The sequence below is a fragment of the Massilia cavernae genome (assembly GCF_003590855.1).
Lineage (GTDB): Bacteria > Pseudomonadota > Gammaproteobacteria > Burkholderiales > Burkholderiaceae_D > Telluria_A > Telluria_A cavernae.
On sequence record NZ_QYUP01000176.1, the window covers coordinates 1 to 43,840 of the forward strand.

The following is a 43,840-nucleotide window of genomic DNA, read 5'->3' on the forward strand; positions in this document are numbered from 1 at the left end:
GGCAATGTATGCCCTGATCCAGGCTGGCGCCGTGATCCGCGTTGCGGCCGGCATGGCGCCGCCGCAGTGGTATGCAGTCGGCCTGGCCGTGTCGGGCGCTTGCTGGAGCCTGTCATTCGCCCTGTTCCTGTTGGTGTACGCGCCTTACCTCTGGCGGCCGCGGATTGACGGGAAGGAAGGCTAGTCGAACGAGCGTCGTGCCAGGCCGGACGCCGACTCGGGACACTGATGCCGCCCATTTCGCCAGAACCTGCCGTATGCGGGTCTTGTTCGTGTGCCCGGCATGGGTGCTCACATTAAGGCGCAAGTCCCTGGCCAACCCGGCAAGGGCAGACGTGGCTAATTTCTAATTTCGCCTATTTCAGCTTTGAAGCGCTATCGGAGCGCACACTGATCGGGCAGCGGGTAAAGTACACTGTACGGCAAGCTTGAGCGAATGCCCGGCGCCCTGCACATGAATGGCCTTCCCAAAATCGATCATCAGTGCGATAACTACTGTCGCCACGTGCACAGCTGCGCCAGCTTCAGGCGACTACATGAGCCGCCGTTCGCGGAACCGTAGGTGCGGCGGTGCGGGAGGACGCCGGGGTAACTCCGCGTCCTGCCCGATTTACTGCAGTTCCGGCTTTCACTGCCATTTTTCGAAAGACGCATCATGCTCACGTCAAAAATCGACCCGCGCGAATTCCTCAGGCGCCTGCCGCTGTTCGCCGACTTCACGCCCGACGAACTGCAGGACATTGCCGCGGGAACGCAGGAGCTGCACGTACCCCGCGGTAAGACCATCTTCCACCGTGGCGACGCTTGCCGTGGTTTTCACATCGTCGTTTACGGACAGGTCAAGCTGGGCTTCCTGTCGGCACGGGGCGATGAAAAGATCATCGAGATCGTCGGGCCGGGTTCCAGTTTTGGAGAAGCCCTGATGTTCATGGAAAAGCCCTACATCGTTGGCGCCACGGCGCTGGCCGATACGATGCTGCTGCACATCGCCAAAGAGGCGGTATTCGAAACCCTGGAGCGCAACCCCGCCTTTGCGCGCCGCATGCTGGCCGGGATGAGCCGGCGCCTGCATGGGCTGATCAAGGATGTGGAGTCTTATTCGCTGCGCTCCGGCAGCCAGCGCATCGTCGGCTACCTGCTCAAGAACGAACCGGACGGCGACGGCGCGCAGGTCACGCTGGAAGTGAGCAAGAAATTGCTGGCCTCGCGCCTGAACCTGACGCCCGAGTATTTTTCGCGCGTGCTGCACGATCTGACCGAACAGGGAATGATCGCAGTCCAGGGCAGGCAGGTCACCATCCTCGACGTCGGACGCTTGCGCACCTACGAGGGCTGAAACCGCGCCTGTATGCGGCGGCACCGAAGCGCCGCGCTGCCGAGGTCCAGCGCCAGGCGCAAGCTGGCGATTGCCAGCAATGCCGCGGCTGGCCTGGCCAGCCACAGCGGCCAGTGGACGGCGGCCAGCAGCGCTGCCAGGGCGGCGGCATGCCACCAGAACTGCCGCCGCCCGCAAGCGTCGGGCAGGATGGCACGGATCGGCGGCACGTCGCCCTTCTTTGCATGCGGATCATGCTGCATGTGGTACCACAACAAGAAGGGAACGATTTTATACAGCATGCCGTTGACCGCACCCATCGCGAAGCCGCCGACAAACGTAATGCCAATAAATAGCGCCATGTTCTCGCCGGCGGGCATCAGGTACAGCACCGCACTGCCTGCCAGGCATCCCAGCGACAGGCGCCAGTACAGCGTAGTCGCATCAGCCTCCTTGCGCTTGCGCCTGGCGAGCAGCCACGCGCTCAGCGCGGCAAAGGCGGCCATGGCGGCAGCGGCCGGCATCCCTGCCATGGCTGCGAAATCCGGGGCGCCGATCCAGGCAGCGCTCCAGACAAGCAGCGCCCCGGCGAGGATCCAGGGCCCATAGCGAGTCACCGGAGGCGGATAGATTTGCGACGACTGGAACATGGGAATGACCTGGAATGCCACGCACACCACCAGCATGGCGACCCAGCCGACCAGTCCCCAGGCGGCATGCAGGTCTGCCAGCATTACTACGGGAAGGACCGTGTGCCCGCCAAAGTGAAAGGTCAGCGCAACGCCAAGCGCCACCGTCGCCACCAGGCCGCCAAGCGCAATGCGCATTCCCCGCACCATGGGAATGGCCGGCCGCGGCGCCGGTGCGGCCAGCGCCTTCGCGATCGGCATGGCAAAAAGGATAAAGGCGGCCGACAGCAGCAGCGCGGCAGGCAGGAACAGGCTGCTGGCGTTCAGGCCCAAGGCCGCCGATAGCAGCATTGCCCCCACCGCCAACCCGCCCCAGGCCCCTGCGGCGCTGGTGCGTGATGGCGCGAGCGGCGTGCCGGTGACAACCGGGATCAGCTGCAGCATCGAACCGGCCATGGCCATCGACAGGTAGCCCAGCGTGAGGAGGTGGGTGGCGCCAAGCGTGGCGCTGGACCAGCGCGAGGCGAACGCCGCTTCGCCGGCCCATAGCAGCACCAGGGCCGCCATCAGCGCAAACCAGGGTGCGGTCAGCAGGAAGCGCAATGGCACTCCCGGCGCCGGTGAAAGCGCATATGCAAGCGCCCGTTGCATCAGCTCTCCTGGATGACGACCTGGTACAAGCCGGGCTCCGGCTCGGTGCAGTGCCAGCTGTAGCCATTGCGCTCCAGCATGCGGAACAGCGGATGTGGCTCACGTTCGATCATCATGCGTATCTGCTGCCCGGTTTTCAGGCTTGCCAGCGCGTCGAGTACGCGCTCCATAGGCTCGGGCGGGAACAGGCCGCGCAGGTCAAGGAATACTTCAGGGAGGTCGGTTGACTGTGACATGGCGTTTTCAAAGGAAGAACAGGGGATTTTTCGTCATGGCCGTGGCGCCGATGTAGGCGAAGCAGCCGAGCGCGGCGATGAAGGCGCCTGCCCGCACCAGACGCGTCTTGCCATGCTTGAGGGCGACAGATCCAAGCAGGATATAGGCGACCAGGGCTACCACCTTTGCCCCAAGCCAGGGGCTGGACACTGGCGACTGGCCGCTCCACCACGCCAGCGCAATGGCCGTGGTCAGCAACAGCGAATCGACCAGGTGCGGCATGCTGCGCACCCACGCGCGCTGGAGCATCGACGAGGCGGCCAGCATCCACATTCCTCGTATCAGGAAGAAGGTGCCGCTGATGGCAGCCAGCGTCATGTGTGCATGTTTAAGCATGAGGTAGGACATATGTACGATCCATCGTCGTTGTGAAAGGCTGGCAACCGAGCTTGCCTTGGCCCGGTGGAAACGCGAGCAGGGTCGACAAGGGGACGCGGTCGAGCCGGTCGAGGAAGGCACTGGTCGCTTCAGTGAGCAGGCGTTTGAGCACGCAGCGGCCCGCCAGCACGCAGCTGCTATCCCGCTCGGAAAAGCATTCGACCATCTGGAAATCGGGTTCGGTCATACGGATGACTGTACCGAGCATGATCTGCTCGGGGGCGCGTGCCAACTGGATGCCGCCTGCACGGCCGCGCAGCGTACTTAATACGCCGAGCGTACCGAGGTGGTAGACAATCTTGCTCAAGTGGTTATGCGAGATACCGTGAACGGTGGCGATTTCGCGAATGGTGATCGTCTTGCCGGGGTAAGTCCCCAAATGCATGAGCACCCGCAGTGCGTAGTCGGTGTAGTCGGTCAGGCGCATGTCGATCTCCGGACCAGTCTTAGCTTACAACCTTGAAATCAAGGATGATTTCACCGGGGTCACGGGCCACGTAGACAAGCTCCAGACGCGGGCCGAAGTGCTGGGCCAGTTGCTGCAGCAGCGGCAGCGGATCGTGATCATTGTAGAAGCGCATGGTTTCGCCCGCGGTCAGCGCGCTGAGTGCGCCGAAGATGGCAGCATGCCGGAAGCGCCGGGCGACGCCGCGGGCGTCGAAGTAGTATACCCCGCCATCGGCGTTGGGGGAGGAGCAATCGTGGGACATGGTTGGTCTCCAAAGTGCGGTGAATAAATGCCGGCTGCGCCATCGGCACAGCCGGCAACAGTGCAGGACTTACTTGGCGCCTGCCAGCGAGCTAGCGGCGGCTTTGCGTTCAGCCCGGTTCTGGAACACGAGGCGCCACATGAACAGGATCAGGAACGCGACGCCGATCGAGAACACGATGTCACCCGGCACGCGCAGCCAGACCATGGTTTCCATGAAGGGCGAGTGAACCACTTCCGGCGAGCGGGCGAACCAGACACCGCGGGTGATGCTGGCCCATGCCTGGTAGATGCCTGCAGGCAGGAGCGACATGAACACCATCATGGACAGGCCGAGATTGAGCATCCAGAACATCGGACGCAGGGCGGCATCGGACCATGCCAGCCGGCTGGTCAGGCCGCGCAGGCAGAACAGCATCAGGCCGATACCCAGCATGCCATACACGCCGAACAGCGCCGCGTGGCCGTGGGCAGCAGTCATGTTCATGCCCTGCATGTAGTACAGCGCGATCGGAGTGTTGATCGCAAAGCCCAGCAGGCCGGCGCCGACGGTGTTCCAGAAACCAACCGCGATGAAGCAGAGGATCGCCCACTTGTAGTTCTGTACCCAAGGCGCCGCTTGCGAACGCTTGTAGTTGCGGTAGGCTTCGATGCCAATGATCGACAGCGGTACCACTTCCAGCGCCGAGAACATGGAACCGATCGCAATGACCGAAGTCGGCGTACCCGTGAAGTACAGATGGTGCAGCGTGCCCAGGATGCCGCCGAACAGGAACACGATCGTTTCCAGCACGATGGCGCTGTTGGCCGAAGCGGCGCGGATCAGACCGAGGCGGGTGAACAGCAGTGCGATGACGGCGGTAGCGAATACTTCGAAGAAGCCTTCCACCCACAGGTGGACTAGCCACCAGCGCCAGTATTCAACCATCGAATAGTGGGTGTGCTTGCCCCAGGTCAGTGAGGTGGCATAGAAGCCGCCGATGCACACCGCAGCCAGGAACACCATGGCGATCAGGCCGCGGCTTTCCGAAGGCTTCCTAAGCGCCGGCCACAGTCCGCGGCCGAGCAAGGTGGCCCAGAACAGCAGGCCGACGAACAGCAGGATCTGCCACACGCGGCCCATGCTGGTAAATTCCAGGCCCTGGTTGCCGATCCAGAATGCGAAGTCGGTGCCCTGCTTCTGCAGGGTGCCCAGCCAGCCGAATACGGTCGAACCGGCCACGATGAACAGCAGCGCGTAGAACAGCACATTCACGCCGAGCGCCTGGTATTTCGGCTCGTGGCCGGAAATGGCAGGGGCGATGTACAGGCCGGTGGCCAGCCAGGCGGTCGCAATCCACAGCACCGCGAACTGGGTATGGATGGTGCGACTGACGGTAAATGGCAAGATGTCGGCCAGCGGATATCCGAAGAAGCTCGTGCCTTCCACCGCATAGTGGGCGGTAATCACGCCCATGCCCACTTGCGCCAGGATCAGGGCCGCCACCACGAAGAAGTACTTGCGCGTGGCTTTCATCGACGCGGTCGGCTTGAGATCGAACAGGGGATCGTTCTTTGGCGGGACCGGATCTTCCTCTTCCTTGTGCGTCGAGTGGAAGAAGACCATGCCGGCGATCGCGCCAATCATCAGGATGACGCTGGCAATCGACCAGATGCCCGCGCCTGCGGTCGGCGTGTTGCCGACGAGCGGTTCGTGCGGCCAGTTGCTGGTATAGGACAGGCCGGTCTCATTCGGACGGTCGGCCGCGGCGGCCCACGAGGTCCAGAAGAAGAAACCTGTCAGCGACTTGCGGTCATTCGCGTCCGGCAGGGCGTTGGGCGTCATGGCGTACTGTTCGCGCAGCGCGTCGAGGGCGCTGGCGTTGCCGAACAGGTCGTCGAAATGGCGCGCGGTGCGGCGAACCGCTTCGGCGCGAATCGGCGAGAGCACCAGCGCGTCGGCCTTGGCGTCATAGGTATTGTTGCGCAGCTCGGTCTTCACCAAGGCGTCGATGCGCGCCTTGGAACCGGCGTCGAGCTCCGCGTAGGCGCTCTTGTGATCGCGCTCGGCGAACAGGTCTTGCAAGGCGAGTGCCTCGCGATGCAGCCAGTCGGCCGACCAGTCGGGGGCAAGGTAGCTGCCGTGGCCCCAGACGGTGCCGAGCTGCTGGCCGCCGGCTGAGAGCCAGGCCTGCTGGCCATGCTGAACATGGTCTTTGGAGAATAGTACCTCTCCGTTGGTGCTGCGTACCTGCATCGGGATCGGCGGCGCCTCCAGGTAGATTTCGCGGCCGACCCAGAGCAGGACGGCGAACGAAAGTACGCAGATGACAGCCAGCCATGTCCATAGTTTGCGCGTGGCGTGCATGACGGTTTCCTTATTGATGTTGTGAAGATAAAACAGGTGGAGCTGGAAGATCCATCTTGTTGGTTTGGTTATAAGCTGCAGAAAAAATGCATGTTTAAAATGATGCTGATCAGTTTTGGCCGGGTCCTTAGAGAATCGAACATACAAGGGATGCTGCCGGCAGCAGGAAGAGACCAGAACTGACCAGCACGGGGCGATGTTATCCGGCGGCGCAGCAAGCTGCACATGATGCAGATCAAGTTTTGCCGAATAGCCCAGTTATGCGCAAAAATATTTCGTGAGAGCGTGTTTGTTATTGCAGCGTGCCGGGCAGGCCGATAACATGAATCTGAGATACCTGTTAAAACTGCCGGCGAAGCCGGCCGACCGACCCTATGGAGAACACAATTGAGTGACACCACCCTGGCAACCGGCCAAGCCGGCGCGACCCCGCCTGCCGTCCACTTCGATGCCCAACTGATCGCCAAAATGAGCCAGCAGGGGCCCCGCTACACCTCCTACCCTACAGCCGACCGCTTTCGCGCTGGGTATGGCCACGCCGAGTATGCCGCGGTGGTGGCCGGCCTGGGCCAGCAAAAGGCGCGCCTGCCGCTCTCGCTCTATCTGCACATCCCATTTTGCGAATCGCTGTGCTACTACTGCGCATGCAACAAGATCATCACCAAAGAGCACGAGAAGGCCGCCATCTACCTCGGCTACCTGATGCGCGAGATCGACATGCAGGCCGCTCTTCTGGGAAGCGGGCAGCGCGTGGAACAGCTGCACCTTGGCGGCGGTACCCCCACCTACCTGTCCGATGCCCAGATGGCGCAGCTGATGGCGCACCTGCGCAGCCGCTTCACGTTTGCCGGCGACGACAGCGGCGAGTATTCGATCGAGATCGATCCGCGCACAGTGGACCCGGAGCGAATCCGCTCGCTGCGCCGCCAGGGATTCAACCGGGTCAGCCTCGGCGTACAGGATTTCGACCCCGAAGTGCAGAAAGCGGTCAACCGCATCCAGCCCGACGCGCTCACGCTCGACGCCATCACCGCCGCCAGGGACGCGGGCTTCCGCTCCATCAGCATCGACCTGATTTACGGCCTGCCCAAGCAAAGCCTCAAGACGATCGGCGAGACGCTGGCCAAGGTGGTGGCGGCCAGCCCGGACCGCATTTCGATCTACAACTACGCTCACATGCCGCAGCTGTTCAAGTCGCAGCGCCTGATCGTGGATGCGGACCTGCCGTCGGACCAGGACAAGCTGGCGATGCTGGGCCTGTGCATCGAGCGCCTGACCGCCGCCGGCTACGTGTACATCGGGATGGATCATTTCGCCAAGCCGGACGACGAACTGGCGGTCGCCCAGCGCAGCGGGCAGCTGCACCGCAACTTCCAGGGTTATTCGACGCATGCGGACACCGACATGGTGTCGTGCGGCGTATCGGCCATCAGCGCCGTGGGTGACTCGTACTGCCAGAACGAAAAATCGCTGGAGCGTTACTACGCTGGCCTGGACGCCGGCCACCTGCCGGTAGCGCGCGGCATCGAACTGACGCCCGACGACGTGATCCGGCGCGATGTGATCGGGCGCCTGATGTGCGACTTCAGCCTGAGTGTATGCTCGGTGGAGCGGTCGCACGGCATCGAGTTCGATGCCTATTTCGCCAGCGAACTGGCGCGCCTGCGCGAGTTCGAGCGCGATGGCCTGCTGGAGCTGTCGCCGTCGTCGCTGACAGTCACGCCGAAAGGCCGACTGCTGGTGCGCAACCTGTGCATGGTGTTCGATAAATACTTCGGCACACCGAGCGACATTCCCTTGCAGCGCATGCGCTACTCGAAAACCATCTGAGGCGCAGCACGCGCCATTGGGCTCCCGCAAGGGGCGGATGATGGCGCGGCGTCCAGGCGGCGCAGCCCTTCCTTAAAGCAGTTCAAGGATTTGCGCAGCCGGTGCCGCGCCTGCTTCCTGCGCGGGCAGGTCCGCTCTACAATTGTTTGGCCGAGTTTGCGGCCATTTTTTTGGAGATGTATATGAAAACCCTGGTATTTGTTTTACTCGTCGGCGCAAGCGCCGTCATGAGCGGGCAGGCCCGCGCCAGCGCCGAGCTGGCGACATCCAAGAACTGCATGGGCTGCCATGCGCTCGACAAGAAGGTGCTTGGCCCGGCGTTTCGCGACGTAGCGGCCAAGTACAAGGGGCAAAAGGATGCGGAGGCCAAAATGATCGCCAGCATCACCAAAGGCAGCACTGGCGTGTGGGGGCCGATGGCCATGCCGCCTAACGGCGTCAGCGCGACGGAAGCCCAGGTGCTCGCCAAGTGGGTGCTGGCGCGATAATCGGAAGTAAGCTGGCCCGGCTAGTGCCGGGCCACAGGCATGCTAGCCGCAGCTGCCGATGTAGTGGCACTCGCCGCAATGGCTACAGCCATCGATCTTGCGCAGCGCGTATGCACCGCATTCCGGACACTTGCGTCCCGCCCGCGGCTCCAGCGCCGGCGCCGCTGCCATCGTTGCCAGCGGCAGTTGCGGCAGCCAGTTGGCGCCCCAGTTCGGCCACCGGGACCTGGTTGCCATAGCGGTCGAGGAAACCGCGCCGTATCAGCACGCGCTGCAGCATGAAGGCGATCGCCGCCACTTCGGAGTCATGAAATACGGGGACTTCGGTGCCATCGTCGCGGGTCAGGCTGCCGCAGCGCACCGGTCCCTTCTCCCACACCACTTCGCGCATGTCCGCCAGCGCTTTCGCCACCGAACTGCCAGCGCGCGCGGCCAACGACAGCAGGCGCATCGTGGAGGTGATCCACTGCTGGCCGTCGCTGCGCTGGTTGGCGGGCATGAAAAACTCGAACGGCCGCTCGATGACAACGGGCTGACCGGCCAGGCGCCCCTCGGCGCGAATGAAGCTCACTGTCAGGTACGCAGCCTTGGTGCCTTCCTGCGTGGTGTAGCGGATCTTGCAGGTGACCGATTCGAGTTCCCCTGACGGGCGGCTGTCGAAACGCTTGCGCAGCGGGTCTTCGTCGGGCAATGCCGGTGGCTGCGCCGGGGCGGCGACGCTCAGGACGCTGTCCAGGCCCGGGCTGGGACGGTAGGTCGCCAGGCCCTTCAGGCCTGCGCGCCAGGCGTTGCGGTACAGGTCCTTGAAGTCTTGGTAGGGATAATCGGCCGGCACGTTGACCGTCTTGGAAATGGCCGTGTCGATGAATGGCTGCACCGCCTGCATCATGCCCAGGTGGTCGCGCGCGGCCATCTGCAGGGCCGTGACGAACTGGGGAGGAAGCCTTGCGTCCTCGCTCACATCGTGCCCGAGGTGGCGGTACAGGCGCCACGCATGGTCGGCCACTTCGTAGCTGCGTGTGCTGCCATCGGCCATGCGCTTCTTGCGCTGGTACACCCACGAGAACGCGGGTTCGATGCCATTCGAGGCATTGTCGGCGAAGGCGAGCGTGATGCTCCCGGTTGGCGCGATCGACAGCAGGTGGGAATTGCGGATGCCATGTTTGGCGATCTGCGCGCGCAGGCTCACCGGCAAGCGCGACACGAACTGGCCGCCAAGGTAGGCTTGCGCGTCGAACAGGGGGAAAGGCCCCTTCTCGCGCGCCAGGGCGATCGAGGCGGCATAGGCCGCGTCGCGCAGCTCCTCGGCGATGCGCGCCGCCATTGCCCGTCCGGCGTCGCTGTTGTAGGCGATGCCAAGCATCACAAGCGCGCTGCCCAGCCCCAGGAAGCCGAGTCCCACGCGGCGCTTGCTGCGTCCTTCTTCGGCCTGCTGCGGCAGCGGCCATTCGGTCGCGTCGAGCGCCAGGTCGAGCATGCGCACGCCGATGGCAGCGACCTCGCGCATGCGGGCGAAGTCCATCGCCGCCTCGGGGGTGAATGGCCGCTCGACGAAGCGGGTCAGGTCGAGCGAACCGAGATCGCAGCATCCATACGGCGGCAAGGGTTGCTCGCCGCACGGGTTGGTAGCGCACAGGCGCTCGGCGTAATACAGGTTGTTCTCGGCATTGATGCGGTCGATGAACAGCACTCCCGGTTCGGCGTGGTCGTAGGTGGAGGTCATCACGGCATGCCACAACGCCGCAGCGTCGAGCCTGCGGTACACCCAAAGGCCGTCCGGCCTTTGGAAGGCGCCGGCAGCGATCTGGTCGTCGGCCGGTTCGGCCGCGTGTACCAGCTCAAACGCCTGGCCTGCCTCGAGCGTCTGCATGAATGCGTCGGTGACGGCGATCGACAGGTTGAAGTTGGTGAAGGCGCCGTTATGCTTGGCGGCGATGAAGCGTTCGATATCGGGGTGGTCGATACGCAGCACGCCCATCTGCGCGCCGCGGCGGGCCCCAGCCGATTCGACCGTCTTGCATGAGGCGTCGAACACTTCCATGTACGACACCGGTCCCGAGGCCCGCGAGTGGGTGCCTTTCACCTTGCTGCCGCATGGCCGGATGGCGCTGAAATCGTAGCCGACCCCGCCGCCGCGGCGCATGGTTTCGGCGGCTTCAGCCACCGCCGTGTAGATGCCGGGCAGGCCGTCATGCGAGCCCGTTACCGAGTCGCCGACCGGCTGCACGAAGCAGTTCATCAAGGTAGCCTTCATGCCCATGCCGACCGCGGAATTGATGCGTCCGGCGGGAATGAATCCGTGCAGCTGGGCCCACAGGAAGTTTTCTTCCATGGTGTCGCGCAGCTCTGCGCTTTCATGCTGGGCAAGCGAGCGGGCCACGCGGGCCTGGACCGCGCCGACTGTATTTTCGCTGCCTTTCGCGTATTTTTCGCACAACACATCGACCGTGACCTCCTGCGCAGGGAGAGACCGGTTAAGTATTTTTTCGTTCGCGTTCATTCTTGTCCTGGGTCAGGTAATACTGGTCGCCACTATGGCGCCAGAGCACCTCACTATCCGCCAAGCGCAGCGCGAATTCCTTGAAGCAGGCTAAGAATTTTCCAGCGCCTCCGGCACTGGTCATTGCACGGCGATCGTGCCGCTCATGCCCGCCTCGTAATGCCCGGGAAGCAGGCAGGCAAACTCGAATTTTCCCGGCTGGTCGAACTTCCAGACGATCTGCTCACTCCTGCCCGGTGCCACGTGCGCCATGTTGGGCGCGCCGTGGGTCATTCCCGGATCGCGCCGCATTGCCTCGCGGTGCCGCGCAATTTCCTCCGGCGTTCCCAGCACGATCTCGTGCAGCACCTGGCCATCATTACGCGCGACGATTCGCAGCGTCTGACCGCGCGTGACCAGCAGTTCGCCGGGCGAAAAGCGCATCGAATCGGCCATGCCGATGGCCACCGTGCGCGCGACGAGCGACGCATCGCCCGCCCGCCCGGCGCCAGTGACAGTTGCGCCGTGGGCGATGGCGCTCATCCCGGTTTCCGGGTGGGCGAGCGCTGGCAGTGGCGTGGACAAGACGGCAGCGCAAACAGCGGCGGCGAAGTAGCGTGTCATTGCGTATCCTTTCGGGAGGGAAGATAGCGGCGGCGCGAACGCCCAGTTTAAAAGCATTATTGAGCACACATGTGAACAAGCCTTGCCGGTACGCTGGCGCAGCTCATGCTGCCACCAGGTTCGTGCCGGCCTGGCCATGCCAGGCCCAGTTCATTTCAGAGGGCGGGCTCGAGGTCGAGGCACCCGACCAGCGGTACGGCCGCGACGACAGGCTGCTGCAAGCGGCGCACGCCCTGGACAAAGCGCTCGAGGGTATCGGACACGGTACCGCGAGGGATCATCACTTCGATCAGCTCAAAGCGGCCGCGCCGGCCAAGGGCGGCGTCGAGAGCGACGCCCAGTTCGGCCCGCGTCGAGACGCGGCAGCCGCGTCCGCCGAGCGAGGGCGCCATATCGGCAAAGTGCCAGTCGCTCAGGTCGGTGAAGCCGGCGTCCGGCTCGAACGCGCGCAGCATCTCCCAGCTGCAATTATTGAACACGATGACGATCGGATCCCAGCCGTAGCGCTGGCAATTGCCCAGTTCCCAACCGGTCATCTGGAAGGCGCCGTCGCCGACCAGGATGACCGGGCGGCCTGCGCCGGCCGCCTGCAGGCCCAAACCGGCAGGTACCCCGTAGCCCATGGTGGCGTAGTAGCCTGGCGCGACCAGGTCCGTATGGGCGATATCGAGCGCCGTAAACAGGCAGTCGCCAATGTCGGCCGCCAGCGGCAACCCCGGGTGGCTCGCCAGTACGTCATTGAGTGCCCGCGCGATGTCACGCGGTGCAATCGACGCGGCGTCGCGCTCCAAGCCAAGGGGATAGACGGCGGGCCGCAGGTCTTGCGCAGCATTGCCAAGGGCATGGCCTTGTTCCAGCAATGCGTCGACCAGCGCTTCCAGCGTTACATCCGGGTACACCCGGTAATCCATCGTGACGGCGCCGTCGCAGGCCTGGATACTGCCGTGCAGGTCGATCTTTTTGGCTGATACACCGAAGTTGGTATCGGAGACGATCACGCCCAGCATCAGCAATGCGTCAGACTGCTCGACCGCCGCCGTCAGCGGGGCCGGGCCAGCAAGTCCAAGGTAGGTGCCGAGCAAGGGGGCATCGGTATCGGCCAGCAGGCCACGTCCCATGAAGGTAGTGGCCACCGGGATGTTAAGCAACCGGGCCAGACGTGCCACCTTGTGCTCGATGCCGAAACGGCGGATTTCCACGCCCACCAGAAGGAGCGGCGAGCGTGCCTGCGACAACCGCGCCAGCACCGCAGCGGCGCAGGCGGCCACGGTGCGCGCCTCGGGGCGCGGAGCAGAAAGGCGTGGTACCTGCGCGCACGGCGCATGGACCAGATCGCGCGGCAGTTCGACATATACCGGCCGCGACCGGGACAGGCAATTGGCCAGCACCCGGGCCAGGTCCTGGGGGGCGCGCGCCGGATCGTCGAGCACCACCTGGTCGCAGGTGATCTCGCGGAAAATGGCCAGTTGCGAGTCGAGCGTCTTGGCCTGGTGGTGCAGCAGATAGCCGCTGGTTCGCTCGGCGGCTCCCGGTGCGCCCGCGATGACGACCAGCGGTACCTTCTCCGCATACGACGAGGCGACCGCATTGACCATGTTGAGCGCGCCGGCGCCATAAGTGACAGCGGCGACGCCGAGCCGGGCATGGTAGCGCGCTGCCGCATCGGCGGCAAAGCCGACGGCGGGCTCATGGCTGAGGGTATACATCGGCAGGATGCCGGTGGTTTCAACCTGCCGGAAGAATGCCAGTATGAAGTCGCCGGGTATGCCGAAAATCTCGCGCGCGCCGTGATCGTGGAGGGCGTGCAGTAGTGCCTGTGACAGGTTCATGGAAGGGACTCGGTTGAAGAGTTGGGGAGGCAAATCTTGTTCATCCGCAATGTATCCCGGGCGGTCCGGAGCCCGCCTTGAACTGCATTAAGGAATCCGCGTCCAGCCGGCGCCAGTGGCTTGCCGCCACGCTTTATGGTCGGCATCGCCGTCGCGGGCTTACGCCACCCGCGTGCTTCCTTCATATGTTCCATACGCGCGCATGGCACTCAAAAGATCATTGCTGGCATGGGCCAGCACCCGCGCGATTCTTGGATAGACAATTCCTTCCTCCTTTTCGCTGTGCTGGTGCATCATCAGCAAGAAGGCATCGGCGTGGTTGAAGAAGGCGACCCTGTCCTGTGCGCGCACGGCGTCGGTAAGGCGTTGCACGACGGCGCGAATGCGCAGATGTTCGGCGCGCATGGAAAGCGTCGGTCCGGCGGCATGTCCAAGGGCGTTCTCATAAGCGGGGTAGAGGATCCGCTCTTCAATGAGCAAGTGGCGTTCCAGTGCATGCTGGAAGGCCGCCATCTCGCGCGTAGCCTGTGGCCAGCGGCCGGCGCACGCTGATTCGTTGGTTGCGCGGAACAGGGCGTCGCAATGAACGTGATCTTGCTCCAAATAACTGGCCAGGGTTTCCATAGTGTCTCCGATTCAGATTGCCGACGCATCGATTGTCGGCCCCTGCGGCCGTTCAGTCCTTAACTCAAGTTATGGATTTCATGCCGCATGCGATATCGATCAATGCTGTGTCAGCGTGCCTGTTTGTGCTGCCATTCGTTGAGTTTTTCCGGCGTGACCGTTCCTGAGTACGCAGTGCGTCGCCCGTCAGCATCGTACCAATAGCTGCGCGGCTTCTCTCCGCGCCAGCGCGGGTCCAGCGCAAAGCGCAGGCGCTCTGGAGAGTCGCTACCGAAGCTCCAGTACTCGTCGGCAAGTGACAAGGACGCCAGACGCTTGCGCATTTGCGCTCCCAGGGCGCGGTCGCCGATGGGATCGGTGGACACGGTGACGATGTCGAGTCCAGGGTGGCTCGCGCGCGCCTTCGCCATGTTATTCAAACTCGCCTGGCAAAATTCGCAGTCCATCGACCAGACCAGCAGCAGGAAAGGCTTGCCTTTGTGACTTGCCACGATCCGGTCAAGACTCTGTGCGTCAAATGCCTTCGCGGCCTGCGCCGATGCCAGGGACGGAACAATAAAGCGAACAGAACAGCTGCAAGTAGTTTCAGCCAGGTCATGATTGCCCCTCAATGCGACGCACGACGATCGCTTCGTTTTCTGTATGCCACACCAGCCGGATAATATCGTGGCCGCGCCGTACCAGGTGCGGGTGGTCGGAATTGCCGCTGGTGGAAGCCAGGACACGTTCATGCCATGTGGCGCCGCCATCGGTGGAATGGCGCGACAACACCCGTGTCGCCTGGCCGTCAAAATCCTTCCAGGCCGCAGCGATCGTGCTTCCCGCAGCAAGTACCTCGCCATGCCCGGCCTGGGCTGAGCCGAGCCTGACCGGGCTGCCAGGCGTGCCGCCAGGGGCGGCGGCATAAAACACGCCGCCGTCGTCGCCGGCGCTGAACCACACCTGATGGCGGCGGCCGGTGGCATCAAAGTCCAATGAAGGTCCGTGGTGCGGACAGGCGTCAATGCGCCAATCGTCGAAGCTGGCCCGCTTCAGCGCGCCGGGCTTCCCGCCCGCGTGCAGCACGGCCAGCGCATGATCGCGCACGTTCGGGTCGAAAATATGACGCCACATGGCGACTACCTCGCCCTCTTCGTTCAGGGACAGGGCGATGCGGCAGCATTCGCAGCAGTGGTCCGCCAGCTTCGCCTCCACCGCGAAACTCCTGCCGTCATCGCTTGACACGGCATAGTAGATGGCGGCGCCGCGGTAGGCCAGACCGGTCGCTCGTGCCCTGTCGCCGTCACGCTTGTCGATCCAGGCGACGAAAATCCGCCCGTTGCGATCGACGATCAGGCTGTCAAAACGATGGCCTGTCACCGTCCGGTCGCGCTGCACGGTGATCGGGTCGGACCAGTCCGTGCCAGCCGCGCCAGCGCGCACGAAGCGGATATCGCCCGTGTGGGGCTTTGCCGACGGTCGCGTGAACGTCACATACACCTGGCCGGCTGGGCCGAATGCGAGCTTGGGACGCCCTTCGCCATTGGCTTCGACCGGCTCCGGCGTACGCAGCACGCGCTGGGCAGGGGACCATGAGCGGCCATCGTCGGCAGTCCAGGCCAGGGTGATATTGGATACGGCGCCAGCATTGCCGGGTGCCGGCGCATGTTCGACGCAGGCAACCCAGAGCCGCCCTTGTGCATCGAAGGCAGCCGACGTGGCGAGCGGACGCTGGCTGCGCCCTTGCCGCTTCGGTGCGGATCGTGACGTTGCTGCGGCGCTGCTGGCGTGGGCCCATGCCGGTAGTGCCATTGCGGTGGCTGCGGCCACCAGGGCGGCCAGCGCATCTCGACGCGGTTGACGCATTCGATCTCTCCTTAGAAGCTGGCGCGTACGCCTGTCGACAGCGTACGCGGCGGCGACAAGGTCTGGTTATAGGCCTGGCTGGCCGCATAGGCGTTTTCACTGTAGCGCCGGTCAGCCAGATTGGTGGCGCGGAAGAACAGCGCGACGGCCTTCGACCAGCGGTATTCCGTGCTCAGGTCCCACACACTGTAGCCGCCCTGCCTGACGCGCACGCCAGCGACGCTGGTCGTATCGAGCGACATCGGGCCTGTGTAGCGGCCCTGCAGGCGTGTGCGCCATGCCTCGGTGGGTGACCAGGTGGCGCCGAGCGTGGCGATATTTTCAGGTACCCCCACCAGCTGTTCATGCAGCGGATCTGTTACTACGCTGCCTCGGCGGGTGAGGTAGGTCCGGGTGCGCGTGACAAATCCGTCGACAGTGAGCTGTCTGGAGCGGCGCCAGCTCGCGACCGCTTCAATGCCGTGCGCGCGTCCATCCTGATCGTTGGTGTAATAGCGCGCCGCTCCCCCGCAAGTCGGCAGTTTCGAGCCACCGCAGATGAGTTGCACGTACTCTGGCGCGGCGCCGGAGCGCGCGGTGAAGGTGGCGATCATGTCGGCGATGTCATAGTGGAAGTAGGTCGCGCCCAGCGAGAAGCCGCCGCGCCGGTAGTCGCCGCCTGATTCCCATCCGCGCAGGTTCTCAGTGGTGAGGTTCGGATTGGCGATTGTGGTGCTGGTGCCGGTTCCGAAGGTCCGGGTGAGGTTGTTGAAACCTGGTGCGCGGAATGCCTTGTATGCTGCGGCGCGCAGGGACAGGGAATCGCCAAGCGAATAACGCACCGCCACGCTCGGGTCGAGCGCTGTCTTGTCCCAGGCCGGCAGCGGGCCACCGGTTTGTACGCCGGAAGCGAGGGTGCGGCGATTGTCGCGATCGTCAATGGCATAGCGGTCGACGCGGGCGCTGATGGTCATGTCCAGCGCGTCCAGCGGCGCCAGCTTGATTTGGCCGAACACGCCGTGAAAGGTCTGGACGCCATGTCCGGTCGTCGCGTTATCGAAGCGGCCCTGTGGCGCCGCCGGGGAAACGGGCGTGTTGTAAAACAGTTCAGTGTCCTCGGCCGAGAGGCGACGGAAGTCGACGCCGGCAGTGGCCGCATAGATGAGGGGACTGATTCTCGTCGAGTACAGTAGCGAACTGCCGCTTTCGCGATAGCGCAGCCGGCCCTGTTGCGAATAGAATTGAATGACGTCGCGAGTTGCCGCCTGCGGCGTGAGCGCGGCACTTGTACTGGTCAGGCAAACGGTGCCGCCCTGGTAATAGCAGGTATTGCCGTTGAGCTTATCGAACGCGACATACTGCGACCACGCGTTGGCCTCGACGTTTGTGCGGTTCGGAAGCTTTTTCTCGACATGGACAGCAATGTCCGGGCTCCTCTGCAGGTTTTCGCCATAGCGGTAACTGATCTGTTGATCCTGGACATGGTAACCAAGGCGCACATAGCCGCGCAAGGTGTCGTCCGGCTGGACATGGAGCGTCAGCGAGACGTTCCGATTGTCCGCCGTGGTCGCCTGGCGCTCCGGGAAGCGATACCGGTAGGCGTCGGGCGTCCCTTGGTAGCCCTCCATGTGATGCACATCGGCGGCAAGGTTCATGCGTACGGTGTCCGACAATGCAAGGTCGCGGCTGGCTGCCACGCTCCATGTGCCGGCTGTGCCGGCACTTGCCTGCACCTCGCCCGCATTGGCGCGTGGCCGCTTCGTCACGATGTTGACGACACCCGCGACGGCCATGTTGCCCCACAGGCTGGAATTCCCGCCACGCAATATTTCAACGCGCTCGACGTTCGATAGCGGCACCTTGAACCACTGGGTGGTCAGGTAGAAGGGATCGTGCATCGGCATCCCGTCGAGCAACATCAGCACCTTGGCGTTCCCCAGGCCGCGCATCCTGGTTTGATGTCCTGTGGGATCGGACAACGCTGCTGGAACTGCGCTGAAGTTCATGCCGGGTACGTCGCGCAGCAACTGGTCAAGCGTCTGCACCGCCGAGGTGCGAATCTGTTCCTGCGAGATGATTGTGGTGTGAAGCGGCATTTGTTCGACCCGCGTCTGGCTGCGGCTGGCACTGACGTACACCATTGCCATTTCGCTGTCAGGCGATTGCCGGGCGACGGACCACGGAGTCCAGGCGCCGAGTATCAGCGATGCAAGCGCCAGGCGCATCGGCAACCTCGTCTTGCGCGTTGTCAGGTTTGGGCGGTCAATATTTTTCTTCATAGTGTTTGAGCTAGATCATTATGGGTTGCGCTGATGTTCCCGGAATGAACGGGAAATTTCATTGACCTGAATCAAAAGTTAAACAGCACCCAGTCGCCTGGCCTGCCGTTTGTGCCCGTGCTGTTTGACGCTGCGGCCAAGCCCATGGCCGCAGCCGTGCCGTTATCGGCGATGTCGGGCCGGGACGAGGAAGGGTGAAGGAAATTTATTGCTTTCTTGATCGACATCAAGTCCTGGGGCTGACTTGTGCGGTGCGTGGCGCTACATTTGATCCAAATTTAGTCAGATCAGTCTGAGCGTAGCGATGCCCCCGTCGGCAGCCGCCGTTCGTTCTATTTTGGAGAGTAATGTGACCTACCTGAATGGCGACCAGATCAAGGCTTTGGAAGCGATTCTACAAAATCGCCGGTCGAAGCTGCTTCAGGAGATGCGCGCATACCTGTATCGGGAGGGCGACCATGGACAACGGCGCCTGGCCGAGGCAAGTGGTGCGGGTGATGGTGCCGCCGCAACGATACTCGCTGAGATGGATATCGGCTTCCTGCAACATGAAACTGCGGAGTTGCGGGCCATCGACGCCGCGCTTGCCCGCATGGCCACGGCCAGTTACGGAACCTGCGCCAGCTGTGGCAACGACATTTCCCTTGCCCGCATGCGTGCCCAACCGACCGCCCATATGTGTCTCGCGTGCCAGCAACATGTCGAACGGCATCGGACCTGTGATTCTGCCCGGGCAGGAAGTAAAATGGAGTAATGCAAGTTTTCTGCAGGAATTTTGAATGAGCGATCTCGTCATCGAAGGACAAAGCCTCGAATGGTTACTCGCGTCGGCAATCGACGCGATGCTCATCGTCGATCGTGAGGGGCGCATCATCCTGGCAAATCCTGCGCTCGAATCGATGTTTGGCCATGCCGGCGGAGCCTTGACCGGGCAGGTGCTGGAAACCCTCCTGCCGGAGCGATTCCGCCGCGTCCACAGCGGCCAACGCAGCGATTTCTTTGGCCATCCGTATTCGCGCGCGATGGGCGCGGGCGTCGAACTGCTTGCCCAGCATGCCAGCGGCAAGGAATTTCCCGTCGAGGTGAGCCTCTCGCCGCTTCAGACCGCGCAGGGGCGCCCGCTGGTCATGGCAACAATCCATGACATTACCGATAGAAAGCTCGCTGAGCGGGCGCTGCAGGAGAGCGAGGCACGCATGCGTGCCATTTTCGAGACCGCGGTCGATGCCATCATCACGATTGACGAGCGCGGCATCCTGGAGCGGCTCAATCCCGCGGCGCAACGATTGTTCGGCTATGCCGAGGCAGAAGTGGCCGGTCAGAACGTCTCGATGCTGATGCCGCCACCGCACCGCCAGCGCCATGACGGCTACATGCAGCACTATCTGCGCACCGGCGAAAAGAGAATCATCGGCAAGGGGCGCGAGGTGGAAGGCCTGCGCAAGGACGGCGCCATATTCCCGATGGAATTGACGGTGGTGGAGATGCAGCTGGCGCCCGCCACATGTTTACCGGCATGGGCGCCGATATTTCAGAGAGCAGAAGGCGGACGGAACGCAACCGCCTTCATGCGCAGGAAGTTACATTGCGGCCAAATGAAGAGGCTGACGAATTCGCATTACGTCGTCTCGCGACGGACCTCAAGGCGCCCCGCGTGGGATCGGCTCCCTGGCCGACGGATCTCGACCGCAATTACGCCGATAGATTCGACGACGCAGGCGCGAGCACATGCGCTTGCTGCACACTGGTGTTGCACCGCAGGAGTGGACTCAATCACGGCTATGCTCCAATACTTCACGCGTCGGCCGTAAATCAGGAGCCCAACCCTATGCGGTGAACGTTTAGTGAGCTGGCGTGGACAATGTGGCACGTTGCTGCGCCGCCTGCCGCACAGCGGTCGACGGCATCGACGGACCGATGCCTGTCGTCCTGGCCGAAACCGACCCGTGTTGCAGCAGTTTTCCAGAACCTTGGTTTCAAATGCAATCAAGTACATGGATAAAACCCGCATGGCGATTCGTGCGGGTTGCCTGTGTGCGACGCGTGGCGAGTTCCTGGCGATTCTCCGTATCGAGTAAACCCCTGGCATCGAAAGCCGCCATTCGACCGCGATTTTCCAGCCTGTTCCAGACGCTGGCGCCCGCGACCGGGTAGAAAAGTACCGGGTTTCGACTTTGGCGCCTTGGGGTCAAGAAAATGTTGAGATGTACACGGTAAAGTCTGGGTAAGAGTCGGTCGTGGGCGAGGGGGCGTCCTTCTCGGTTTACCGTGCCAAAAACAGGTGTGCGCTCGACGCGGTCGGACAGGGAGAGGCAATGAAGGTTAAAACAGGCCAATCCTGGTCTCGAGGACGACGCCGTCGATGTCATGACGATCCGGCGTGCGTTCGGCGAAATTAATGTCGCCAATCCGGTCGTCAACATGGAACATGGCGAGGCCGCGCTTGCATATTTGAATGATCCTGAGTGCGAACAGCCATGCATCATTTTGCTCGACTTGAACATGCCCGTCATGAATGGAATCGAGTTCCTGGACGCGATCAAGCGTCACGAGCATCTGCGGCGCGTTCCGGTGATCGTGCTCACGACCTCGGCCGAGGAGCCGGACAAGGTGAGCAGCTTTAACCTGGGGGTCGCTGGGTATATGGTCAAGCCTGTGGACTATCGCAAGTTCGTCGAGATGATGCGCTCGATCGACAGTTACTGGACCATCAGCGAGCTCCCATGAACGCGATTGGCAGGACCGTTCCATCCTCCGCATCGACCCATGCCGACGGCGTGGACCTGCCGATGCGCGTGTTGATTGTCGAAGACGACATGGTCGACCGGATAGCCTGCAGGCGCATGTTCGAACGCGATTTCAAGGGCAAATACCTCCTGCTGGAAGCCGAGACCGGGGAGGAGGGCCTGCACCTTGCACAGACGGAGAGCCTTGACTGCATATTGCTCGACTATCAGCTGCCCGATCTGACTGGCCTGGAATTCATCGAGCGGCTGCTGGGTGGGGCAGGGGCGGCGATTCCGGTCATGATGCTGACCGGCGCCGACAGCGCCACCGTCGCGGCCGAAGCTATCCGGCGCGGCGCGCGCGATTACCTGGTCAAGGATGTTGACCGGCATTATCTCGAGCTGCTTCCCGGTGCGATCCGCCGCATGCTCCGCGAGCGGCGCCTGGTCAACGAGAAGCGCCAGATTGAAGCCAGGTTCCGCACCCTGGTCGAGCAGGTACCGGCCATTACCTACGCGGCGTCGACTGGGGAAGCGCCGGCCCTGCGTTACATCAGCCCGCAAATCCAGTTGCTTGGCTTCTCCCCGGGCGAGTGGCTGGCATCGCCCGCCCTGCACGCGCAGCAGATACACGCAGATGACCGTGCCGGCGCGGTGCAGGCAATCGAGGCCAGCCGTCGTGGCGGCACCGACCTGCGCCATGAGTACCGGATGCGCTCGCGTGACGGCAGGATATTTTGGTTTCGCGACGAGGCAAGGGCCATCGCCGATGCGGGGCCCGAGCCGCTGATCCAGGGCATGCTGATCGATATCACCGACCACAAACTGGCCGAGGAAGCGCTGCGCCAGACGCGTGACGAGCTGCGCCGCCTGGCGGCGCACCAGGAGACGATCAAGGAAGATGAGCGCATCCGTATCGCGCGCGAGGTTCACGACGAACTCGGCGGATTCTTATCGGGCATCCACTCCTATATTTCCGTCGCCATGGAACGTGCTCGCGCGAGTGGTGCGGCGCCTGATCCCCTGCTGGCCGATGCTGCCTGTCTGGCCAAAGATGCAATCGGGACTGTACGCAAGGTGATCACCGACCTGCGGCCCAGCGTGCTCGACCAGCTGGGTGTTTGGGCGGCATTGGAATGGTACGCCGATCAGATCGAGCGTCGCTCAGGCCTTGCCTGCAGTTGCGAAATCGATGCCTCGGTCGCCGGCGAGGAACTCGATGCCGCGCGCAGTACGATGGTGTTCCGGATCGTCCAGGAAGCATTGACCAATGTGGTGCGTCATGCGGATGCATCGCTGGCTGCCGTTCGGGTGGAACGCCAGGGTGCCGACCTGCACGTCACGGTGCGCGATGACGGCAAGGGGATCGACCCGTCCCGGCTGCTCAACCGCGAATCGTGGGGTGTTTTGGGGATGACAGAGCGGGCGCGCCATTTTGGTGGCGAGCTGCGCATTTCCGGCGTCCCGGGGCAGGGCACCGTCCTGTTCTTGCAGCTTCCTTTGGAGGACAACCGTGTCGGCTAATCAAATCAGGGTTCTGCTGGTCGATGACCACGCGATTGCGCGCAATGGAGTCAGGCTGATGCTTGGCGAGGCGGAGCAGATCAGCGTCGAAGGCGAAGCCACCTGCGTCCCGGAGGCGCTGGAGCTGGTCCGCCAGCGCGACTTCGACGTCGCGCTGGTCGACGTCACCATGCCGGGGAAGAACGGACTGGATTTGCTCAAGATCTTGCGCGCCGAGAAGCCGAAGCTGGCGGTCCTGATCTTGAGTACCTACTCCGAAGAAATCTACGCCGTGCGCGCGTTCAAGCTCGGTGCCGCTGGCTATTTGACCAAGGACGTACCAGCCGGCGTCCTGGTCGCCGCTGTGCGCAAGGCTGCCGCCGGGGGCAAGTATGTCACTCCCTCGCTGATGGAAAAACTCGCGACCCTGGTCGGAGGCGCGGGCGCGGCCAGCCACGATGAACTGTCGAACCGGGAACTGGAGGTCATGAAAGCGATTGCCGCCGGGGACAGCCTGGTCAAGATTGCCGAAACGCTCAGCCTGAGTCCAAACACCGTCACAACCTATCGCACCCGTATCCTCGAGAAGATGGGCGCGTCCAGCAATGCTGATTTGACACGCTATGCCCTGGAGCACGGCCTGATTTGAACCGGGATCCTGCAAGGTGCCGGGCCGCCGGGGTAAGGCCAGAATGGTCCATTTTGTAGGGGAATCTTGACGGCGTCTGCTGGGTTTCCCGTACAGCAAGTCGCCGGGATAACCGATACTGAATAATTTCCCGTTCCACGATAATGGCTGCACTCACCCGCCTGTGACGGCGCGGTGAGCCTCGCAGACCTTTCATTGGACCCGGACCTATCATGAGCAAGTCAATTCGCATCGTTCCCTCGCTCGCAGCGCACACGGAAATGGCGAAATGCTCGGTGTGCTCGCTGAAAACTCTGTGCCTGCCACACGGTTTGAGTTCCACCGAGTTGGGGCAGCTCGACAAGCTGGTCGTACGGCGGCGCAGGCTCGAGCGTGACGAGAGCCTGTATCGCATGGGCGACCCGTTCAGGAACCTGTATGCGGTCCGGTTCGGTCAGTTGAAGACCTACCAGCTTGACGCACACGGTTCGCAACAAATTACCGGGTTTCAAATGACCGGCGACCTGCTCGGTTTGGATGCAATCGGCGGCGGCAGCCACCATTGCGGCGCGCTTGCATTGGAGGACAGCGAGGTGTGCGAAATCTCCTACGCTGACCTGGAGGAGATGCTGACGCAACTGCCTCGCCTGATGCAGCACTTCCACCGCATCATGAGTAACGAAATTTCACGGGAGCAGGGGGCAATGCTCTTCCTCGGGAGCGCCAAGGCTGAACAGCGTTTCGCCATTTTCCTGCTGGGCCTATCGGCGCGCCATGCGGCACGCGGCTATTCCGCCACCAGCTTCCAGCTACGCATGTCGCGCGAAGAGATCGGCAGCTATTTGTCGCTGACCATCGAGAGCGTCAGTCGCCTGATTTCTGCATTCCGGAAAAGTGGATGGATCGAGGTGGACAATCGCGAGGTTGAAATCCTGGACTTGGCGAGCCTGCGTGCACTGTCGGCGGGGATGGGAACGGCGGGAACTTTCAAGTCTGCGGCCAAGGTCCAGCCCAGGCCGGGCAAGGCCATGGGTATGGTCCAGCACCGTATCGCGGCCTGAGCTGCCGATGTCCGGCGAGCGCAGTTTGGCCGGTCTCCGGCGCAGCCGGAAGGCGAAGCTGCGACAGTTTTTCATCAGATTTGCTCCGAGAAACCTCGTCCTTTCAGGACGGGGTGAAAGGAGCCGACTGCGTAGCAGTCGATGCCTTGGCTTTAAGAGTGGAACCATGGTCGACAATGGCTGTCGAACCTTGATGAAACTGGTTTACCGCTACCGCGTCAAGTCCCTGACCGGCCTGCTGAACACGCAGGCCCGGGCAGTCAACTTCGTCTGGAACTACTGCAACGACAGGCAAAAGGATGCGCTGCGTTTCGGTCGCCGCTGGCATACCGGTTTTGATCTGATCAAGCTCACTACGGGGTGCAGCAAGGAGCTTGGACTTCACTCGGGTACCGTCAACGACGTGTGCCAGCAGTATGCGAAGTCGCGCTCCCAGTCGCGCCGTCCCTACCTTCGCTATCGGGGCAGGAAGTCGCAGGGCTGGGTGCCGTTGAAAGGGCGTGAACTGAAACGCGAAGGAAATGCCTTCCGCTTCGCCGGCAATACCTTCCGCGTGTTTTATTCGCGTGCGCTGCCCGAGGGCAAAATCACCGACGGGACCAACTTCTCGCGCGACCGGCGCGGCAACTGGTTCCTCAATATCGTCCTTGAAGTACCGGCGCCGTCTGCCCGCTTGCCGGTGCGCGGTGTGGGAATCGACCTTGGCTTGAAAAACCTGGCTACCCTGAGCGATGGCAGCCGTATCGCGGCGCCGCAGATCTACCGTGCCAGCGAGGCGGCGCTGGCCGTGGCCCAGCGCGCCCGCAAGAAAAAGCGGGTCGCGGCGATCCACACAAAGATTGCCAATCGCCGCCGCCATTACCTGCATACTTGCACCAGCGCCATCGTCGGCGCGTTCGACTATATTGTGGTTGGAAATATCAATGCTTCCGCGCTCGCCAAAACCAGCATGGCGAAGTCCGTCTACGATGTCGGCTGGTCGTCCTTCTGTACACAACTGGCGTACAAGGCTGTTAAGCATGGCGCCTGGTTTGAAGAAGTGAACGAAAGCTTTACCACCCAGATCTGCTCGAATTGCGGCGCTGTTCCCGATTCGAGGCCGAAAGGTATCGCAGACCTTGGAATAAGGGAATGGCGTTGCTGTGACTGCGGAGCGGTACATGATCGTGATCTCAATGCTGCGCTAAACATTCTCCGTCGCGGACGTGCGACGCTAGCTGTAGGAATCCCCGTCCTTTAGGTCGTGGAGGACGTCAACTCGGCTGCGCTTTCTTCAGTGGCGCGCTTGCGAAGGCGGGAAGCCAGCGCAAGAGCAAATCGATCGTCGAGAAATCCAGTGCGTCGATGGTGTTCTTGAATAATAGCCCGAGCTCGGTGTCGCCCTCCAGCGTCAGCCGGCGGCCAAAAAACAGGCTGTCCGGATCCTCCTCCCGCCGCGCCAGCAGCCACAGGTCATGCATTGCCGACCCAATCGTCAGGTCAGGCTGTCCGCCCGCCTTCAACGGCGCAAAGCGCGTGGTTTGCCAGTGAAAGTCGAACACCAGTCCGGCGTCGTTGACCCGCAAGCGCAGGCATTTCCCTTCCAGCATGGCCTTGACGTCGTCCGGCATCTGCGACGCAATCGTGCAGTTGAGCGCCTGTGCGAACAGGAGCGAGCCCGGATAGGCCGGAAGGCGCTTCAGGCAGGTGACAAGAGCGGCTGGCAGCAATGGGTGGGCCTGGCGCTGGCCGCGCCAGCTCATGCCGCCTCCTGCTGGGTCATGCCGGGCATGCCATACCAGTACCCATTGCAGGCCTCGCCTGGCAGCAGGGGCGCGATCCGCATGCGCGCCTGCGCCGGCGCAAGCGTGCCGCGCCGGACCTCGTCATACAGATCGAGTACCCGGGCCGTGTCCTTCGACTGCGGGCTGATGCGAAGCACGTCCACCCCGGCTGCCGCCAGCTGGTCGAACTCGCCGATCAGGCAGTGCACCCCTGCGGACTGGGTCTGGGTGCCGTTCAGGACCAGGAAGGGCTCGTGGGCACGGGTTCGCAGCAGCAAGCCGTCCGGATGTTCCAGGCAGCTGAACTGGCAGTCATCCTTGGGCAGGTTGCGGTAGCGGGCGGTGAAGCAGCGCGCCGAGAAGGCCAGGGGCATGCGCCCGTGGGCGAAGATCTCGGTTTCCATCTGCGCAGGGCCGTCTTGCAGCACGTGCGAGAGCTGCGCGCGGCCCATCTCGAGCGGCAGCGTCCAGCGCACGGCGCCAAGCTCGGCCATCATCGCGAGCGATGGCCCATTGTACAAATTCAGGTGCGGGCCCGCGACAAATGGCGTACCGCCGGGCAGTGCGTGTATGGCGCCAAAATCGTTGGCCTCGACCAGGAAGCGGCCGTTCGACATGATCTTGCGCATTGTCCCGAGTTCGCTGCCTGATTCGATCAGGGCCTGGGTCGACAACACGGCTTGCTTGCCGGATTCGGCGAGCAAGTCGGCGATGTCGAGCCAGTCGCTCAGGCGCAGTTCATGGCGGCGCGAGCAGACCGTTTCCCCGAGATAAACGATATCGGCGGGTCCGCCGGCCACCTCCTGGTAAAACTCGAAAACGGTTTCGCGCGGCCAGTAGGTAAGGATAGGCCCCAAGGCAAGTTTCAACATCAAGTGCTCCGCATTAAAGACAGGTTATTTCCAGGCGCGGTGATATGCGCCCAAGGTGTGCTGCTGGCCCTCCGCGACCTTTCCAAGCGCGCTGATCCAGTCGGGCCGTACCGTAAAGCGCGCCTTGTTGTCACGGTAGGCATCGATCGCGTCGCGCCAGACCCGGGTGACTTGCGCCACATAGGCCGGGCTTCGCTGGCGTCCTTCAATCTTGATGGCACGCACGCCGGCAGCAATCAACTCGGGCAGCAGTTCCAGGGTATTGAGGCTGGCCGGTTCTTCGATGGCATAGTAGGTTTCGCCTTCCACTTCGAAGCGCCCTTTGCACAGCGTCGGATAGCTGGCGTTTTCGCCGGGCTGGTACCGGTCGATGAGGACATTGTTGAGGCGCGCTTCCAGTCCCAGCGGGCCCTCCTGCCACCGGACCGCCTTGGCCGGGGAGCAGACCCCGTGCGTGTTGGGCGACTCCCCGGTGGCGTATGAGGACAGTGCGCAACGGCCTTCCACCATCACGCACAGGCTGCCGAAGCCGAAAACCTCGATCTCGACCGGGGTATGGGCGATCAGCTGGCGTATCTGGGTCATCGACAGTACCCGCGGAAGTACCGCGCGCGCGATGCCAAAATGCTGGTGATAGAAGTTGATCGCCTCGTAGTTGGTCGCCGAGCCTTGCACCGACAGGTGCAATCGCAAGGCAGGATGGTGCTGGGCGACGTAAGCCATCAGCGCGGGGTCGGCGCAGATCAGGGCATCGACCCCGGCGCCGGCGGCGCGGTCGGCCGCCGCCCGCCAGCCGCTCCATGCCGCGGCTTGCGGATACGTATTGAGCGCCACCAGCACTTTGCGGCCGCGCTGGTGGGCGTAATCGATACCCTGTTCGATCGCTTTGTCGTCGAAGTTGAGCCCTGCGAAATTGCGGGCATTGGTGGCATCGCGAAAGCCGAGATAGACGCAATCGGCGCCATTGTCGACCGCCGCCTTGAGTGCCGGCAAGCTGCCGGCGGGGCAGACCAGTTCTGGCACCGCGATGGCCGCGCGCTGCGCCGTGGGCGATATCGCTGTCATTGGAACCTTCTATTCGTGTTGGAGTAGGCCGCGACTATAAGCGGCCAGCGCGCCGCTGTCCTTAGACTGGATTAAGAATGCCGCGTGGATCGCGCGCCTCCGCCCGCGGGCGCCGTCACGGCGCGTGGACAGGCTTGGCCATTTCTTGACCTGATTTAAGGAACCGGCGCAAGCAGAAATAGGACAATCGCCGCACAGAGAAAGGAATGGCAATGGAGACTATCCTGGCGTACCCGACGCGCAAGCACGCGTCTGCAACGAGAGCCGCCGCAACTGGCTTGCTGCACGTCGAACCGAATCAAGCCGAGGTATGTCCGGGGCCAATTCTCACTGCCAGGCAGGTAGCGGTCACGGTGCTGCGCGACCTGTTGCCACCCGGCGTGGATGTGCTCTGGTTCAGTGAATTCAGTGCATTGACCGAGCCCTTGGGGATGAACGAGCGGGCCCTGCGGACAACACTGTTCCGTCTCGCACAACAGGGCGTGGTCCAGGGGATCCGCATCGGCAAGCGCAGCGCCTATCGGCTCGCCATCGCACCGGACTGGCAACGCTCGCCGGACAAGGAAGCTGCGTGGTCAGGTGCGTGGTGCGTGGCGATCCGCCTGCGCGGGAGGGCGCCGCCGGCACGGCGTGCCGCATGCGAGGCGAACCTGGTCGCGGCCGGATTCCGGCCCGTCGCCGCTGGTGTGCTGCTTCGGCCGCAGTTTGGCGCGTGTCCGGTCCACGCGATCCTGGAACGGCACAGGATGCAGGATGCCACCCTGGTGCTCACGGCAGAGCAACCTCCGACGCCAGGAAACCGCAGTGTGCTCGACATGGTCAGCGATTGCTGGCAACTGGGCCCGCTCATGTCCGACTACCAGGAGCTGAGCAGGCGCTGCGAGGAATTTCTTGCGTGCCCCATGTCGAACCACCTGAGTGGTGGTGCGGAAGGCGAGTTCGTCAAGGGCGCACTCCTGCTGCACGAGTGGCAGACCTTGTTGTCGCGCGACCCCGCGCTTCCTGCCCAACTCCTGCCTGCGCAATGGCCGAAAGAACAGGCGGCGGCCTTGATCGGCGAGCTGCGCTCCCGTGTGGCGCAGGGAGCCTTCGTGCGGGGAGTGTTGGCCCCGGCCCGTAACCGGCGCCCGCCCTCGTCCGGTGCAGGACTCTCCGGGTGATCGTCCCGGCGCGTCACCATGCGTGCACGCGGCCGCTTCCGGACGAGAATCCGGGCAAGTCGGAAAAGTTTGATGTGAGTCAATTTTTTATGGTGGCATCGAAATGTATGATTTGATCGTCGTCAAACGATGCAAGCTCGCATCAAACATAGAAAAGTGAGAAGGAAATGAAAAAGACCAAGATTTCGCAAGCCATCGTCGCACTCGCCATGAGCGCTGCCGTGATGGCGCCGGCATTTGCGCAGCATGCTGGTCACGCCAAGGCTTCCGACAGCGCCGCAGTCCAATACCGGCCTGACGTCACCTATACCCTTCGTACCGATATCGCCGACGGCAAGCTGGTGTTCGTTGGCGAAACCGGCGCCATGAAAGGCGTGGCCAATCCTACGTTGAATGTGCCGGAAGGCGCGGTGGTGCAGATAAACCTCGTCAACGGCGACGGCGCTGTCCACGATGTGAGCATCCCGGACTTCAACGTCAAGTCGAACCAGATCAATGACAAAGGCGCGAGCACCTCGATCGTCTTCAAGGCCGACAAGAAGGGCGTGTTCACCTATATCTGTTCGCTGCCTGGCCACGTCGCGGCCGGCATGATCGGCAAGATCGTCGTGGGCGGAGCGGTGGCTGCGCAAGTGCCGCAGGGCGCCGATATTTCGCAGAATCCTATGATGACGGGAAAGCCCGTCGGCGCGCGCGGTCCGCAGAAACTGAGCGTGAACCTTGAGACCACCGAAATCGTGGGCCAGCTTGCGGACGGCACGACCTACAAGTACTGGACCTTCAATAACAAGGTGCCAGGCCCGTTCCTGCGCGTGCGCGTCGGCGACACGGTGGAGGTCAACATGGCCAACGCCAAGGATAGCCACATGATCCATTCGGTCGACTTCCACTCGGTGACCGGTCCGGGCGGTGGCGCGGCCGTGACCCAGGCGGCGCCAGGCAGCACCAAGAGCTTCACGTTCAAGGCACTCAATCCCGGCCTGTACGTGTACCACTGCGCCACGCCGATGGTCGCCCAGCACATCTCGAACGGCATGTACGGCATGATCCTGGTGGAGCCGGAAGGCGGCTTGCCGAAAGTGGATCGCGAATTCTATGTCATGCAGGGGGAACTGTACACCGCGCAGCGCCATGGTACGCCCGGGGAAGCCGAGTTCTCGCTGGAGAAACTGCTGGACGAGAATCCTGAACACCTGATGTTCAACGGCAATCACGATGCCTTGACCAAGACCCACCGCATGGAAGCGAAGGTGGGTGAGACGGTGCGCATCTTCTTCGGCGTGGGTGGTCCGAACGCGACGTCGAGCTTCCACGTGATCGGTGAAATATTCGACCGTGTCTACAACCTGGGCGACCTGACATCGCCACCATTGAAGAACGTCCAGACGGTGAGCGTGCCGCCAGGCGGCGCCACGATGGTCGAGTTCAAGGTGGAGGTGCCGGGACGCTACATCCTGGTCGACCATGCCTTGTCGCGCATGGAAAAAGGACTTGCGGGCTTCTTGCATGTGGTTGGCAAGGAGAATCGCGGGGTGTTCCACACTGCCAGCAAACCGGACGCCGACTCGGGACACTAAGCCCTGAGCTCAGGCTGCAGACCCGCCATGCGCGGGTCTTTTGCATTTTCCGAATCGAATAATATGACAGGCTTTCAAAAGATCCCGCCATGACAACCAAGAAAATAGACCGGCGTGTCTTTCTCAAACGACTTCCACTGTTCAGCGATTTCGCGCCCAGCGAACTCGATGAGCTGGCCAACCGGACGACAGAATTGCACGTTGCCCGGGGCGTGCCGGTTTTTCACCGCGGCGATCCGTGCCAGGGCTTTCATATCGTGATTTATGGCCAGGTCAAGCTCGGGTTCCTGTCGGTCGAAGGCGGCGAGAAGATTGTCGAAATCGTCGGGCCGGGCTTCAGCTTTGGCGAGGCGCTGATGTTCATGGAGAAGCCGTATATCCTGAGTGCCACCGCGCTGGCCGATTCCATGTTGCTGCATATTTCCAAAGAAGCGGTGTTCAGCGAACTGGAGCGCAATCCTGCGTTCGCTCGACGTATGCTCGCGGGCATGAGCCGGCGGCTGCACGGGCTTATTTCGGATGTGGAGTCGTATTCGCTACGTTCCGGCAGCCAGCGCATTGTGGGTTATCTGCTGAAGGATGAACCTGATGGCGACGGTGCCCAGGTCACGCTCACCATCAGTAAGAAGTCGCTGGCGTCGCGGCTCAATCTCACGCCTGAATATTTTTCGAGGGTGCTGCGCGACCTGACTGCCCACGGCATGATTTCTGTTGAGGGGCGCTCGATCACCATTCATGACATCGAGCGCCTGCGCGTCTACGAAGGATGAACCTGCCGCTGCACTGAGCGGCAGGACAAGGTGGCGCGGGGGCAGGAAGTTTTAGCTGACGATCCTGAAATCGATGACCACTTCACCCGGATCGCGTGCCACGTAGGCGGCCTGCAGACGCGGGCCGAAGTGTTGGGACAACTGCTGAAGCAGCGGCAAAGGATCGTGGTCGTTACAGAAGCGCATCGTCTCGCCGATCGTGAGCGCGCTGAGCGCGCCGAAGATGGCCGCATGCCGGAAGCGGCGGGCAACGCCGCGGGCGTCGAACAGATAGGTGCCTTCTGCAGTTTGTGGAGCCGAGCAATCGTGGGACATGGAATTCTCCTAATGGTGTAGGGGCGGCCACCAGCTGCCTGGAAGCGCCGCAGACCTTGTTGGTTCTATTGGCGATGGAATAGTCGTCCGCCGGTCGGCCGGGATGTGGCGCCTGACCTCCCGAAGGCTTGCGTCAATGTTAGGTGCCGGAGGAGTCCCCGGTCTATGATGCAAGTCAAGATTCGAAAAAAGGACTGTGTCTGATCGATGAGCCGGGCGCGCACCACGAAAACGATCTAGCCCCCGCACGAACCGCAACAGCTACCGTTGGAATGATTTTGTTTTGCCCGGTGGCCGATGTCCGCCAACACGTTTTCAAGTTCCTGCTGCGATGTGCGGTCCTGATCGAAGTTGATGCCGACTGTGGATTTTTCTGACTGGGCGTCGACCGCGTGGACGCCTGGTACGGCGCGCAATGCTCTTACCACCCGGCTGACGGCAGCCTCGTGCAGACTGGAGGCCAACTGAAGATTAATGTAGGTCATCGGTATTTCCCTCATATGTATTGGCGCGTCAATGCGCGCGTTGTGAGACATTATCGGATCAGCGTGCGCATGCTGCCTTAAAGCAGTTCAAGGTTTTCCTGAGCCTCGCGCCACGCCGCCACACGGCTATCGGAGACATGCTTTAACACTGAGAACGAGGCTGGCATTTTTGATGCATATCAAAGACTTTCCGGCACTCAATCCTTAGTCTCGTGACATGCTCAAACAGGATCAGTGTCATGCAAGTCGTTAAACTACCTACCAACAAGACCACGCTACCAAGGACAGGAACACTCAGGTCGACGGACTACGTCGCTGCATGCGATTCCGTATATCCGACCAGCGCTCACTTCAGCGACGATTTCACATACCGTGACTATCTTCATGCGGTCGCCGCACTGCGCATGCGCGGCCGCAGTAACGCGCTCGCCTTGTATTTCAACCTTCCATTTTTTGACGCGCACACATACAGCGGCGACAGCGGTAACGTCGTTTCCATCGGAAGCGAGAACGCGGCACTTTACCTGAGTTACCTTAAACGTGAAATCAAACTTCAAGGTCGGCTGTTAAGCGGCATGAACAGGGTGGAAGGTTTGCATTTCAGCGGCGCCCCGCTCTGCCTGAATCAAACTCAGCTGGAAGAACTGATGCTCCACGTGCATCGCTGGTTCAAGTTTGCACCGGGTAAAAAGGGCGAGTATTCCATCGAAGTTGACCCGTACCAAGTCGCGCCCGAACGGTTGTACGGCCTCCGCGAACTAGGTTTCAATCGTATCTGCCTGCTTGTAGGGTCTGGCAACATGGCAATGCATCACGGCGATGATCGCATTAAGCGGACCACCGGATTTCAGCCGATGATTGAAGTGTCCCGCGCAGCAGACTTCCGCTCAATCAAGGTCACCCTGGTTTGCAGCCCGTCGCAACGGCACCGGACATCCGACATGGACGCGCTCGCAGAGGTCATCAAGGCGAAACCCGATCGCATAGGAATAACTTATCCTGCGCAAGCGCTGGACACCCGGCACCCCGTTCGTGCAGACGATGAGCTAATGGACATGTGCGCGAGGTCAGGATATATCCACGTCGGACTGGACCAGTTTGCCTTACCTGCGGATGACTGGATCATCGCCCAAACCCAAGGCCGTTTGCATCATAACTTGTACGGCTACTCGACCCGGGCCGACATGAACCTCATTTCATTCGGCGTCTCTGCCATTAGTTCGGTCGGCGGCAGCTATAGCCAGAATGTCCAGCGTTTCGATGCGTACTACGATTCTCTGGACAGAAACGAGTTGCCTGTCGCTCGTGGGATGCGGTTAAGCATTGACGACATCTTGCGCCGGACGATCGTAGAGATGCTGACGTGTCAGTTCGAGCTTTCGATTCCGGTGATCGAGCAGGCGTTCTCGATTTCGTTCGCTGAATACTTCCAGCGGGAGTATCTGATGCTCGCCGAGTTCGAGCGTTGCGGCCTTGTCGCCATCGAGCTGGAATGGCTGACCATCACAGCCACGGGGCGGAAACGGATTCGCGATATATCGATGGTTTTCTGCCGCTGACTGCGCGATCGTTTGGCGACACGGATCAGTTCTTCAAAGGATCAAGCGGATGACCAGCGACGTATCGCAGCGGCGTGCCGCCAGCACCGGCAACACTTCACTCCAGGTTCTCGTGATGGCCGCCGACGCCTTTCTTCCAGTAGGCCGATACCCGCATCGCCCCCTTTGGCAGGTTCTTCTCCGCGAGATGCTTGCGGATCTCCTTCATTGCCCAAGCCTCGCCTGCGCACCACGCGAAACCTTCACCTTCGGGAAGTTCCATGTCCTGGATGGCCGTCACCAGTTCGTCATCGCTGCCGACCCATCGCACGTCTAGTTCGGCATCGGTGGCCGGCACGATCCGGTCATCCACTGCGGCAGCGGCGACGACGATGACTTTCACCCGGATCGGCAGTTCTGCGAGGCGCCGGCGAATCGCGGGCAGGGCGGTGGCGTCGCCCGCGAGCAGGTGCCAGTCAAAGTCGGCCGGCACGATCATCGAGCCGCGCGGCCCGCCGATGGTGGCGGATTGCCCCGGCACCGCCTGGCGTGCCCAGGCCGATGCCTTTCCTTCCCCATGCAGGGCGAACTCGATCGTCAGTTCGCATGCATCGGCGTCAAAGCGGCGCGGCGTATAGTCGCGCCATACCACTTCACCGCCGGCATCGACGAACATGAACTTGACATGGTCGTCGAATCCCCGCGATTCGAAACCGGCCAGGCTGCTGCCGCCGAAAGTAATGCTGACAAAGTGGGCGCCAAGCGGCTCAACCCGGCGGACGGCGACATCGCGCTTGTGCAATTCATAACGTACGCGCTCCACAATTCGTTGTGAGGTATGCATCAGGACTCCAATGGTTGATAATGTCTCCTATTGTCGGAAAATTGGTTGATATAGTCAACTACATTTTTCTCGCGCACCGGGACGTCTTTCCGTAGCGCCCCCAATCGTTGATAATGTCGTGATGATGAGAATGCCAGCTGACAAAGCGGATCCCTCCGGCGCGGTATCGCCTGCCGATGTATTCGAAGCAATTCACGGGATCATGCACGCACACCGCTCCCAGTTGTTCCGGACTTCGCGCGATGGTGGCTTAGAGCTCGCCCACATGGAGCACAAGGTGCTTGGGTTCTTCGCGCGCCATCCGGGCGCGACCCAGACCGATCTTGGCGTTCACTCGGGCCGGGACAAGGCACAGCTGGCGCGGCTTGTCCGCAGCCTGCGCGACAAGGGCCTGCTGGACGCCCGAGCCGACGACGCCGACCGGCGCAGCACCCGGCTGTTCCTGACGCCGGCAGGGCAGGCGGCGCATGACGCCATGCGCCTGCAAGGCAACGACCTTGCCGACCGCGCCTTCGCCGGCCTGAGCGGCGAGGAATGCAAGGCGCTCGCCGCGCTTCTCAGCCGGGTTCGCGCGAACCTGGACGCCGCCACAGGCGGCGGCTGACGCCATTCCACGACAACCCCAACGGCTGCACGATCTATTTGCAGCCACGCCACGACAACCCACAAGAAAACGAGACAAACCGAATGAGCCTTTTCCGCACTAAAAACCTGGACCACATGGTGGCGCAAAGCCGCGTTCCCGGGGGCTTGCACAAAGTCCTGGGACCAGCCGACCTTGTCCTGATGGGCATCGGCGCCATCGTCGGCACCGGCATCTTCGTATTGACCGGCACGGGTGCGCTCACCGCCGGCCCGGCACTGACGCTGTCCTTTGTCATTGCCGCCGTGGCCTGCGGCCTCGCCGCGCTGTGCTACGCCGAATTCGCTTCGACCGTACCGGTCGCCGGTTCCATCTACACCTACACCTATGCCACCATGGGCGAGATGGTCGCCTGGATGATCGGCTGGGACCTGCTGCTGGAATACGGGCTGGCGACGTCGGCCGTGTCGGTCGGCTGGTCCGGCTACTTCCAGTCGCTCATCGGCGGCTTCGGCATTCACTTGCCGGCGGCGCTGACCGCAGCCCCCGGCGCTGTTCCCGGCGTGGACACGGTGATGAACCTGCCGGCGCTGATCATCATGCTGGTCCTGACCTCCTTGCTTTCCCTGGGGGTGCGGGAGTCGGCGCGCCTGAACAGCATCATGGTGATCATCAAGGTCGGCGTGGTCTTGCTGTTCATTTTTGTCGGCGCGCGCCATGTGCAACCCGCCAACTGGCAGCCGTTCATGCCCTTCGGGATGAGCGGGACCATGAGTGCGGCGGCGCTGGTGTTCTTCGCCTTTATCGGTTTCGACGCCGTGACGTCGGCGGCGGAAGAGGTCAAGCGGCCCGAACGCGACCTTCCGATCGGCATTATCGGCTCCCTCGCCGTTTGCACGGTGCTGTACGTGGTGGTGTCGGCGATCATGACTGGCATCGTGCCATACCAAAACTTCGCCGGTGTCGACCATCCGGTGTCGCTCGCGCTGCAGTACGCGAAGGAGAACTGGGTGGCCGGCTTTGTCGACCTGGGCGCGATCGTCGGCATGACGACCGTGATCCTGGTGATGAGCTTTGGCCAGACCCGCATCATCTTCGCGATGGCGCGCGACGGCTTGCTGCCAAAGCGCCTGGCGACCATTCATCCGAAATACGGCACCCCGTTCCTGGCGACGTGGATCGTCGGCATCGTGTTCGGCCTGATCGCAGCCTTCGTTCCTCTGAACGTGCTGGCCGAGCTGATCAACATCGGCACGCTGGCGGCCTTCTGCCTGGTATCGGTCGCCGTGATCGTCCTTCGCAAGAAGCGCCCGGACCTGCACCGCGCATTCCGCTGCCCTGGCGTTCCATATGTGCCTGCGCTCGCCATCGTGGCCTGCGTGGCCCTGATGACCTTCCTGAGCAAGTCGACCTGGATCGCGTTCGGTATCTGGCTCGTCCTGGGCCTCGCGGTATATTTCATCTATTCGCGCCGCAATTCGGTCTTGCATCCGGCTGAATAAGCTCTTGAAATAGCCCACCGCTGCGTGGGCTACCGTTTTCATCGTACTTGCCGCCCGATTAGCGGAACTCGTGCGAAATCGTTCCCCACTTGTTCCTGCCGGCATTAACGGTGATCACATGGCTGCGCTGGCTGGGATTTTCGATGCGAATCGTGCGCTTGCCGTTTGTGAGTTTCAGGTACTTCATCGGGGGACTGACACCGCGCTTTTCGCCGTCGACGTAAACCGTGCCCCATGGTTTGATTTGCAGTGTATAGATTGTGCCTGGGCCCGAGCGATCCTGCGTGACGGTGTTCGCGGCCTTGGCGACACCAGCATCGACGGCCCTCGCGGCTGCGGGTTTTGCGGCGTCAATGTTTTGCGACGGTGGAGTCGCAGGGACTGGCGACCGGGCTGCCGCCTGGGTGGCGGGCGGATCGCCCGGAACGATCGCGGGCGCGAGTGCTACGCCCCGGGCCGGAGCCGGCACCGTGGCCTGTGGCCGGCCTTCGAGCGCGCCTGCCTGCCGGCCGAGTTGATACGTGCCGTATCCCACCGCTGCCAGCACGCATGCAGCGACCCCGGCCAGCACCAGGCCGCGCGGCCCCTGGCGCGCGAGCGCCCCCGCCGGTGGCAATGCATCTTCCGGTTCCGCTTGCGCTTGCGGCGACACCAGGGATGCAGGCGGCGCCGGCGGCGCCACCTGTTCTTCCAGCAGGTCGCGTAGCGCGTCGATGCTCTGGGGCCGCAGGACACGCTCGCCCCAGAGGCAGCTGTCGACCGCGGCGAGCAGTGACGTGCTGTATGCCGGCAAGCGACGGCCGGCCAGCGGCTCGCGCGGCGGCGCTTCTTCGGTAATGGCGTAGTGGATCACCGACGCCAGCGCCTTCAGGTCGACCGTGATGGCGGGTTGGTAATCCGGATTCGGATTATTCGAAGGCAGCAGCTCCGCGATGGCGTCGTCGTACACGACAATGGTATCGGGCATGATGATCCGGTGCGGCATTTGCATCGCCTGCTGCATTTGGATCGAGCGCAGCACCTGCTTCAAGACTTTCCGGCACCAGGCATCGGTCACCAGTTCGGGTGTCTCCTCGACGACGTCCCTGAGTGTGCGGCCATCTGGATGGTGGTGCGAATGTGCTCGGGCGGTGTGCATCATCGTCGTCTTCCCATCAAATTTGTTGACAGAAATGATGACATATTTGCAGCATATTGTTCCTCATTTATTTGCAAGTGTTGCATCGCCGCGAAGGAGTTGCGGCCCGTCATCGAACGATTCATATGAAGAACACGTCCGACGAACGTGAGCGGGCGATCCCCCGCGCCGACAAGTTAATTGTTAAGTAGAAGTTAATAATGGATTGAATTTTGCAGGATTTATTGCTCGCATCCAGCGTTTAAAGTGCATGCACGACATCAACACCACCACACTGGAGACAGCACAATGAAGACCTACCAAATCGCAACCATCCCTGGCGACGGCATCGGCAAGGAAGTAGTTCCAGCAGGCCGGCAGGTGCTGGAAGCGCTGGCCGCGTCCGGCACCACCTACAAGTTCGCATTCGAAGATTTCGACTGGGGCGGCGACTACTACCGCAAGCACGGCGTGATGATGCCGGCCGATGGCCTGGACGCGCTGCGCACCAAGGATGCCATCCTGTTCGGTTCCGCCGGCGACCCGGACATCGCCGACCACATCACCCTGTGGGGCCTGCGCCTGAAGATCTGCCAGGGCTTCGACCAGTACGCCAACGTGCGCCCGACCCGCATCCTGCCCGGCATCGACGGCCCGCTGAAGCGCTGCCGCGCGGAAGACCTGAACTGGGTCATCGTCCGCGAAAACTCGGAAGGTGAGTACTCGGGCGTGGGCGGCCGCGTGCACCAGGGCCACCCGATCGAAGCCGCGACCGACGTCAGCATGATGACCCGCGTCGGCGTCGAGCGCATCCTGCGCTACGCATTCAAGCTGGCGCAATCGCGTCCACGCAAGCTGCTCACGGTAATCACCAAGAGTAACGCACAGCGCCACGCCATGGTGATGTGGGATGAGATCGCGCTGGAAGTGTCGCGTGAATTCCCGGATGTTAAGTGGGACAAGGAACTGGTCGACGCAGCCACCGCCCGCATGGTCAACCGCCCGGCCACCCTGGACACGATCGTCGCCACCAACCTGCACGCCGACATCCTGAGCGACCTGGCGGCGGCGCTGGCCGGCAGCCTGGGCATCGCCCCGACCGGCAATATCGATCCGGAACGCCGCTATCCGTCGATGTTCGAGCCGATCCACGGTTCCGCCTTCGACATCATGGGCAAGGGCCTGGCCAACCCGATCGGCACCTTCTGGTCGGTCGTCATGCTGCTCGAGCACCTTGGCGAAACCGAAGCCGCGCAGCAGGTCATGCAGGCGATCGAAAGCGTGACCAGCACGCCGGCCCTGCATACCCGCGACCTGGGCGGCACCGCCAACACGGCCGACGTCACCAAGGCAGTGTGCGACTACCTCAGCGCCCGGCGCGAGCGCGCAGCAGCGTAAGGAGCATTGTTCACGGGGCCGCACCATGCGGCCCCTTTTGCTGTACAGGCGTCACACGCCATTCCGCCCTACCGGCCAGACGAGCCCCGGAGGGGACGCCGGAAGCAGCACAGATAACAGGAGACATCATGTCAAAGCGATTTTTTGGAAAGCTGTACGTCCAGGTATTGATTGGCGTCGCGGCTGGCGGCCTGCTCGGCTTTTTCTATCCCCAGCTCGGAGCTGACCTCAAGCCGCTTGGCGACGTCTTCATCCGGCTGATCAAGATGGTGTTCGCACCGGTCATTTTCGCCATGGTCGTACTTGGCATCGCGAAGATGGAAAGCATGAAGGAACTGGGCCGCGTCGGTGTACGGGCCCTGATTTATTTTGAAGTGCTGTCGACCTTCGCGCTGCTGCTTGGCCTGGTCGTGGTGAACGTGTTCCAGCCCGGCTCCGGCATGAACATCGACGCCAAGGCGCTCGACGCCGGTTCGATTTCAAACTACACGGCGGCAGCAGCCAAGTCCAGCGGCTTCGTCGAGTTCCTGCTGAACATGGTGCCGACCAGCGTGGTCGAAGCGCTCGCCAAGAACGACATCCTGCAGATCCTGGTATTCGCAACCATGTTCGGCGTCGCGCTGTCCCACATGGGCCGCCGCGCCAAGCCTGTCGTCGATGTGCTGGAAGCCTTCAGCAACGCCATGTTCGTCGTCGTCGGCATGGTCATGCGCATCGCCCCGATCGCAGCATTCGGCGCCATCGCCTTCACCGTCGGCAAATACGGCCTGGATTCGCTGCTCTCGCTCGGCCAGCTGATGGCCTGCATGTACCTTACCTGCATCGTGTTCGTGTTCGTCGTGCTGAACGCGATCGCCCGCGTCTCCGGCTTCAGCCTGTGGAAGTTCCTCCGCTATATCAAGGATGAAATCTTCACCGTGCTGGGCACCAGCTCGTCGGAATCGGTGATCCCCCAGCTGATGCGCAAGCTGGAACACCTTGGCGTGTCCAAGCCTGTCGTTGGCCTGGTGGTACCCGCCGGCGTGACCTTCAATCCCGACGGCCAGTGCATCTACTACACCATGGCCGCCATCTTCATCGCCCAGGCAACCAACACGCCGCTGTCGATGGTCGACCAGCTGGTGATCATGGGCGTGTTGATGGTCACCTCCAAGGGTTCGGCAGGCGTCACCGGCTCGGGCTTCATCACCCTGGCCGCCACGCTGGCTTCGATGGGAAACATCCCGGTGGCAGGCATGGTCCTGCTGCTCGGCGTCGACCGCTTCATGTCCGAAGCCCGCTCAATCACCAACACCATCGGCAATGCCGTCGGCACCATGGCGATCGCAAAGTGGGTAGGCGCGGTGGACAGCGAGCGCATGAACCGCATCCTCGACGGCCACGACGTCGTCGCTACCGGCACCCAGTCGCTCTACGAGACGCCTGAACCCGAGCTGACCGTGGTCGGACTGGGCGCCCAGAAGGCAAGCGCCTGAACCGCAGCGCCTACCAGGAGATAGAGATGGATATGGCACCCGAGTTCGATGCACTGGGCGGCGTGGCGGGGCAGGGCGACAGCGCACGCAAGCTGCTGCGGCAGATGTTCGACGCCGCCATCGCGGCGGCCCAGCCGGCCCTGTGCATCCCGCCGCACTTGCCCGAGGCGCCGGCCGGCCGCCTGGTCGTCATCGGCGCGGGCAAGGCGTCCGCCGAGATGGCGCGGGCCGTCGAACAAAGCTGGAACGGCAAGCTGGAAGGCCTGGTGGTTACGCGATATGGCTACGCGGTTCCATGCAACAGCCTGGAAATCGTGGAAGCGGCCCACCCGGTCCCGGACAAGTCCGGGCTGGAGGCGGCGCGCCGGATGCTGGCGCTGGTCGGCGGGCTGACCGCCGAGGACACCGTGCTGTGCCTGATCTCGGGCGGCGGATCCTCGCTGCTGCCCTTGCCGCTGCCAGGCATCACGCTGGAGGAAAAGCAGGCGGTCAACCGGCTGCTGCTCGCCTCCGGCGCCAGCATCAGCGAAATGAACTGTGTGCGGCGCCACCTGTCAGCCATCAAGGGCGGCCGCCTGGCGGCGGCATGCCATCCGGCGCGTGTCGTCACGCTGCTTATCTCGGACGTCCCCGGAGACGACCCGATCGACATCGCCTCCGGACCAACCGTCCCGGATCCAACCACTTGCGCCGATGCGCTGGCCATCGTCCGCCGCTACGGGATCGAATTGCCGCCCAACGTGCGGCAGGTGCTGGAAAGCGGCGAGGGCGAATCGGTCAAGCCGGGCGACCCCCGCCTGGCCGGCAGCGTAGTGAACATGGTAGCCACGCCCCAGATGGCGCTGCAGGCGGCCGCGAAGGTCGCCGAACAGGCGGGCATCAGCGCTTACATCCTCGGCGACAGCATCGAAGGCGAAGCGCGCGAAGTGGGCAAGGTCATGGCGGGCATCGCGCTGCAGGTGGCGCGGTGCGGCCAGCCGTTCCAGACGCCATGCGTGCTGCTGTCCGGCGGCGAAACGACCGTCACCATCAAGGGCAATGGCCGCGGGGGGCGCAACGTCGAATTCCTGCTGTCCTGCGCCGCCGCGCTGCGAGGGGAACCGGGCGTGTACGGCCTGGCGGGCGACACCGATGGCATGGACGGGCAGGAGGAAATCGCCGGCGCCTTCTTCACACCGGACACGCTCGAACGGGCCTTTGCCAGCGGTATCCGCCCGCTCGAAAGCGTGGACCGCAACGACGGCCACGGCTTCTTCCAGGCGCTGGGCGACTCGCTCGTGACCGGGCCGACCCTCACCAACGTCAATGACTTCCGGGCCATTCTCATCAACGCATCAACCGCCCCAGGGGACAAGAATGCATCGTAATCGCAAAGCAAAAATCGTTGCCACAGTCGGCCCCGCAAGTTCGGATGCCGCAACGCTCAAGGCCATGTTCCGCGCCGGCGCCGATGTCTTCCGCCTCAACTTCAGCCACGGCACCCACCAGGATCACAAGGAGCGCCTGGATATCCTGCGCGGCCTGGAACAGACCCTGGGACGGCCGGTCGGCGTGCTGCTCGACCTGCAGGGGCCCAAGCTGCGCATCGGCACTTTCGCCAATGGTTCCATCAAGCTGGAAGCGGGCGGCTCGTTCCGGCTCGATCTCAACGCAGGCAAGCCGGGCGACCAGGAGCGCATCGCGCTGCCGCACCCCGAGATTTTCGCGGCGCTCGACACGGGTACGCGCCTGCTGCTGGACGACGGCCGTATCGAGCTGCAGGTCGACAGCTTCTCGCCCGAGCATGCCGACACCACCGTGGTCACCGGCGGCGTGCTGTCCGACCGCAAGGGCGTGAACGTGCCTGGCGTGGTGGTGCCGATGTCGGCGCTGACCGAGAAGGACCGCAGGGATCTCGACTTCGGCCTGACGCTCGGCGTGGACTGGATCGCGCTGTCCTTCGTCCAGCGCGCCGAGGACATCCATGAGATCAAGGAGATCGTGAAGGGACGCGCCGGCATCGTGGCCAAGCTGGAAAAGCCCGCCGCGATCGCCCAGCTGGACGCGATTGTCGAAGCGGCCGACGCCGTGATGGTGGCGCGCGGCGACCTTGGCGTGGAGCTGCCGGCGGAGCAGGTGCCGGCGATCCAGAAGCGCATCGTGCGCGTATGCCGCCGCCTGGGCAAGCCTGTCATTGTCGCGACCCAGATGCTGGAATCGATGGTGTTGGCGCCGGTGCCGACCCGCGCCGAAGCATCGGACGTGGCGACCGCCATCTACGACGGCGCCGACGCCGTGATGCTGTCGGCGGAATCCGCCTCCGGCAAGTATCCGCTCGAAGCGGTCAGGATGATGAACAGCATCATCATGCAGACCGAATCCGACCCGTACTACAGCGAAAGCATCAAGGCCGGCCAGGCCCCGGCCCGCGCCGAGATCGCCGACGCCATCGGGCTGGCGCTGCGCAATGTGGCCGACCTGCTCGACGTGGCGGCCACCGTGGCCTTCACCAGCTCGGGCCACTCCGCGCTTCGGATGGCGCGCGAGCGGCCGCAGGCGCCCATCATCGGCATGACGCCCAAGCTTGCCACGGCGCGCGGGCTGGCGCTGGTGTGGGGCGTCCACGCGGTGCTGATTCACGACGTCGCGTCGGTATCGGAAATGACGGAATTCGCCTGCGCCACGGCCGCGCGGGAAGGGCTGGCCAAGCCGGGACAGGCCATCGCGATCGCAGCCGGCATGCCATTCGGTACGTCGGGAACCACCAACCTGCTGCGCATCGCGCAGCTTGGCACTAATGAAAATGCCGCTTTTCACTAAAAAATGGGCGCAAGCCCTCACAAAAGGACGAGACATGAACAAGGAATTGATTGCAGCAGCCATCCTGGCTGGCTGCGCCGGTGGCGCTTTCGCCCAAAGCTCCGTGTCGATCTACGGCATCGCCGACGCCGGCTTCGTGCGCGAGAGCGGCGGCACGGCGGGAACCGTCAACAAGCTGACCAGCGGCGCCGCAGCGGCCTCGCGCATCGGCTTCCGCGGGACCGAAGACCTTGGCAACGGCGTGTCCGCCTTGTTCACGCTCGAAACCGGATTCCGGCTCGACACCGGCGAAGTCGATTCGGCCGGCACCATCTTCAACCGCCAGGCCTTTGTCGGCCTGAAAAGCAAGGCAGGCACGCTGACGCTGGGCCGCCAGT

At 62.8% G+C, this 43,840-nt stretch carries 41 protein-coding genes and 2 pseudogenes; 22 read left to right on the forward strand and 21 right to left on the reverse strand.

What is annotated here, in order from left to right; all coding sequences use genetic code 11:
• On the forward strand, nucleotides 1-184 hold a 184-nt coding region (locus tag D3872_RS22970), incomplete at its 5' end, for an NnrS family protein (RefSeq protein WP_147373972.1).
• A 471-nt stretch (nucleotides 185-655) separates the two neighbouring features.
• The gene (locus tag D3872_RS22975) at nucleotides 656-1,336 is read left to right on the forward strand and encodes a Crp/Fnr family transcriptional regulator (RefSeq protein WP_119812947.1); all 681 of its coding nucleotides are present in this window, start codon (nucleotides 656-658) and stop codon (nucleotides 1,334-1,336) included.
• Here the strand turns inward: D3872_RS22975 and D3872_RS22980 are convergent.
• The 6 genes from D3872_RS22980 to D3872_RS23005 form a co-directional block, all read right to left on the reverse strand.
• Nucleotides 1,324-2,595 (reverse strand): hypothetical protein, encoded by a 1,272-nt coding sequence (locus D3872_RS22980; RefSeq protein ID WP_147373973.1) that lies wholly within the window; start codon nucleotides 2,593-2,595, stop codon nucleotides 1,324-1,326. The genes D3872_RS22975 and D3872_RS22980 overlap by 13 nt on opposite strands.
• Complete coding sequence (locus D3872_RS22985; protein WP_119812949.1) at nucleotides 2,595-2,831, reverse strand: DUF2249 domain-containing protein; 237 nt, start codon at nucleotides 2,829-2,831, stop codon at nucleotides 2,595-2,597. The genes D3872_RS22980 and D3872_RS22985 overlap by 1 nt, the downstream gene beginning before the upstream one ends.
• 7 nt (nucleotides 2,832-2,838) lie before the next feature.
• Nucleotides 2,839-3,219: a SirB2 family protein gene (locus tag D3872_RS22990; protein WP_119812950.1), complete on the reverse strand. Its 381-nt coding sequence runs from the start codon at nucleotides 3,217-3,219 to the stop codon at nucleotides 2,839-2,841.
• A complete protein-coding gene (locus D3872_RS22995) occupies nucleotides 3,200-3,676 on the reverse strand; it encodes an RrF2 family transcriptional regulator (RefSeq protein WP_119812951.1) in 477 nt (158 codons plus the stop codon). The genes D3872_RS22990 and D3872_RS22995 overlap by 20 nt, the downstream gene beginning before the upstream one ends.
• Before the next feature lie 19 nt (nucleotides 3,677-3,695).
• The gene (locus D3872_RS23000; protein WP_119812952.1) at nucleotides 3,696-3,959 is read right to left on the reverse strand and encodes a DUF2249 domain-containing protein; all 264 of its coding nucleotides are present in this window, start codon (nucleotides 3,957-3,959) and stop codon (nucleotides 3,696-3,698) included.
• 69 nt (nucleotides 3,960-4,028) lie between these two features.
• Nucleotides 4,029-6,305, reverse strand: coding sequence for a nitric-oxide reductase large subunit (locus D3872_RS23005; RefSeq protein WP_119812953.1), 2,277 nt, complete (start codon nucleotides 6,303-6,305; stop codon nucleotides 4,029-4,031).
• Nucleotides 6,306-6,692: 387 nt separating this feature from the next.
• On the opposite strand from D3872_RS23005, the gene hemN reads away from it, so the two are divergent.
• Both hemN and D3872_RS23015 read left to right on the forward strand, forming a co-directional pair.
• On the forward strand, nucleotides 6,693-8,135 hold the full coding sequence (gene hemN / locus D3872_RS23010; protein WP_229459491.1) for an oxygen-independent coproporphyrinogen III oxidase: 1,443 nt from the start codon (nucleotides 6,693-6,695) through the stop codon (nucleotides 8,133-8,135).
• Nucleotides 8,136-8,317: 182 nt separating this feature from the next.
• The gene (locus tag D3872_RS23015) at nucleotides 8,318-8,623 is read left to right on the forward strand and encodes a c-type cytochrome (RefSeq protein WP_119812954.1); all 306 of its coding nucleotides are present in this window, start codon (nucleotides 8,318-8,320) and stop codon (nucleotides 8,621-8,623) included.
• A 42-nt stretch (nucleotides 8,624-8,665) separates the two neighbouring features.
• Here D3872_RS23015 and D3872_RS23020 read toward each other — a convergent pair.
• The 8 genes and pseudogenes from D3872_RS23020 to D3872_RS25885 all read right to left on the reverse strand — a co-directional run bounded on the left by D3872_RS23020 (nucleotide 8,666) and on the right by D3872_RS25885 (nucleotide 18,509).
• Nucleotides 8,666-11,123, reverse strand: a pseudogene (locus tag D3872_RS23020) (adenosylcobalamin-dependent ribonucleoside-diphosphate reductase).
• Between the two features lie 120 nt (nucleotides 11,124-11,243).
• Nucleotides 11,244-11,726, reverse strand: coding sequence for a cupredoxin domain-containing protein (locus D3872_RS23025; protein ID WP_119812955.1), 483 nt, complete (start codon nucleotides 11,724-11,726; stop codon nucleotides 11,244-11,246).
• 155 nt (nucleotides 11,727-11,881) lie between these two features.
• Nucleotides 11,882-13,555, reverse strand: a complete 1,674-nt coding sequence (gene ipdC, locus D3872_RS23030; protein WP_119812956.1) for an indolepyruvate/phenylpyruvate decarboxylase — start codon at nucleotides 13,553-13,555, stop codon at nucleotides 11,882-11,884.
• A 159-nt stretch (nucleotides 13,556-13,714) separates the two neighbouring features.
• Nucleotides 13,715-14,179 (reverse strand): hemerythrin domain-containing protein, encoded by a 465-nt coding sequence (locus D3872_RS23035; RefSeq protein ID WP_119812957.1) that lies wholly within the window; start codon nucleotides 14,177-14,179, stop codon nucleotides 13,715-13,717.
• A 110-nt stretch (nucleotides 14,180-14,289) separates the two neighbouring features.
• Nucleotides 14,290-14,790: a TlpA family protein disulfide reductase gene (locus tag D3872_RS23040; protein WP_147373974.1), complete on the reverse strand. Its 501-nt coding sequence runs from the start codon at nucleotides 14,788-14,790 to the stop codon at nucleotides 14,290-14,292.
• Nucleotides 14,774-16,024, reverse strand: coding sequence for a sialidase family protein (locus D3872_RS23045; protein ID WP_147373975.1), 1,251 nt, complete (start codon nucleotides 16,022-16,024; stop codon nucleotides 14,774-14,776). Before D3872_RS23045 ends, D3872_RS23040 begins: the two co-directional genes overlap by 17 nt.
• 11 nt (nucleotides 16,025-16,035) lie before the next feature.
• Nucleotides 16,036-18,282 carry a TonB-dependent receptor gene (locus D3872_RS23050; RefSeq protein WP_119812960.1) on the reverse strand — a complete coding sequence of 749 codons (2,247 nt, stop codon included), beginning with the start codon at nucleotides 18,280-18,282 and terminating at the stop codon, nucleotides 16,036-16,038.
• A 71-nt stretch (nucleotides 18,283-18,353) separates the two neighbouring features.
• Nucleotides 18,354-18,509: a hypothetical protein gene (locus D3872_RS25885; RefSeq protein ID WP_182915904.1), complete on the reverse strand. Its 156-nt coding sequence runs from the start codon at nucleotides 18,507-18,509 to the stop codon at nucleotides 18,354-18,356.
• A 122-nt stretch (nucleotides 18,510-18,631) separates the two neighbouring features.
• Here D3872_RS25885 and D3872_RS23055 point away from each other — a divergent pair, with 122 nt between their 5' ends.
• The 7 genes and pseudogenes from D3872_RS23055 (at nucleotide 18,632) to D3872_RS23085 (ending at nucleotide 25,440) form a co-directional block, all read left to right on the forward strand.
• A complete protein-coding gene (locus tag D3872_RS23055) occupies nucleotides 18,632-19,036 on the forward strand; it encodes a TraR/DksA family transcriptional regulator (RefSeq protein ID WP_182915905.1) in 405 nt (134 codons plus the stop codon).
• 25 nt (nucleotides 19,037-19,061) lie between these two features.
• Complete coding sequence (locus D3872_RS23060) at nucleotides 19,062-20,093, forward strand: PAS domain-containing protein (RefSeq protein WP_119812962.1); 1,032 nt, start codon at nucleotides 19,062-19,064, stop codon at nucleotides 20,091-20,093.
• Nucleotides 20,094-20,640: 547 nt separating this feature from the next.
• Nucleotides 20,641-21,009 (forward strand): annotated as a pseudogene (locus D3872_RS23065) (response regulator); the annotation flags it as partial.
• Nucleotides 21,006-22,532 (forward strand): hybrid sensor histidine kinase/response regulator, encoded by a 1,527-nt coding sequence (locus tag D3872_RS23070; protein WP_229459492.1) that lies wholly within the window; start codon nucleotides 21,006-21,008, stop codon nucleotides 22,530-22,532. The pseudogene D3872_RS23065 and the gene D3872_RS23070, both read left to right, overlap by 4 nt.
• Entirely contained in the window at nucleotides 22,522-23,160 is a 639-nt protein-coding gene (locus D3872_RS23075) for a response regulator (protein ID WP_119812964.1), read from the forward strand. Before D3872_RS23070 ends, D3872_RS23075 begins: the two co-directional genes overlap by 11 nt.
• Before the next feature lie 212 nt (nucleotides 23,161-23,372).
• Nucleotides 23,373-24,200 carry a fumarate/nitrate reduction transcriptional regulator Fnr gene (gene fnr, locus D3872_RS23080; RefSeq protein ID WP_119812965.1) on the forward strand — a complete coding sequence of 276 codons (828 nt, stop codon included), beginning with the start codon at nucleotides 23,373-23,375 and terminating at the stop codon, nucleotides 24,198-24,200.
• Nucleotides 24,201-24,393: 193 nt separating this feature from the next.
• Nucleotides 24,394-25,440, forward strand: coding sequence for an RNA-guided endonuclease InsQ/TnpB family protein (locus tag D3872_RS23085; protein WP_119812966.1), 1,047 nt, complete (start codon nucleotides 24,394-24,396; stop codon nucleotides 25,438-25,440).
• A 13-nt stretch (nucleotides 25,441-25,453) separates the two neighbouring features.
• On the opposite strand, the gene ubiT is transcribed toward D3872_RS23085, so the two are convergent.
• Genes ubiT through ubiU form a run of 3 tightly spaced genes read right to left on the reverse strand, consistent with a single transcriptional unit; the run spans nucleotide 25,454 to nucleotide 27,900 of the window.
• Nucleotides 25,454-25,942 (reverse strand): ubiquinone anaerobic biosynthesis accessory factor UbiT, encoded by a 489-nt coding sequence (gene ubiT / locus D3872_RS23090; protein WP_119812967.1) that lies wholly within the window; start codon nucleotides 25,940-25,942, stop codon nucleotides 25,454-25,456.
• Complete coding sequence (gene ubiV, locus D3872_RS23095) at nucleotides 25,939-26,835, reverse strand: ubiquinone anaerobic biosynthesis protein UbiV (protein ID WP_119812968.1); 897 nt, start codon at nucleotides 26,833-26,835, stop codon at nucleotides 25,939-25,941. The genes ubiT and ubiV overlap by 4 nt, the downstream gene beginning before the upstream one ends.
• A 24-nt stretch (nucleotides 26,836-26,859) precedes the next feature.
• On the reverse strand, nucleotides 26,860-27,900 hold the full coding sequence (gene ubiU / locus D3872_RS23100) for a ubiquinone anaerobic biosynthesis protein UbiU (protein WP_119812969.1): 1,041 nt from the start codon (nucleotides 27,898-27,900) through the stop codon (nucleotides 26,860-26,862).
• Nucleotides 27,901-28,112: 212 nt separating this feature from the next.
• Between ubiU and D3872_RS23105 the strand changes: the two genes are divergently transcribed.
• From D3872_RS23105 to D3872_RS23115, 3 genes are all read left to right on the forward strand, one after another.
• Nucleotides 28,113-29,060, forward strand: coding sequence for a PaaX family transcriptional regulator C-terminal domain-containing protein (locus D3872_RS23105; RefSeq protein WP_182915906.1), 948 nt, complete (start codon nucleotides 28,113-28,115; stop codon nucleotides 29,058-29,060).
• Between the two features lie 167 nt (nucleotides 29,061-29,227).
• Nucleotides 29,228-30,637, forward strand: a complete 1,410-nt coding sequence (gene nirK, locus D3872_RS23110; protein WP_119812971.1) for a copper-containing nitrite reductase — start codon at nucleotides 29,228-29,230, stop codon at nucleotides 30,635-30,637.
• An 89-nt stretch (nucleotides 30,638-30,726) separates the two neighbouring features.
• Nucleotides 30,727-31,407 carry a Crp/Fnr family transcriptional regulator gene (locus D3872_RS23115; RefSeq protein ID WP_119812972.1) on the forward strand — a complete coding sequence of 227 codons (681 nt, stop codon included), beginning with the start codon at nucleotides 30,727-30,729 and terminating at the stop codon, nucleotides 31,405-31,407.
• Nucleotides 31,408-31,458: 51 nt separating this feature from the next.
• Here D3872_RS23115 and D3872_RS23120 read toward each other — a convergent pair whose 3' ends face one another.
• Nucleotides 31,459-31,722 (reverse strand): DUF2249 domain-containing protein, encoded by a 264-nt coding sequence (locus tag D3872_RS23120; RefSeq protein WP_119812973.1) that lies wholly within the window; start codon nucleotides 31,720-31,722, stop codon nucleotides 31,459-31,461.
• 236 nt (nucleotides 31,723-31,958) lie between these two features.
• On the reverse strand, nucleotides 31,959-32,207 hold the full coding sequence (locus D3872_RS23125; protein ID WP_147373976.1) for a heavy-metal-associated domain-containing protein: 249 nt from the start codon (nucleotides 32,205-32,207) through the stop codon (nucleotides 31,959-31,961).
• A 239-nt stretch (nucleotides 32,208-32,446) separates the two neighbouring features.
• Here D3872_RS23125 and D3872_RS23130 point away from each other — a divergent pair, with 239 nt between their 5' ends.
• Entirely contained in the window at nucleotides 32,447-33,766 is a 1,320-nt protein-coding gene (locus D3872_RS23130; RefSeq protein ID WP_119812975.1) for an oxygen-independent coproporphyrinogen III oxidase, read from the forward strand.
• A 97-nt stretch (nucleotides 33,767-33,863) separates the two neighbouring features.
• Here the strand turns inward: D3872_RS23130 and D3872_RS23135 are convergent, their stop codons facing one another.
• Complete coding sequence (locus D3872_RS23135; RefSeq protein WP_119812976.1) at nucleotides 33,864-34,589, reverse strand: siderophore-interacting protein; 726 nt, start codon at nucleotides 34,587-34,589, stop codon at nucleotides 33,864-33,866.
• Between the two features lie 130 nt (nucleotides 34,590-34,719).
• Between D3872_RS23135 and D3872_RS23140 the strand changes: the two genes are divergently transcribed.
• Both D3872_RS23140 and bcaP read left to right on the forward strand, forming a co-directional pair.
• Nucleotides 34,720-35,193 (forward strand): MarR family winged helix-turn-helix transcriptional regulator, encoded by a 474-nt coding sequence (locus tag D3872_RS23140; protein ID WP_229459493.1) that lies wholly within the window; start codon nucleotides 34,720-34,722, stop codon nucleotides 35,191-35,193.
• 83 nt (nucleotides 35,194-35,276) lie between these two features.
• Entirely contained in the window at nucleotides 35,277-36,674 is a 1,398-nt protein-coding gene (gene bcaP / locus D3872_RS23145) for a branched-chain amino acid transporter BcaP (RefSeq protein ID WP_119812977.1), read from the forward strand.
• 58 nt (nucleotides 36,675-36,732) lie between these two features.
• Here bcaP and D3872_RS23150 read toward each other — a convergent pair whose 3' ends face one another.
• Nucleotides 36,733-37,815 (reverse strand): serine/threonine-protein kinase, encoded by a 1,083-nt coding sequence (locus D3872_RS23150; RefSeq protein ID WP_147373977.1) that lies wholly within the window; start codon nucleotides 37,813-37,815, stop codon nucleotides 36,733-36,735.
• A gap of 285 nt (nucleotides 37,816-38,100) precedes the next feature.
• On the opposite strand from D3872_RS23150, the gene D3872_RS23155 reads away from it, so the two are divergent.
• The 5 genes from D3872_RS23155 to D3872_RS23175 all read left to right on the forward strand — a co-directional run.
• Nucleotides 38,101-39,189, forward strand: coding sequence for a tartrate dehydrogenase (locus tag D3872_RS23155; RefSeq protein ID WP_119812979.1), 1,089 nt, complete (start codon nucleotides 38,101-38,103; stop codon nucleotides 39,187-39,189).
• Between the two features lie 128 nt (nucleotides 39,190-39,317).
• Complete coding sequence (locus D3872_RS23160; RefSeq protein WP_119812980.1) at nucleotides 39,318-40,664, forward strand: dicarboxylate/amino acid:cation symporter; 1,347 nt, start codon at nucleotides 39,318-39,320, stop codon at nucleotides 40,662-40,664.
• A 32-nt stretch (nucleotides 40,665-40,696) separates the two neighbouring features.
• Entirely contained in the window at nucleotides 40,697-42,031 is a 1,335-nt protein-coding gene (locus D3872_RS23165; RefSeq protein ID WP_119812985.1) for a glycerate kinase type-2 family protein, read from the forward strand.
• The gene (pyk, locus tag D3872_RS23170) at nucleotides 42,021-43,463 is read left to right on the forward strand and encodes a pyruvate kinase (RefSeq protein WP_119812981.1); all 1,443 of its coding nucleotides are present in this window, start codon (nucleotides 42,021-42,023) and stop codon (nucleotides 43,461-43,463) included. The genes D3872_RS23165 and pyk overlap by 11 nt, the downstream gene beginning before the upstream one ends.
• A gap of 34 nt (nucleotides 43,464-43,497) precedes the next feature.
• A partial coding sequence (locus tag D3872_RS23175; protein ID WP_147373978.1) for a porin occupies nucleotides 43,498-43,840 on the forward strand: 343 nt, incomplete at its 3' end.

Excerpts from the sequence above, each read along its gene's own strand:
- D3872_RS22975 (WP_119812947.1), top strand. The coding sequence starts at position 656 with ATGCTCACGTCAAAAATCGACCCGCGCGAATTCCTCAGGCGCCTGCCG.
- D3872_RS22980 (WP_147373973.1), bottom strand. The coding sequence starts at position 2,595 with ATGCAACGGGCGCTTGCATATGCGCTTTCACCGGCGCCGGGAGTGCCA.
- D3872_RS22985 (WP_119812949.1), bottom strand. The coding sequence starts at position 2,831 with ATGTCACAGTCAACCGACCTCCCTGAAGTATTCCTTGACCTGCGCGGC.
- D3872_RS22990 (WP_119812950.1), bottom strand. The coding sequence starts at position 3,219 with ATGTCCTACCTCATGCTTAAACATGCACACATGACGCTGGCTGCCATC.
- D3872_RS22995 (WP_119812951.1), bottom strand. The coding sequence starts at position 3,676 with ATGCGCCTGACCGACTACACCGACTACGCACTGCGGGTGCTCATGCAT.
- D3872_RS23000 (WP_119812952.1), bottom strand. The coding sequence starts at position 3,959 with ATGTCCCACGATTGCTCCTCCCCCAACGCCGATGGCGGGGTATACTAC.
- D3872_RS23005 (WP_119812953.1), bottom strand. The coding sequence starts at position 6,305 with ATGCACGCCACGCGCAAACTATGGACATGGCTGGCTGTCATCTGCGTA.
- D3872_RS23015 (WP_119812954.1), top strand. The coding sequence starts at position 8,318 with ATGAAAACCCTGGTATTTGTTTTACTCGTCGGCGCAAGCGCCGTCATG.
- D3872_RS23025 (WP_119812955.1), bottom strand. The coding sequence starts at position 11,726 with ATGACACGCTACTTCGCCGCCGCTGTTTGCGCTGCCGTCTTGTCCACG.
- ipdC (WP_119812956.1), bottom strand. The coding sequence starts at position 13,555 with ATGAACCTGTCACAGGCACTACTGCACGCCCTCCACGATCACGGCGCG.
- D3872_RS23035 (WP_119812957.1), bottom strand. The coding sequence starts at position 14,179 with ATGGAAACCCTGGCCAGTTATTTGGAGCAAGATCACGTTCATTGCGAC.
- D3872_RS23045 (WP_147373975.1), bottom strand. The coding sequence starts at position 16,024 with ATGCGTCAACCGCGTCGAGATGCGCTGGCCGCCCTGGTGGCCGCAGCC.
- D3872_RS23050 (WP_119812960.1), bottom strand. The coding sequence starts at position 18,282 with ATGAAGAAAAATATTGACCGCCCAAACCTGACAACGCGCAAGACGAGG.
- D3872_RS25885 (WP_182915904.1), bottom strand. The coding sequence starts at position 18,509 with ATGTCGATCAAGAAAGCAATAAATTTCCTTCACCCTTCCTCGTCCCGG.
- D3872_RS23060 (WP_119812962.1), top strand. The coding sequence starts at position 19,062 with ATGAGCGATCTCGTCATCGAAGGACAAAGCCTCGAATGGTTACTCGCG.
- D3872_RS23070 (WP_229459492.1), top strand. The coding sequence starts at position 21,006 with ATGAACGCGATTGGCAGGACCGTTCCATCCTCCGCATCGACCCATGCC.
- fnr (WP_119812965.1), top strand. The coding sequence starts at position 23,373 with ATGAGCAAGTCAATTCGCATCGTTCCCTCGCTCGCAGCGCACACGGAA.
- D3872_RS23085 (WP_119812966.1), top strand. The coding sequence starts at position 24,394 with ATGAAACTGGTTTACCGCTACCGCGTCAAGTCCCTGACCGGCCTGCTG.
- ubiT (WP_119812967.1), bottom strand. The coding sequence starts at position 25,942 with ATGAGCTGGCGCGGCCAGCGCCAGGCCCACCCATTGCTGCCAGCCGCT.
- ubiV (WP_119812968.1), bottom strand. The coding sequence starts at position 26,835 with ATGTTGAAACTTGCCTTGGGGCCTATCCTTACCTACTGGCCGCGCGAA.
- ubiU (WP_119812969.1), bottom strand. The coding sequence starts at position 27,900 with ATGACAGCGATATCGCCCACGGCGCAGCGCGCGGCCATCGCGGTGCCA.
- D3872_RS23105 (WP_182915906.1), top strand. The coding sequence starts at position 28,113 with ATGGAGACTATCCTGGCGTACCCGACGCGCAAGCACGCGTCTGCAACG.
- nirK (WP_119812971.1), top strand. The coding sequence starts at position 29,228 with ATGAAAAAGACCAAGATTTCGCAAGCCATCGTCGCACTCGCCATGAGC.
- D3872_RS23115 (WP_119812972.1), top strand. The coding sequence starts at position 30,727 with ATGACAACCAAGAAAATAGACCGGCGTGTCTTTCTCAAACGACTTCCA.
- D3872_RS23120 (WP_119812973.1), bottom strand. The coding sequence starts at position 31,722 with ATGTCCCACGATTGCTCGGCTCCACAAACTGCAGAAGGCACCTATCTG.
- D3872_RS23125 (WP_147373976.1), bottom strand. The coding sequence starts at position 32,207 with ATGACCTACATTAATCTTCAGTTGGCCTCCAGTCTGCACGAGGCTGCC.
- D3872_RS23130 (WP_119812975.1), top strand. The coding sequence starts at position 32,447 with ATGCAAGTCGTTAAACTACCTACCAACAAGACCACGCTACCAAGGACA.
- D3872_RS23135 (WP_119812976.1), bottom strand. The coding sequence starts at position 34,589 with ATGCATACCTCACAACGAATTGTGGAGCGCGTACGTTATGAATTGCAC.
- D3872_RS23140 (WP_229459493.1), top strand. The coding sequence starts at position 34,720 with ATGCCAGCTGACAAAGCGGATCCCTCCGGCGCGGTATCGCCTGCCGAT.
- bcaP (WP_119812977.1), top strand. The coding sequence starts at position 35,277 with ATGAGCCTTTTCCGCACTAAAAACCTGGACCACATGGTGGCGCAAAGC.
- D3872_RS23150 (WP_147373977.1), bottom strand. The coding sequence starts at position 37,815 with ATGATGCACACCGCCCGAGCACATTCGCACCACCATCCAGATGGCCGC.
- D3872_RS23155 (WP_119812979.1), top strand. The coding sequence starts at position 38,101 with ATGAAGACCTACCAAATCGCAACCATCCCTGGCGACGGCATCGGCAAG.
- D3872_RS23160 (WP_119812980.1), top strand. The coding sequence starts at position 39,318 with ATGTCAAAGCGATTTTTTGGAAAGCTGTACGTCCAGGTATTGATTGGC.
- D3872_RS23165 (WP_119812985.1), top strand. The coding sequence starts at position 40,697 with ATGGCACCCGAGTTCGATGCACTGGGCGGCGTGGCGGGGCAGGGCGAC.
- pyk (WP_119812981.1), top strand. The coding sequence starts at position 42,021 with ATGCATCGTAATCGCAAAGCAAAAATCGTTGCCACAGTCGGCCCCGCA.